Below are 57,671 nucleotides of genomic sequence, written 5' to 3'. Positions count from 1 at the left end.
ACAGATATTAAAGGAACTCTTTTACAGAGTTCCTTTTTTTATTAAACAAAATACCAAAAACTTTTACTTTTAAGATTTCCTGCTCTTTATGATTACATCTCAGTTATTACACGATACATTAAAAGAAAATTTTGGATTTGAAAAATTTCGACCTAATCAGGAAAAAATTATCAATTCGATTATTAGTGGTAAAGACACTTTGGCAATTATGCCTACAGGAGGTGGAAAGTCGATTTGTTTCCAACTTCCAGCTTTGGTATTCCCTGGCTTAACCATTGTAATATCACCGCTTATCGCCTTGATGAAAGACCAAGTTGATAGTTTAAAAACTAATGGTATTGAAGCTTGCTATATCAACAGTAGTCAATCAGCATCTGAGCAGCAAGCAAATATTGATGCAATAAAAGATGGTCATATAAAAATTGTCTATATTGCTCCAGAGAGTTTATCTTACATTGAAAACCTTTTCAATACGATATCTTTAAGTTTGATAGCAATTGATGAAGCGCATTGCATTTCGTCATGGGGTCACGATTTTAGACCTGCTTACACTAATTTAGGCTATTTAAAAAAGCGGTTCCCCTCTACTCCTATTTTAGCGCTCACCGCTACTGCAGACAAAGCAACTCGAAGAGACATTAGCGCACAATTGAATTTAATTGATCCGCAGACTTTTATATCGTCTTTTGACAGAAAAAATTTAAGTTTGGAGGTAAGGCCAGCATTAGATCGTGTAAAGCAAATTCAAGATTTTATCGAAAGTAGGCCTATCGAATCTGGAATCATTTATTGTCTGAGTAGAAAAACCACTGAAGAATTAGCCCAAAAATTGAATAAAGCTGGTATTAATGCTAAGGCTTATCATGCAGGATTAGATGTAGCACTTCGATCAAAAACACAAGATGAATTTATTAATGACGATTGCCAAGTTGTATGTGCTACAATAGCTTTTGGAATGGGGATTGACAAATCAAATGTTCGCTGGGTAATTCACTATAATCTGCCAAAAAATATAGAAGGGTACTATCAAGAAATTGGTCGTGCTGGTCGAGATGGATTACCGTCAGAAACTATACTATTCGAAAGCTACGGTGACGTCATTCAATTGCAAAAATTCGCCTCACAAGGATTGAACGCCGAAGTACAACTAGCTAAATTAGAAAGGATGAAGCAGTATGCAGACGCATTTAGTTGCCGACGCAAAATACTACTGTCCTACTTTGGAGAACTAGTAACAGAAAATTGTGGGAACTGTGACATTTGTAAAAATCCTCCAGAATTTTTTGACGGAACTGTGATTGCTCAAAAAGCACTTTCAGCAATTATTAGATTAAAGGAGTCAGAACCTTTGCCAGTAATTATTGATTTTTTACGTGGTTCAAAAAATGCTTATATCTTCGAAAAAGATTATCAGAATTTAAAAACGTATGCTGTAGGGAGTGATATTTCTTGGTTTGATTGGAACCAATACATAATTCAATTAATTAATCAAGGTTATTGCGAAATCGCATTTCATCAGAAGAATAAAATTAGATTGACGACTTTAGCCAGAGAGGTATTGTTTGAAGGTGATAAAGTGCAGCTGACAACAATGGTCAAAGCAAATACTGAAAAGACAACCGCGATTGAACCAAAACGTAAAGCTGCGGCAAATTCTTTATTCGAAATACTTAAAAAGTTACGCTACGATATCTCTAAAGAAGAAAGCGTTCCTGCTTATGTTATTTTCAGTGATGCGGCTTTACGCCAAATGGAAACGATTAGACCTATGAGTGATGAAGAATTTATCACTATCGATGGTGTTGGAAAAGTAAAACTAGAAAAGTACGGTGATGCGTTTATTAAAGCAATTATAACATTTCATAAGGATAAAACGGCCAAAGTCAAAAAAGCATCAAGCACTTATAAAGAGACTTTAGAGTTATTTCAAAACGGACATACAGCCGAGCAGATTGCAATAAAAAGAAAATTAGGCCTAGGAACAATAATGTCTCATTTTGCTAAGTTATACTCTGATGGTGCCGATATTGATTTGTACCAATTTGTCTCAAAAGAGGAGATTACACTCGTTAATAAAGCGAAAATAAAATTAGAAAGCCCAACGACATTGAAACCTTACTTTGATTTTCTAGATGAGAAAGTGGGTTACGACAAAATCAGATTGGCATTATCAATTATAGAAAAAGAAACAATATACAATTAGCAAGAATGATTAATTCATTTTCACCTTATATCAATAATGAAACTAAAATTTTAATTTTAGGAACGATGCCCGGCGTGCAATCTTTAGAGAAGCAGGAATATTATGCGCATCCTCGAAATCATTTTTGGAAAATAATGTATACCCTGTTTAGCGAATTACCAATTGCAGTAGCATTTGATGAAAAAATAAAATTACTGCAAGAGCATCATATCGGTTTATGGGATGTCCTTGAAAATTGTGAAAGAGAAGGAAGTTTGGATATTCATATCAAAAACCAAAAGGTCAATGATTTTAATTCTCTTTTCGAACAGTATCCTCAAATAAGAAAGATAATTTTTAATGGCAAAGAAAGCCATCGCTACTTTTTTAAAACATTCGGACAAATAGAAGGCATCACATACTATGTGATGCCTTCAACAAGTCCTGCAAATACCATGTCCTTTGATAAAAAGCTTGAATTATGGGCTTCTTGTTTCTAAAGCTATAAATATCTTTCTTCAAAAATTTTCTGATGGTGTTTTTGATGTCCTATCATAATAAAACCAATAGCTCTAACTGAAATCGAATGATTTGATGCTGTTCCAATTCTTTGCAATTGTTCCTTAGAAAAACTTTTAAATAATGATAGTGTTGCCTGTCTAACCACAGACATTTCAGTTAATAGTTCTTGCAAAGGCCTGTCTTTTGCATTAGTATTATCAACATAATCACCCTCATCAAAACCTGGCAATGGTGTTTTATCATTTCTAGAAATTCGCAATGCGCGATAAGCAAAAATTCGCTCTGTATCGATTATATGTTGGATGATTTCTTTAATTGTCCATTTGCCTTCGGCATAACGATAATCAAATTTATCCATTGGAATATTTTGAACAAATCGTATGAATTCATGAAGTGAAATTTCTAACTCTTCGACTAAAACTCCTTTAGATGAACCTTGAATGTACCCCTCAAAAAAAGGGGCATATTCATCTTTATTTAATTCAGTTACTAGCATATTTTATTTTTAAGCTGAGTTTCTACTTGCATTTGTATTACCAAATAAGGAGCGCATTACTATCTTTTCATAAACCTTAATTAGAGTTTCATCAGGTACAGCTGCTTTATTTAATTCGTTAATTCTAAGTAAAGCATATTGTTGTATTGTCAACAAAGGCAATACAATGCGTTCTCTTATTTGAATTGATGCTTTACCATCAGCATAGTTTTCCATTAATTCTGTATGACCTGCTATCTTTAATAATAAACGCTTTGTTTCTAAAAACTCATCATAGATTATCTGCCAGAATTCTCCAAATTCAGGATCTTTTTTCATGTAAGCTGTTAATGGGAAAAATGATTTAGCCAGGGACATCATACTGTTTTCTAAAAGTGTTTTAAAGAATAAAGAGTTGTCATATAAATCTTGAACACTATCCCACTGATCACTATCTTCAAAGTGTTTTAAAGCAGCACCTACTCCAAAGAAACCTGGAACATTTTGCTTTAACTGACTCCATGATCCCACGAAAGGAATTGCTCTTAAATCGGCAAAATCTAATTGTGCAGATTGACTCCTTTTAGAAGGTCGGCTACCAATATTCGTTTTAGCGTAATATTTCAACGTACTCATTTGCTCTAAATACGGAATGAATTTAGGGTGGTTTTTAAAACTTAAATATTTTTTATAACCCAAGTCAGCTAGCTGATCCATCACTTCTTTTTCTTTGATGGAAAGTTCGTTTTTATTTTTACTAAAAACTTGATTAGTTACACCTGCACTTAATAAGTTTTCTAAATTATAGCGACAAGAATCTAAGGTTCCAAAATTTGAACTAATTGTCTGTCCTTGAACCGTAATTTGGATTTCGTTATTTTCAATGGTAGGTCCTAGGGAAGCGTAAAACTTGTGTGTTTTTCCACCACCTCTTGCAGGAGGCCCACCACGACCATCAAAGAATATTACTTTAATACCGTATTTTCTGGAAATCGCAGTTAAGGCTTCCTTGGCTTTAAAAATGCTCCAGTTTGCCATTAGATAACCACCATCTTTTGTACCGTCAGAGAAACCAAGCATAATTGTTTGTTTCAACTCACGCTTTTCTAAATGGGCAGCATACATAGGATTAGTGTACAGTTGCTCCATAACAATATGAGCACTCATTAAGTCATCTACAGATTCAAATAATGGAATTACATCTACCGTAGGTTGTTCCCAATCTGTCAAACGAATCATGGCAAACGTTTCCATCACGTTCAACGCGCTTTCATTGTTACTTATAATGTATCTATTGGCACCTTCTTCACCATTTTGATCTTGAATCGTTTTAATAGCTTGAATGGATTCAATTGTAGAGCGTGTAATTTCGTTATCAAAATCAGCCGAATTTAAATTTCCTTTAGCATTAGCCAGAACCTCAAATTTTTCAGTTTCGCTTAATTCGTAGTAATTTGCTGGAAAAACAGCACCTTCACTTTTTTGATAAAAGTCAAAAATATCTCTGAAGACATCATTATGGATTCGGCTATTTTGACGTATGTCTAGAGTAGCAAAATGAAAACCGAAAAGATTTACTTTTATGAGTAAAGCATTTAAATCGTCTAGATAAAGCGACTGATGTTGCTCTACAATAATAGTCTTGATTTTATTTAATTGCGCTTTAAACTCCTCCAATGTAATGTAAATTTCTCCTTTTGAATAGAATACAGAACGGTAAAGTTTATGTTCAAGTTCTGCAACTAAAACATCTACATTAAAGAAGGTTAGCTTTCTTTTTAATGCACGCATTTCGATATAATAACATTTCAAAATTGATGTTCTCAATCGATCTGCTACATTTAAAGTTATATCTGTAGTAACGAAAGGATTTCCATCACGATCACCACCTGGCCAAAATCCCAACTTAATCAGTGCATTTTGAATTTCGATATCCTTAAAAATATTCTTTTGTAGGTATTGCACCATATCACCTGAGGTGTGGTAAAAGACATTTTCTAAATACCAAATTAAACTCACAGCTTCATCAAAAGGATTTGGTTTTTCATTCTTTATAAAAGGTGTCTTACCTAATTGCGCTAAAAGATGTTTGATTTTTAGAAGTTTATTATCTCTAATAGCATCCGTTAAATCATTGATAATCCCTAAAACAGAACCAGGATAAAATTGTGTGGGATGCGCAGTTAGGACCGTGCGTACATTGAATGATTCAAGAAAAGAGATTAATTCTTCCTTTTTTCCTTTAGCATCAGCTTTTTCCTTTATATCTCTAAGAGATCCACGCCCTTCCATATTGTTTACCACAGGAAATGCAGCATCTTCAACAGCATCAAATAGTACTATTTGACGTTCAATATATTGTATAAAACGAAACATTAAACTAATTTGATTTTCTTCTGATTTATCATCAAGGTATTTCTCTGAGAATTGCTCCATAATTTCTTTTGGAGTTTCTTGTTTCTTGAAACCTGATTCACAAACCTCTGTAAATAAAGGCAATAAAACGCCGGTATTATCAATTGAATCGAAAGGTAGAGTTATAAAAACACTGTTGTATATATTGTATTTTGAGAGCACGTTTTGATTAAAACGTTCAATTTTAGGTAGCGTATACATAATTTGTTATAGTTGGTTGGTTATAGCGGAAAATAGTTATAAAAAAATAACCCCAAGAGTTAACTTGAGGTTATATATTAAAATATAGCAATCAAGCTAGTGTTACATATTTTTGAAAATAGTGTGCATTAAACGCTTTTTATCGTTAATGCTTTCCTCAAGAGAAATCATAGTTTCAGTTCTATATACACCATCGATATCATCAATCATAAAAATAACGTCTTTAGCGTGCTTAGTATCTTTTGCTCTAATTTTGCAAAAAATATTGAATTTACCTGTAGTAACAGATGCTACGGTTACAAAAGGAATTTCGTTAATACGTTGCAACACAAATTTAGTTTGTGAAGTGTTATTTAAAAACACACCCACATAAGCAATAAATGAATATCCTAATTTATCGTAATCGAGCACTAATGAAGATCCCATGATAATCCCAGCATCTTCCATTTTTTTAACTCTTACATGAACCGTTCCTGCAGAAATCAATAGTTTCTTAGCAATATCTGTAAATGGAACTCTGGTGTTGTCAATCAACATATCTAAAATTTGATGATCTACTTCATCTAAACGGAACTTACTCATATTTTTTTTATTAATTTTATTATATGCTAAAACAAAGTGTAAAATTATACATAAAAACATGAAAACTCACTGATTTTTTATTTTTTTATCAATCCGTTAACAAAAATTATGTTTTTATCTAACATGAAGTTGGCTTTTTGATCTAATTTCGGAAAATTAGAATAATCATCACTATATGTTGCCCCCTTAGCATCATATTCGTGATGAGCAAAAAACCCATCCAAATTACCGATTTCTGATATATATGCATTAAAACATAAATTATTATCAATCAGCTCTTCCTTGTACTGCGCAGCAAAATTCGTTATTTTTTCAATACCATCATAATTTATTTTGACATTTTTATATATAAAATCATAAAAAACCACTTTATTCTGAGGAATATTCAAATATTCACTGTATCTATTGCTAACTATATCGTTTTCGCAAAATGCTTGAAAACTCACAATTAATGACATAAATACATATTTGCGTGTTTGCTCTCTTGCATAATCGTCAGGAAAGTGACCTGCCTCGAATAAAATTGTAGCAGCTCCTAAAAATTGGAAAGTATCCCCTATACAGTTGATATTGAATGAGTCATCAAAACGGCCAATGCCGCCAGGAAGATAATCCCTCATTACTCCATTAATACTTGCGATTACATTTATTGCTTTTAAGCGATTCTCGTTGATTTCCCTTTCTTCATTATATGCTGGTGCTAAAAAAGATAAAGTAGCAGGAATTCCTGTTGTGTCAACACCAAAAATCGTACGTTGATCATGAAGGTTGTAGCAGTAATCAGGTTTGAAATTTTCAAACAAAGCCCTTAATAACTTGCTCTCCGGTTGTGTTAGGTCTTGAGAATCTCTATTTAAGTCTATACTATTGGCATTTGCTCTTGTGTATAAATATGCCCCGTCAGGATTTAGCATTGGTATCGCTAAAAAAGTAAAGTTATTTAAGAATTGTTTAGCTAATGCTGTATCACCATTAAGGAAGTTTAAGAAATCAAACAGCGCTTTAGTTGTTGTACTTTCATTGCCGTGCATTTGTGACCAAAGAAATACTTTAGTTTTTCCGAATCCAATCTTGTAACCATATATGGGACGGTTCTCAACTGATTTACCAACTATCTCTAAATTATTATTCTTATTTAAACGATCTAATATTGGCTCGATTTCCTTTAACGTAATATATCTTCCTGAAATACTACTCTCCTTGTATGTTTGATGTAATTGCTCTAAATCCATTTTTTATTGTTTGGTTTACAAAAGTAAACAATTGTAAATTTACAATTGTAATTTACAATTGTGGTTCATAAATTATAATTGTAAACTAGTAAAGAAACACAATAATGCGTTTTATATCGCAGAAAATAAGGAAGAATATACCTTGTTAATTAAATTAAGTAAATAGCTTATAATCAATTAATAGATATTAATTAAATAAAGTGATTGTTTAGTTTATATTCCTCAAATAGCCTCTGTTTATAACCTTTTGTTGCTAGGTGACAACAATTTTATTACATTTGTAAATAACAATAATCGAAATAGAATTTACAATGGTAAACATAGAAGATTTCATTAAAAGATTGGAAGTAATTCTAGATTATTATGGTCTGAACGCTTCATCATTTGCAGATAACATAGGTGTACAACGCTCTAGTTTGTCTCACCTTTTATCTGGGAGAAATAAGCCTAGTCTAGACTTTATACTAAAAATTTTAGAGGTGTATCCTGAGGTTGATTTGTATTGGATTCTAAATGGTAAAGGTATTTTCCCAAAGGTTTCAGTAAATCAAAAAATAAGTAGCCCAAGCTCTTCATCAGTCCATTCTGCTAATCAGGAGATTGTACCTCCTAACATTGTAAGTCCAGATAAAGCCATAGTCTCTGAGACTAATTCCAACATACAAGATTCCACTGCACAAGAGTTAGTGAAGGATTCAGAAATTGATAAAATAGTCATTTTCTATAAGGATGGTACTTTTAAAAGTTATCGCCCATAAAAAAGCCTCAATTCTCGGTAAGAATTGAGGCTTTAATTAGTAGTAGTGGTATTGTGTATTATTTTCTTAAAACAAATATTGATGTTACACCAGCTTCTGCTCTTACATTTGTAGGTGCAGCATCTCCAGTTGCAGTAGGGTAACTAAATGTTAAGACTTGACCTCCCGCGTTTAATCTCTCAGCAACATAAATATTGTTAGTTACATCGTCATAGGCAACATCTACGGGATTACCTAATAAAGACTGTGCTCCATAAATTCTAACTTGGTTTGACACAGCAATTGTTCCCGCTGCTGCAGTGGATGAAAATACAGAAGAGAAATTTTTAATTATCACCAATCCACCGTCAGTAGCTGAAGTTGCACTAGCGACATCTGTTAAAATCATTACATCATCATTTGATGAATAAGTAATTCCGTGCGTTCTTGTAAGTCCCTCAATAGTTACACGTTTTGTTGCAGTGATTGCACCACTCGCATTACTTGTAAAATTCTTAAACTGAACAATATCTCCAGTCAAATCAGCAACAGCATATAAATCATTTCCATCCATATGAATTCCCCATAATTTAAAGCTAGTAGTGAAGGATTTTAGCAATGTAAAACCTGTCGTTGTTCTTTGGTATAAAAACAATTTATTTGTGTTTCCATTAATGTCCGCTTGGTCTTGTGCTACAACAACCATATCTCCTGAAACTGCCGTTTCTCTTGGATTTGTAAAATCTGTTGCAGCGCCTGAAATTGACAACGTCAGGTTAGCTATTCCTGAAGTTACTGCGGTTTTGATACCTGCGTAAGTTTCTAGTTTATTGTTTGTTCTAGATACAACAGTGATAGCATCAGTATCGCTATTGTATGAAACACCTTCAGCGTCTAATGATGCAATGGTAAAATAGCTTACAGATGGTGAGCTAGCTAATAGATTTGTGTAACTTACCTTTCCTGAAGTGTTGCTGGAAGTTACAAGACTTAATTCTTTTGATTCATTGTTATTATCAGAATCATTGTTATCACATGAAGTGAATAATAACATTAGTAAAGACGAGCAAATAAATAAATTTTTCATAATTTTTTGTTTTGTTAATTAACAATCATTTACGGAAAATTTATGAGTACGGTTTTAAAGTTTTCAAACTTTTTTTAAAATTCGTATCCTTGATTAACTATTTTACCTTTAACTCCATGAAAATGCATAGATAAGATAGCCATATCTGCATCTAAATTTCCTGTAGGATCTAATGGTTTTCCTAAACTAACTTGCTTTCTTCCAAAATCGAAAGTGACTGGTATGATAGGCACACGAGCTTTCATGGCAATGTAATAAAAACCGGTTTTTAAACTAGCTACTTTTTTACGCGTACCTTCAGGCAATACAGCTAATCTAAAAATTTCTTTTCTTTCGAAAATAGCAGCAACAGAATCTACTTTATTTAAACCTCCAGTTCTATCGAGAGGTTCTCCCCCCATATATCTAAAGTAAGCGCCAAACGGAAATTTGAAGAGTTCTTTTTTTCCTACCCAATGCATTTGCAACTCAGTAATTCCTCGAGTAAAAATTCCTAAATAGAAGTCGTGTGCACTAGTATGAGGCAAGACCATCATCACACATTTTTTTACTGATGGGTCTATGGATCCAACAATCTTCCAGCCCATTAGGTTAAAAAATATCCATTTGTACAAAATCTTCTTCATTCCTCTATTTTTTTGCGCAAAATATATAATTTAAAACTTATTTTTGGTAAAAAGCAGTATCGATGTTTAAAAAAATGATTAGTTATCTCATTCCAGTCACTATTTTCTTATCTAAGTCTACTTTAAGTAAATCACTTGAAGTAACTTGGGTGAAAGGCAAGTTGATTTTAGATTCTGAAAACACCAATTATTCTTATGGTAATTTACAAAACATATTAAGATTAGGTTTAAGGGAAATAGGATTTGAAAAGATAAAAAATATGAATGAAGTACTAGTTCTAGGTGTTGCAGGCGGAAGCGTGGTCAAGACATTAGTAGACGAAATCAATTTTGACGGTAAAATAACGGGCGTCGAAGTAGATCCTTCGATTATTGATGTAGCCAACAAATATTTTAAATTAAACGAAGTCTCACAGCTAGACATCATAATCGATGACGCTTTTGAATTTATTTTGAAAACAAAAAGTACGTATGACTTAATTATCATTGACATTTTTCAGGATACTAAAATGCCTAATTTTTTATTTGAATCTTACTTCGTCAATAGAATTTGCACTTTGATAAACGATTGTGGTGCTGTTTTATTCAACACAATGCTTTTAAATGATCAGGATAATTCTCGAAATAAGAAATACATTAAAGAATTTAATTTGGATAATTTCAAAATCAGAACAATCCCTAGAATAGAAGAACACAATGAATTAATTGTGATCGAAAAACAAAATTAATTAAGCATTATGAAAGAAGTATTACATAAATTGCTCTTAGGGAAAAACGGACGTACCAATGTTCCTGATTACAACCCCATAAAAAGTCGGATTGAGAATATAAAAGCAATTTGGAATAATGAGAGACAAGACGACAACGGAATAGAAAAAATATTGCGTTTGTTTCTGGCTACCTCGCAACTTTTTTTACCAGGTTTGTATATTAAATATTTTGCTTCTCGAAAGGGAGTTCAATACAAAGATCTTGCTGTAGATATTTTTGTCATTATGAAAGCTATTTTTCCATTGTTAATCCTGGCAAATGGTTGGCAAGAGCACACTTTTATAATTGTATTAATGGTGTATCTTGTCTTGGAAACAGTGTTCTACATTCCCACGCTAATCTTTGCTTCTGACCTCTTCTCTACTCCACGATCTTACAAAAGATCTATTTTATTGTTATTTTTCAATTATCTCGAAATGGTTTTTGCCTTCGCAGTACTGTATTCCTGTGATGATTATTTAAACAAACCTTTTACACATTGGTTTGATCCTATCTATTTTAGTACAGTAACGTCTTCAACGATAGGATTTGGAGAATATTATCCTGTAAAACCAATTGGTAAATTTCTAATTAGTATACAATCCGTTTTGGTACTAATGTATGTGGTGCTCTTTCTTAACTTTTTTTCCACTAAAATCGAACCTAAAGGTTATTTCAATGAAAAAGATAATCCTAAGCAATAATTAAAGCATCTTTCTTGCTTTTTCTAAATCCTCAAAAGTATCAATGCCGATTCCTACATGGGAAGTTTCGACCATTTTGATGCGTTTTCCAAACTCTAAATAACGCAATTGCTCTAATTTTTCCGATGCTTCAAGCGCCATCATTGGTAAACTATAAAAGTCTAATAAAGCTTGTTTTCGAAAAGCATAAATTCCTATGTGTTGCATGTAGCGTACACCTACATTTTTTTCTCTAGGAAACGGAATGACAGAACGCGAAAAATACAACGCAAAATTGTTTTGATCGGTCACTACTTTGACATTGTTAGGATTATTAATATCATCCTCATTTGTAATATGGCGCATTAGTGAGGTCAAATCTACTTTTTTATCCAAATCATTTTTGAACACTTCGATGACTTTTTTCAAAGGCTCAGCGTCGATGAATGGTTCGTCGCCCTGAACATTTACAACAATATCTACATCTAGATTAGCGACAGCTTCTGCAATTCGGTCGCTTCCAGATTCGTGCTCTTTCACACTCATAATTGCTTTCCCACCATTCGATACAATCTCATTATAAATTAAATCAGAATCTGTTACAACAAACACATCATCAAACAAGTTCGTTGAAATTGCGGCTTGATAAGTTCTCAATATTACTGTTTTTCCACCTAGATCTTGCATTAGTTTTGCTGGAAATCGAGTCGAGGCGTAACGTGCTGGTATAACTGCTATTATTTTCATGAGGTCGTTTAAAATGCTGGGCAAAAGTACTATTATTTTGAATTTTTTATTAAAAGCTGGTGTCTTTATTTCTAGTCAGACAAATACAATCTATATGAAAACTATCTCTATTTTAAATACACGAAGTTTCTTAGCAGTTGAAGTATCACATTTACTCAATAAAACTATCGTTTTTAAAACCAATTAAGTACAATTTATTTTTTGCACGAGTCATTGCTGTGTACAACCATCGTATGTAATCACGATCAATACCATTAGGTAAATAAGGTTGTTCTATAAAAACAGTATTCCATTGTCCTCCTTGAGATTTATGACAAGTGATAGCATAAGAGAATTTCACTTGCAATCCATTAAAATATTCGTTGGCTTTTACTTTTTGGAATTTCTTGTACTTGGTTGTTTCACTCTCATAATCCTTCATTACTTCCTCATACAACCTATTTGATTCCTCATAAGTTAGTGAAGGTGATTCGCTTTTTATCGTGTCTAATAAAAGTACTGTTTCAAAAGGTTTTTGATTTGGGTAATCAACCATTCTAATTTTTACTGAGGCAAATTTAAAACCGTATAACTCCTGAATTTTAAAAATTTCGAGTATTTCTATAATATCACCGTTGGCAATAAAACCAGCTTCATCAGAATCTTTCAGCCAGAAGTAATTATTTTTTACGACCATTAAAAAATCGCCTGTCGAAAGCTCACTCTCTTTATCTAGAATTTTTGTTCGAATTTGCTCATTGTATTGATTTGCTCTTTTATTAGAGCGCACAATAAAAGCGGTATCTTCTATGCTGTAATTACTATAAGCTGAATTTATCGCGTCTTGAATATCGTAGCCATCTGTTAATCTAGTAATGTCTTTGAACTTTTTTACATCAAACTGGAAATCTGTAATAAAGGAATCTTTAAGTAATTCACGCAGTTCAGTTGCGTTATATAAAATACCCGAGTTTTCTTCTTGACGCATTACCTCGTTCAATTCAATATGTTCGACTTCTTTATTATAATTCATCCCTAACGTTTGAATATCAAGTGCTGGACTAATATCTAAGTTCACTGGTGGCAACTGAGCGGTATCCCCTAGTAAGATCATTTTACAATTGGTTCCAGAGTATACATACGAAATCAAGTCATCTAAGAGCGAACTACTTTCGTAAAGTTTTGAGTCAGAATTAGTATCTGATATCATAGATGCCTCATCGACAATAAAAATCGTATTTTTATGTTTGTTTGGTTGCAATGTAAAAGACACACCACCAGCTGAAGATTTTTTAGGAAAGTATATTTTTTTGTGAATAGTAAAAGCAGGCTTCTCAGAATAGTTAGCAATCACCTTAGCAGCACGACCTGTAGGTGCTAACAGCACATATTTTTTGTTTAATTCGCTCAAATTATTTACAATAGTCGAAATCACCGTAGTTTTTCCCGTACCTGCATATCCTTTTAGCACAAAAATAGTATCGTTGTGAGTATCTGTCAAAAATATAGCAATCTTCTGGAAAAATATGTCCTGATTATATGTTGGTGCAAAAGGGAATTTTTTTCTTAAAAGACTGTAAAACAAGGAGGAATTCATTAGTGTAAGCTATTGATAAGTGAACCTCAAATATAGGGATGAAATTTTAAGCTACAATGTAAAAACTATGGAAATGACCTTAAAATTGCATAACAACTATAGTTAAATTTAACATGGATTCTTTGTAACTTTGCATCTATACAACTTATTTTAAAGAATGATATCTATTACCGATAAAACATTACAAGATTTACAATTTCCTACTGTTCTCGAAACCATTTCGTCAATATGTAATACCGATTTAGGAAAACAAAAAGCCTTAGAAATAACACCATTTAGAGACAAAGAAAGTTTGATGGAAGCATTAATGCAAACATCAGAATATGTTTCTTCTTTCGAAAATAATAACGCAATTCCTAATCATGGCTTTGAAGCGATTTCGCACGAAATCAAATTCTTAGCCATCGAAGATAGTTTTCTAGAAGTAGGAAGCTTTAGAAAAATTGCAACATTGTCCTCAACTGTGAACTTTTTACTTAATTATTTTAAAAAGTTTGACGACTATTACCCAAATCTTAACAAGCGTGCAAACGAAGTAGAGTTTACAAAAGATATCATCAGTCAAATTGATGTAATCGTTGATAAATACGGAGAAATTAAGGATAGTGCTTCTCCTGTATTGCTAGATATCCGCCGCAATATGAATAGCGTACGCGGAAAAGTGAATCAAAGTTTTGGATCAGCGATGACGCAATACAATAGTTTGGGTTATCTAGATGATATCAAAGAAAGCTTTGTTCAAAACAGACGAGTATTGGCCGTTTTAGCTATGTACCGTCGTAAAGTGAAGGGATCAATTCTAGGAAGTTCTAAAACAGGTAGTATTGCTTACATCGAACCCGAAGCTACTCTTCAATATTCACGGGAATTAAGTAATTTAGAGTATGAAGAGACAGAAGAAGTGACTCGAATTTTAAAACAATTATCGAATACTATTCGACCGTTTTTACCACTTCTTATCGAATATCAAAATTTCTTGAGTGATATAGACATCGTTGCTGCCAAAGCAAAATATGCGAATCGCATCAACGGAATTTTACCTCAAATTACAGAAAATCGACGTTTGTATTTTAGAGATGCCTACCACCCCATTTTGTATTTAAACAACAAACAAAAAAAGGAAATAACACATCCTCAAACTATAGAATTACAACAAGAAAATCGTATTATTGTTATTTCTGGCCCTAATGCCGGAGGTAAAACGATCTCCTTGAAAACAGTGGGATTATTGCAGCTCATGTTGCAATCTGGAATGCTCATTCCAGTTCACGAACGTTCAGAAACTTTTTTATTCGATAGAATCCTTACAGATATTGGAGACAACCAATCTATTGAAAATCATTTAAGTACATATAGTTACCGCTTGAAGAACATGAACTACTTTTTAAAGAAGTGTAATGCAAAAACGATGTTCTTGATTGATGAGTTTGGTACGGGATCTGATCCTGAACTTGGTGGAGCACTAGCAGAAATCTTCTTAGAAGAGTTCTACCACAGAGAAGCTTTTGGAATTATTACCACGCACTACTCCAACTTAAAAATACTGGCAAACGAACTGCCTTTTGCAACTAATGCCAACATGCTTTTTGACGAAAAAACTCTTGAACCAATGTACAAATTAGTACTTGGCCAAGCAGGTAGTTCGTTCACATTTGAAGTCGCATTGAAAAACGGAATTCCTTTTAGTCTAATCAATCGCGCTAAAAAGAAGATCGAAGTTGGAAAAGTTCGTTTTGATAAAACCATTGCAACTTTGCAAAAGGAGCGATCAAAAATGGAGAAAACATCTCAGACCTTAAAAGAAGAAGAAACTAAAGCGCGCGAAGAAGGTAAAAAGATGGAAAACATCAATACTAAAATCAAGCAAAAATTAGAAAGCTATCAAGAATTATACGACAGCAATCAAAAGACGATTTATATAGGACAGAAGGTTGAAGATTTAGCCAATAAATATTTTAACAATAAAAACAAGAAAGACTTAATAGGTGAATTTTTGAAAATTGTTGAAATCGAAAATTCGAAACGTAAAAAAGCCACTCCCAAAGAGGTTAAAGCGATTGTAGAGAAGAAAAAGGAAATTATCAAAGAAGCTGAAGTCATTGTAGAAGAAATTCGTAAAGAAAAGAAAGAGAAAAAACTCAAGCCAGTTATCGAGAAACCAAAAGCTATGATTAGACTAGGTGATCGCGTACGAATGCTTGATGGTAGAGCCGTGGGAACAATTGATGCTATTGAGAAAAATAAAGCGACAGTAAATTACGGCATGTTTACGTCTAAAGTGAGTATGGATGAATTGGAACTTGTAGAAGCTATGAAGAAGAAATAATTATGCAAAACTTACCCGCAAATAAAAAAATAGTCCTCTTTGATGGTGTTTGTAACTTATGCGATAATGCGGTGCAATTTATTATCAAACATGATAAAAAAGATGTTTTCAGGTTTGCATCCTTACAATCTCAAATAGGACAAGAAATTATTAAAAAAATAGGAATTGATGTTTCTAAAATTGATAGTATCATTTTATACGAACCTGGAATTGCTTATTATTATAAATCTGAGGCGGCACTGAACATTGCCGCTGACCTCAGTGGTGCAGTCAGCCTCCTAACCTTTTTTAAAATATTTCCTGCCGGTTTTTCAAATTATTTTTACGATTATATTGCTAAGAATCGCTACAGCTGGTATGGTAAAAAAGATAATTGCATGATTCCCACCCCTGAATTGAAATCTAAGTTTCTAGATTCATAAAAAGTGTGTTGCAAATTTGCATGCCCCTGATTGTAGCGGCAGCCTCGATAGAATAAATATATTTTTAACGGGAATAATTGAGCGACCACAGGAAGCTCCCATTATGACCTAGTTAAAAAATATTTATGAATGAGAGCTATAGCGTAAAGCAGGATGAGGCAACAATAAAAAATCTCCTAAATATTCCAAACTGACTTTTATCATATTTTATATTTACATGAGGTAGTATTTTTGAAATATAAAATAAAAGTCATGGGAAAAGGAGTGTTAGTTAATTGGGACAGTGGGTCAATAATTATTGTATTTGTATTTGGTTTAGTAATTGTGGGTTTAGTTGCTACAATATTACTGTTGATGAACAACGATAAAAAGAAGAAATAAAAAAAGGATATCCGTGTGGATATCCTTTTTTAGTACAATGTATAGAATAAATTATCTAATCAATTTTCTATATTTCAATCGCTTAGGTGTTAAATCTCCACCAAGGCGTTTTTTCTTATTTTCTTCGTATTCAGAGAACCCACCTTCAAAGTAATACACTTCTGAATCTCCTTCGAATGCTAAAATATGCGTACAAATTCTATCTAAGAACCATCTATCGTGCGAAATCACTACGGCACAACCAGCGAAGTTTTCTAAACCTTCCTCTAATGCACGCAATGTATTCACATCTAAATCATTTGTAGGCTCATCTAGTAATAATACGTTTCCTTCCTCTTTTAAAGTCATTGCAAGGTGCAAACGGTTACGTTCTCCTCCTGAAAGTGCCGAAACTTTTTTGTTTTGCTCACCACCACCAAAATTAAAACGAGACAAATAAGCTCTAGAATTTACTTGCTTACCACCCATCATGATTAACTCTTGACCATCGGCAAAGTTTTCCCAAATTGATTTATTTGGGTCAATATTAGAGTGTGATTGATCAACATAAGCGATTTTTACAGTGTCCCCTACAGAGAATTCACCGCTATCTGTTTCTTGCTCTCCCATAATCATTCTGAAAATAGTAGATTTACCAGCACCATTGGGTCCGATAATTCCAACAATTCCAGCCTGAGGCAAAGTAAAATTTAAGTTATCATACAATAATTTATCTCCAAAAGCTTTGGCAACATTTTTCGCTTCGATAACATTAGTTCCCAAACGTGGACCATTAGGGATATAAATTTCTAGATTTTCATCTAATTGTTTCTGGTCTTCATTTAATAACTTATCATAATTTTGCAAACGTGCTTTTTGCTTCGTTTGACGACCTTTTGCTCCTTGACGTACCCAGTCCAACTCGCGTTCTAAATTCTTACGACGTTTAGAAGCTACTTTTTCCTCTAATGCCATACGACTTGATTTTTGATCTAACCATGAAGAATAATTCCCTTTCCATGGAATACCTTCTCCTCTATCAAGTTCAAGAATCCATCCGGCAACATTATCAAGGAAATATCTATCGTGGGTTACAGCGATTACAGTTCCTGAATATTGAGCTAAATGTTGTTCTAACCATAATACAGATTCTGCATCCAAGTGATTGGTAGGCTCATCAAGTAATAATACATCTGGCTGTTGCAATAACAAACGACATAATGCTACACGACGACGCTCTCCACCAGAAAGGTTTTTTATTGGCGTGTCTCCATCAGGAGTACGCAAGGCATCCATTGCAATTTCTAGTTTAGTATCAATTTCCCAAGCCCCTAATGCATCAATCTTGTCCTGCAAAGCTGCTTGACGATCCATCAACTTGTCCATTTTGTCTGCATCAGAATAATTTTCTTCTAGACCAAACAAATCATTGATACTGTTATACTCAGCAAGCACAGCCATTGTTTCAGCAGCACCTTCTTGAACGATTTCAAGAACAGTTTTAGTATCATCTAATATTGGTTCTTGCTCTAAATAACCAACGGTGTACCCTGGTTGAAAAACAACATCCCCTTGATAGTTTTTATCTACTCCAGCAATAATTTTTAAAAGTGATGATTTTCCAGATCCGTTAAGACCTAAAATACCAATTTTTGCTCCGTAGAAAAAACTTAAGTAAATATTTTTTAGAACAGCTTTGTCTGCTCCTGTATAAGTTTTGCTCAATTTTGACATTGAGAAAATTACTTTTTTATCGTCTGACATTTTTTATAATTTAAATTTTAAAATACTTTACAATCTCCCTTTAAGCGAACTAAAAACCCAAGCATTAGCTAAGAAACCAACACCCACTGCTACAAAGCCCCATCCAGATACATCTCTATATTTAAAGGCGCCTAAACCTATTAACAACAAACCCATTAATATCATAATTAAAGTAGCCCATCCTAAAATGGTATTCTTATTCATTCCCATATTTTGTGTTATTTTGAATATGCAAATATCGATAATTTTTAACCGTTAATTAAATATTTTGTAGAGCATTTCTCTTAAAAGATCATAATTAGATAGTGACTGCGCACCTACACCTTTACTTTTTACATCAATATCACGTAGGCCTGCTACAATTTGACTCACCTTACGCATAGGATAATTTTTTAAGGCAATGTCGTAATCCTTTAAAAAAAACGGACTCACACCCAATACTGCTGCTACATTTTTTGGATTTCGATCTTTTAAACCATGATATTTCAATAGCTGTATAAAAAAGCTAAAAACTAGAGAGGTAGTAACCACCATAGGGTTGTCCTTTGGGTTATTAGCAAAATTATCAGCAATTGTATAAGCTTTAATTTGGTTGCGCTCCCCTATTGCCTTTCTTAATTCGAAGACATTGAAGTCTTTACTGAAACCAATATTTTCTTCGATATCTTTTGGTGTAATCGTGCTTCCTTTTGGTAAAATAATCTGCAATTTTTCTAGTTCGTTATTAATTTTACTCAAATCCGTTCCTAAAAACTCTACTAACATTGCCGAAGCTTTGACTTCGATACTGTATTTCTTACCAGATAAAACCCTTTTTATCCAGTCGCCAACTTGATTTTCATATAGTTTTTTGCTTTCGTAAACCACACCTGATTTAGCTAGCAATTTTGTTGTCTTTTTTCTTTTGTCTAGTGTTTTGTATTTGTAGCACATCACTAAAACAGTAGATGGCATGGGATTTTCGGCATAACTCTCCAGCTTATCTATGGTGCGACTTAGTTCTTGCGCTTCCTTAACGATGACGACTTGACGATCTGCCATCATAGGATAACGTTTGGCTGTCGAAACGATATCTTCAATAGATACATCTCTACCATACAAAACCGTTTGATTGAATCCTTTTTCCTCTTCAGACAAAACATTTTTCTCTATATAATCAGACAGTTTATCAATGTAATAAGGCTCCTCACCCATTAAAAAATAAATAGGTTTAATATTTCCAGCCTTAATATCATTAACAATTTTTATAACGTCGTCCATATATTTTTTGTTTGAAGCTAATTGTTCAAAGTTTCTAATACCCTGTACAGTTTTTAACCTTAAATTTTAAACTAAATAACTATTTTTGCCTCATGCAAAAACTTAATTTTCCTTCTTATACTTTTCGATTCAAAAATAACGAAAATAAAGTGTCTATCTTTGATGAAATCAGGAAAAAATTTATCATTCTCACTCCCGAAGAATGGGTTAGACAGCACGTTATTTTATATCTGCTCAAAGAAATGAAGTATCCAAAATCAATGATAAATGTCGAAAAAGTTTTAAAAGTCAACGACTTGCGCAAACGGTATGATGGCGTGGTTTTTAATCCTGATGGCTCCATATTCTTGTTAATTGAATGCAAAGCTCCAGAAATAAAAATAGGGCAACTCACATTTGACCAAATAGCACGCTATAATGTGACTTTAAAAGCAGATTATTTAATGGTTACAAATGGATTGAATCATTACTTTTGCCAAATGGATTATGAGAATGAAAAATATCATTTCTTAAAAGAGTTGCCCTTATATGGTACTCCTTCAAATATTCTATAAATCGACTTACCTTAATATTAAACAAACTATTTTGAAACAAATCGCTGTTGTAATACTAAATTGGAATGGTGTCCAACTCTTGGAACAATTTTTACCCTCTATTGTAGCACATTCTCCAGAGGCTACTATATATGTAGCAGATAATGCTTCTACTGATAGTTCGATTGCATTTGTTACCGCTAATTATCCTGATATCAAAATCATTGTAAATAGAGACAATTATGGATTTGCACACGGTTATAATGAAGCATTGCAACATGTTGAAGAAGAAATATATGCTCTAGTTAATTCAGATATTGAAGTAACCGAAAATTGGTTGCTACCAATAATAGACACCTTTAATAACGAACCAGCAACAGCTATTATCCAACCGAAGATATTAGATTATAAAAACAAAGCTTATTTTGAATATGCTGGTGCAGCAGGTGGTTACATCGATAAATATGGATATCCATACTGCCGCGGTCGAGTATTTGATACTTTAGAAAAAGATTTAGGTCAGTATGATGATCACGCAACAATCTTTTGGGCATCTGGTGCTTGTTTTTTTATTCGAAAAAAGATCTTTAAAGAGCTACAAGGATTTGATAGCAGCTTTTTTGCACATCAAGAGGAAATCGATCTTTGCTGGCGAGCGAATAATAAAGGACACATTATAAAATACAACTACCTTTCTAAGGTGTATCATGTAGGTGGCGCCACTTTACAACAAGGAAATGCTAAGAAAACCTACTTGAACTTCAGAAATTCACTATTAATGTTGACAAAAAACTTACCTCAGTGGAAATTATTACCAGTGCTTTTTTGCCGCATGATTTTAGACGGTATAGCTGCTTTGCAATTTTTATTCAAGGGGAAAACAGCACATTTCACCGCGATATTCAAAGCACATCTAAATTTCTATGCTTTAGTATCAAACGCTTATAAAAAAAGAGACAATTTTCAGATGAAAAAATACTATCGCGCTGAAAGTATCGTTTATACTTACTATATAAAGGGTGGCAAGGTATTTGTTAAATAAAATTAACAGAACTTTATGTTCGTATTGTAACCTTTAAAACCTAAATTTGTAATTAAACTAAACATTAAATTTATGAAAAAAGTCGTAATGGCCTTATCTGTAATGGCACTTTTAACTTCATGTGTTTCTAAAAAGAAATACGCAGACTTGGAGATGAAAAATAAGGAAACTCAAGATTTACTAAACTCTGCTACTGTAAAATTAAATTCTTGCCTTGAAGAGAAAGCTGGACTTACTGCTACCGTATCAGGTTTAAGAGAGCACAATCAAACGTTAATCTCTACTTCTAAAGACATGACTGTCTTAACTACTAAAGGTGCAGAGAATATTGAAAAAGCATTAGAATCTATCAAAGAGAAAGATTTAAAAATTAGCAGAATGCAAGATGCATTAACTAAGAAAGATAGTGTTACACTTGCTGTAGTTACTAGTTTGAAAAGCGCTGTTGGTTTAAACGATCCAGATATCGAAATCAATGTTGAAAAAGGAGTCGTATTTATCTCTATTGCAGATAAATTATTATTCAAAACTGGAAGCTACGAAGTATCTGACAGAGCAAAAGGTGTTTTAGCTAAAGTTGCTAAAGTTGTTAATGACAAGCCAGACTTTGAATGTATGGTAGAAGGTCATACTGATAACGTTCCTTACAATGGAAGCGGTGTATTATTAGACAACTGGGATTTAAGTGTGAAACGTTCTACGTCTATCATCCGTGTTTTAACAAACCAATTAGGAGTTAAACCAGAGCAATTAATTGCAGCAGGTAGAAGTTCTTACGTTCCTTTAGTTGGAAATGATTCAGCTGAAAACAGAGCTCGTAACAGAAGAACTCGCATCGTTGTATTGCCTAAAATTGATCAATTCTACGAAATGATCGAAAAAGAAATGAAAAAACAAACTAAATAATTTTTAGTTTATTTGATAAATTTGAAAAGCGTCTCTATTTAGAGACGCTTTTTTTATGCCTTGATTTTAATATGTGTTTTGGAATTGCTGTAAAAAGAAAAAGCAGGTCTTGCGACCTGCTTTAATGTATCCTTAACCTTTTCTAATAACCAATTAAATATAATTAAGAATAACATGCTTATATTTTACTATCGATAATCGACGCGCTAATATACAGATTAATCTGAATAATGCAAATTATACTTTTAAAGTATATCGATATCACCTTTTCCCTCACGCACAATTAATGGTTCATCTCCAGATAAATCAATGATGGTAGAACCTACATTGTCTCCGTAGCCTCCATCGATAACAAGATCTACTAAATTCTGCCATTTCTCAAAGATAAGTTCAGGATCTGTAGTGTATTCAATTACATCATCTTCATCACGTATAGAAGTGGAAACTATTGGGTTTCCCAATTGACGTACAATTTCTAAGGCAATCGCATTATCAGGTACACGAATTCCCACTGTCGTTTTTTTCTTAAATTCCTTTGGTAAGTTATTATTTCCCGGAAGAATGAAAGTATACGGTCCAGGTAGAGCTCTCTTTAAAATCTTAAAAGTTGCCGTATCAATCTGTCTTACATAATCAGAGATATTACTTAAATCATGGCAAACAAATGAAAAATTGGCTTTATCTAATTTGATTCCTTTTATTTTTGCAATACGCTCCAGCGCCTTTGTATTTGTGATGTCGCAACCCAATCCATAAACTGTATCAGTAGGATAAATTACTAATCCTCCATCTTTTAAAACCTTAACAACTTTTGCAATAGCAGCCTCGTTAGGTTTGTCTTCATATATTTTTATAAACTGTCCCATTATTTTTTCCTTCAACTATAACGTTAATTTTTTTTCTCTTTTTACTTTTCACAACACCTCTTTAAGCAAAATCTAAACCATGGGCAACCCATCTTTTCAATTGCCGCTCTGCTTTAAAACCTTCTGCATCAATGTAAACAAAACCAGCTGTAATTCTACCAATAAAATCCATCGGTCTAACATCGTTTTCTTCAAGTAATGCGTCGTAAAATTCTGGTAACACTCGAAGCATGATCACGTCCTGCATCGCCCCTATACACATTTTATCGTTGATCATAAAAGTGATCCCACCAAACATTTTCTTCTCCTTGAAAGAACAGTTATTTTCTAATAATATAGTAGTGATTCGAATAGAAAGTAATTCGTTATAAGGCATTGTGTATCTATTATGTATCAAGAATTATTCCAAAACTTAAAATAGTATTATTCAAACAGTCAACACAGACTTAAAACGAATTCTAGTCAAATAAAGGGCTTATCAATATGGCAGATTACCTTGCAAACATTTACCCTATAACATCTAACTTAGCAAAGCGCAGTAATAATTTTTTCAAACCACCAACTTCAAATTTGATTTCAGCTTTTTTATCGGCTCCTACTCCTTCGATATTAATGATTTGTCCTCTACCAAAACGCTCGTGCATCACAATATTTCCTGCTGATAAATTATTATCAAATAAATTAGGTCCTGCAGCATTTGGATTTCCGCCTAGAGGTTTCAGTTTACGCACAGTTGCTTCTACTCTTTGGCCAGGAACCACCTTAGGTGGCGGCGTCCCATTTGAAGGTTTTGACAATCTCATTTTTGATTTATCTACATCGCCAAAAACATCTTTATCAATAAGTGGCTTAAAACGATAATTAGTTTCAGCAGGTGTTAGATACTCTAAAAACTGACCATCAATTTCTTCAATAAAACGTGAAGGTTCGCTATCTGTCAATTTACCCCAACGGTATCTAGATTGTGAGTAGGTTAAATATGCTTGGTGTTCAGCACGGGTTAAAGCAACATAAAACAAACGACGTTCTTCCTCTAGCTCACTTCGTGTACTCATACTCATTGCGCTAGGAAATAAATCTTCTTCCATTCCCACAACAAATACATGTGGAAACTCTAGTCCTTTTGCAAGGTGAATAGTCATTAAAGCCACACGATCTTCATCGTTAGTATCTTTATCAAGATCAGTTGCTAAGGCAACATCTTCCATAAATTCAGATAAAGCACCTCTTGCTCCGTCGATCTCTTTTTGTCCTTCGGTAAAATCTTTAAGACCGTTTAATAGTTCTTCAATATTTTGAATTTTAGCCATTCCTTCTGGAGTAGCATCTTTTTTCAATTCTTGAACCAAACCTGTTTTTTTAGAAACGTGTTCTGTTACATAAAATGCATCGTGATTTTGATCAATCGCTTGAAAAGTCAAAATCATCAATACAAAATCTTTTAATTTCTGCTTGGTTCCGTTATTCAGTTTTAGATCAATCTTATCAATATTCTGCATCACTTCAAATATCGAACGCTTATAATGATTTGCTGCTACGACTAATTTTTCAACCGTAGTATCACCAATTCCCCTTGCTGGATAATTGATTACACGCATCAACGCTTCTTCATCTTTAGGATTGATAACTAATCTTAAATAACAAAGCACATCTTTGATTTCTTTTCTTTGATAAAAAGACAAACCACCATAAATACGGTATGGAATATCACGTTTACGCAAAGCATCCTCCATTGCACGAGACTGTGCATTAGTACGGTATAAAATAGCAAATTGACCATTTGTCATCTGGTTTTGCATCTTTTGTTCGAAAATAGTACTCGCAACAAAACGCCCTTCTTCAGCATCAGTCATGCTTCGATGCACTTTTATCTTTGGTCCAAATTCATTTGCTGTCCAAACAATTTTATCAAGTTTGACCTTGTTTTTATCTATAATGGTATTAGCTGCTTCTACAATATTTCGCGTAGAGCGGTAATTTTGTTCCAACTTAAACGTTTTCACACCTTCATAATCTTTTTGAAAGTTCAAAATATTATTAATATTTGCCCCTCTAAAAGCGTAGATACTTTGCGCATCGTCACCTACCACACAAATATTCTGAAATTTATCTGATAAAGCCCTTACGATTAAGTACTGTGAGTGATTGGTATCTTGGTACTCGTCTACCATGATGTATCTAAAACGGTTTTGATATTTGGCTAAAACCTCTGGAAAACGAGTCAGCAATTCGTTGGTTTTAAGCAATAAATCATCAAAGTCCATTGCACCAGATTTGAAACATTTCTCTACATATTTTTCGTAGATTTCTCCCATTCTCGGTTTCTTAGACATCGCATCTGCTTCCTGTAATTCCTTATCGTTGAAGTACGCTTTTACAGTAATCAGGCTGTTCTTGAAATTAGAAATCCTTCCTAAAACTTGCTTTGGTTTGTATACATCACGATCCAATTGCATTTCTTTAATAATTCCCGAAATGGTTCTTAATGAATCTTGCGAATCGTAAATAGTAAAGTTAGATGGGTACCCTAATTTATCAGCTTCAGAACGCAAAATTTTAGCAAAAACAGAGTGAAACGTTCCCATCCACAAGTTTTTTGCCTCGCCCGAACCTACAATATCAGAGATACGCTTTTTCATTTCGCGTGCCGCTTTATTGGTAAATGTTAGCGATAAAATATTGAAAGCATCGATTCCTTGGTGCATTAAATAAGCAATTCTTATTGTAAGTACACGTGTTTTACCTGAACCTGCACCAGCGATAATAATCATTGGACCTTCTTTTTGCAATACTGGTTCGCGCTGTGCTTCGTTAAGTTGGGAAATATATTGTTGCATGAAAATTTTCTATTTATGCAAAAATAAGAATTTCAGAGTTAATATAGTTGGAACTCCTACATTTTTACTACTAGATATGTAGCATTATTTTCATTTTTTTATTCGAATAAAAATCAAGTGCAATGGAGAAAATCAATTTGCTCGAAATAATAAAATGAATTGTTATTTGAAAATAATATGTGCGCCTAAATAGGAATAATTTTCGAAAATAAAAAGAACAAAAAAATAGCTTTAGTCGTTCCAGAAAACGTCGTAAGCAAATCTAATTAAAGTTCCTACAACCACCACTAAGAAGAAAATACGAATGAAACCATTTCCTTTACTAATTGCTAGTTTTGCTCCTAACCAGCCACCAAAAGCATTACAAGTCGCCATAGGCAAAGCGATTGCCCATATAATTTTTCCTTTTAAAGCAAACAGACAAATCGAACCAAAATTTGTCGCCAAGTTGACCATTTTAGCGTTTGCAGAAGCATGAAGAAAGTCAAATCCCATTAAAGCAATAAAAGCTACAACAAAAAAGCTGCCGGTTCCAGGACCGATGAATCCATCATAGAAACCAACAATAAAACTGATCATTATGGCATTCAAAATAAGTTGTCTCTCAGATAAATCTTTGGCTACATGTTGGCCAAAATTCTTTTTGGCGTAGGTATAAACCGCCAAAAGTGATAAAATAAATAACAGCAAAGGCTTCATAAAATCATTGCTCATGTAAGTCAATAATGTCGAACCTAAAAATGCCGAGGGCAATGCAAGAGCCATCATAATAAGTAGCAAACGCCAGTTCATCGTAACCTTTTTTAAATATTGCGCCGCCGCAAAAGAGGTACCGCTAAAAGCTGGGATTTTTAGTGTACCAATTACTGTCGAAACTGGTAAGTTAGGAAGTAAAATTAATGCTGCTGGTGTTTGTATTAATCCGCCACCACCAACGATGGCATCAATGAATCCGGCTATAAATGCTGCTACGCAAAGAAAGATGATAATGTAGGTTTCCATAAAATTATTGCAAATAAGTGAACGTGGTAAGCTTACTTTGTGCCGCAAAAATACTGTTGACAAAACTAAATCACATTATATTTTCCCGATATTTTATTCGAATAGTATATTTTTGTTTTTTAAATAACAAAATCATGAATTCTGTACTTATTGCGCAAATTATAGCATACACCATCCCTTCTATTGCCACTGCAGCGGTAGCTTATTATTTTTTTAATGAGCAATTAAAAGAACACTTAGAAGATAGAAAAATTACAGCTGTCCAAGATGATAGCTCATTAACTACCATTAGATTACAAGCTTACGAAAGACTTACGTTATTTTTAGAGCGTATTAATCCATCGCAACTGATGGTTCGCATCATACCAATATCAGAGAATAAATTTGATTATCAAAATTATGTAATTGCTCAAATCGAACAAGAATATGAACACAATTTGTCGCAACAAATCTACATGAGCGAGGAATGCTGGTCTATCATTACGTCTTCAAAAAATAAGACAATTCAATTGATTCGAGCTGCTATTGCTAGTGAAACAGTCACTAACGCTGATTCATTAAGAGAATATGTTTTAAAAAATAGTATGGAGAACGTAATGCCGAGCAAAGAAGCGTTATTTTTTTTAAAAGAGGAAGTCAATAAACTTTGGTAACTCCTTTAGTAATTAAATACCAATTTTTATTTCGGTTGAATTTCAAGTAATAATCGATTCAGTTGAAACTTTTCGACCTCATTTAAAGTGGGTAGTATTCTTTCAAAGGCAGTGACCATTTCAGGGTCTTTTAATAGTAAACGAATCGTGTCGCGCCCATATTTAGAAAACTGCCACATATGGTGTGTTGTCGCACTTACTAAATTTTCTAGCACAGTATCATTTATTAATTTAAAAGCTATTAATTTCTCTAGTGCATTTTGCCTAGTTATTACTTCATAATTGAGCGAGGAATAATTTATTAACTCTTCAATCAATGGCTTTTTATCAATGTCGTAAGCCGCTGTAGAAAGTACCAGTGATAACCATAAAGTTCTCAGATTATAGTCATTAAAACCTATCCAATCCTTTGATTCATTTAAATAAGCAACGCGACTACTAGGGAAATTATTCCATAAATAATATAATGCTAATTCCTGTGTTTGATAAGACTTGTCATGCAATAAAGTTTCATAATCGGTCTTAAAATCAGCTGGTATTTTTACCAAACTTGCTGCTACAGTTTGACGAACCTGAATATTATTTGTAGCTATTGCGGTTAACAACAACCCTTTTTTCTGTTCGTATAATTCAGATTTAAGTTGGTTAACAATGGCTATTTTTACTTGGAAATAAGCATCAGATTCTAAGACTTTAGTAAAGAAAGCTTCTTTTTCGATTAATGGCGTTTTCTTCAATTTATCGACTTCAAATAGCAATTGCATAGTCTTATTTTTTAAGAGTAATTCATTTGCTTGCTGTGTATTAAATGGGATAGATTCAAGCCATACTTTACTAAACTCTTCAGTGTCAAAACGAGCTACTTTTTTAATTTCATTGAATAAATCATCTGTTGTGACATTTTTGTAAGCGTACTTTTTCAAGTAATTGCGAATAGCTTTTTTAAATGCTCTATCTCCTATTGATTCATGAATAACAAAAAGTGCCCAAGCTCCCTTTTGATAAAAACTTAGTGAACTCGCCTTTGCATCAAGAACTGGAGCAGTATCCGTGCGAGAAGCATATTTTATTTGCTGAGCCGACTCATACATTTTATAGTAAAAATAATCATCACCATAAATAGATGCTTCTGCTAACAGAGCATAGTAAGTTGCAAATCCTTCTTGTAACCAATGGTGTTTTCCACTTTCAGCAGTAACCAAATCACCGAACCACTGATGCGCTAGTTCATGTGCATTTACATTAGTATAATTTCGATCTTCAAAACCCGTGTTATCTACTACGTAACGGCTGGATAAAATGGTGGCTGTTGTATTTTCCATTCCTGCATACAGAAAATCGCGTGCTGGAATTTGTCTATAGATCTCCCAAGGATATTTGACTCCAATTTGCTTTTCAAGATAATCAAACATTTCTTTAGAAAAGCGGTAAGTTGGCTCAAAACGAGCGCTATCTTTTGGTTCGTAATAGTTTTCTAGCACAACTCCTGATTTAGTATTTTCTACCTTTTTACTGTATTTCCCAATGGCTAACATTAACAAATACGAACTCATAGGCTGCTGCATTTCATAATTCCATGTTGTTGTATTGTCTAACGTGCTTTGTGCAGTCAATCGACCATTCGAAATCACTTCATAATTGGAATCAAAAGCCACTCGTAAACTGAATATCATTTTCTCACTTACATCATCAAAACTTGGAAACCAATTACTCGTGTATCTCCCCTGGCCTTGTGTCCAAATTTGCAAATTGTCTTTGGCCTCCGAGCCAATAAAATACAAAGCTTGTTTAGGTTGTGCAGTATAATTAAGACTTAGTGTGTGCTCTCCTACTTTGAATGAATTGATAATTAGCAATTCTTTTTTATTATTATCAAATTTCACCAATTTGTCATCTAATAGAACATTTTCAAATGTCATGTTCTGAGCATCGATTTTAATAGTGTCTATCGCCTCATGCACTCTAAAGTTGTAAGTAACAAAACCACGCACAGACTGCTTGCTAGCATTTATAGAAATATCTCCTTTTGCTGATGTAAAATCAACTTTTTTAAGCTGTTGCGAAAAAGCAAATGTTGTTATGAATAGAAAAAAATATTTTATCATTTAGATTTCTTATATAAATAATTGAAAATTGAGAATACATGTTTCTTGACAAGCACAGCTTTAATTCTTTATACTCGAAAATAAAGTTGAAAAACTTGCCGATTCTTACCAAAGTCAAAGTTACAAAGATTTAAACGTTTGTGCTTAAAGCAATCTATAATGAAAAGCTAATTTTGTAAGTTTGCTATCCATTAAAAAAATCTATTTTGACTAACAAAGCCTTATTTAATTGGAGCAGTGGCAAAGATTCAGCCTTAGCCCTTTACAAGACATTGCAAAATCCCGAATACCAAATTTCTTGTTTGTTAACGAGCGTAAATAAGCAATTTCAGCGCGTATCGATGCATGGTATTAGAGTTTCGCTATTAGAACAGCAAGCAAAAAGCATTGGTTTGCCGCTCGAGATCATGGAGATTCCAGAAATGCCTACTATGGAAGCATATGAGGAGGTCATGACGCAAACACTTAACAAACTAAAATTAGAAGGAGTTACTCATTCCATTTTTGGAGATATTTTTTTGGAAGATTTAAGAAAATACCGAGAAGAAAAATTAGATTTTATCGGATTTGAAGCTGTTTTTCCACTTTGGAAAACCCCCACAATTAATCTCATACATGAGTTCATCAGTTTGGGGTTTAAAACTATTGTCGTTTGCGTTAACGAACGATTTCTGGATAAAAGTTTTGTAGGTCGTGTTATCGATCAGCAGTTTATAGATGATTTACCCGAAGGAGTAGATGTTTGTGGTGAAAATGGTGAATTTCACACCTTCACCTTTGACGGTCCTATTTTCTCTAAAGCTATTCAATTTATAATAGGAGAAATCGTTTACAAAAAATATGAGCGCCCAAAGCAAGATGACGCATCAGACACAGCTTGCGATACTAGTGCGACAGATGCCTTTGATTACGGATTTTGGTATTGTGACTTAATAGATATTGCTCCTCAAAAAGTTAACTCTGTGCATTAACTACATATGAAAAAGCAATTCTTTTAATTTATTTTCGAAAATAAAAATGTGAGCTACACTATAACTTAAATACGCTCTTCATACATTTTCAGTAAGTTGGTAACAGAGTTCCAGTTCCTGATAGTAGCAGTAAGATTTAGTTTTTTCTCAATATATTTTTGATCTAATCTCGTCTTCCCTGCTCCTACTGCATATTTAATAAAAATTCTATTTTGATCAATGGCAGCAACGTCTGGTTTAAATTGACTGATTTTTAAATCATTAATATTTTCTGATCGTAATTCCTTCGAAACAAAAGCGACATATAGTTTCTTCACGTCAGCATCCTTTTCTTTTAGATAGGGATTATTTTTAAAGCAATTTTGCAAATCAGCAATACCAATTACAATTGTGGGAACATCGTATCCAAAAGCTTTAAAAATTTCTTGTTTGATTATAAAACCTACTTTAGCTGCGCTCTCTTCTTCAGTATCAACAAAAACATTTCCTGACTGAACATACGTTTCTACATTTGCAAACCCCACTTTTTCTAGTGTGGTTTTTAATAGATCCATTTTAATCATATTATGTCCTGAAACATTGATTCCACGAAGTAATGCAAGATGCGTAGTCATTTTAAAGCTTTTTAATTTCAGTCAAAGGTATTGTCTTTGCAGTACAAATCACAATTTATTATTTCATTACATTGAGTGACTTCAGAATAATTTCCTTAATCTCAGTGCCAAAGTAATAACTTAAGGACATATCAGTATTTGATTGATTCTCTAATACAATTAGACTTATTCTAGACTCTGGAAAATAGACATTCAACGAAGCATATCCATCTCCAAGGCCGGTGTGTCCAATATATTTTGTCTTACCTAAATCGTTGATTCTTAATCCGTATCCATAGCCCGTTTTTTCTTTTCCAAAGGCATTGTGCTGCGCTAAGACTGTCGAATTTATCATCTTGGCATAACTTTCAGGTTTTAAAATCTTGCCTCCATGTAAGCTTTTATTCCAAATTGCTAAATCTTGCACCGTTGCAATAACGCCAGCTGCAGGGATGCTAGCAGTATTTTTTTTAATCTTTTTGGCTACTGAGAATTTATTGGATTCATTAATATGTCCTGAAGCAAGACGAGTAGCTAGTCGAGCCGCATTTGCTACAGAATGACTCATTCCTAATTTTTTAAAAAGCGCTTCAGCAACTTCAGTATAGCTTTTATTTGTAACTGTGGTGATGATTTCACCCAATAAGACATTCGATAAATTTCCATATTTAAAATCCGATCCAGGTTGAAACATTAACGGCTTATCCAGCTCTGCGATACCATGTGTGTGATTGAGTAGTTGATGAACGGTCACGGTGCTGGCCCAATCTTGCTTTAATTTTGGAAGATAGGTATTGATAGGTGCTTGTAAATTTATAGTTCCTTTTTCTACTTCTAGCAAAATCAAAGCAGCAGTTATTTGCTTGCTGTTAGAGTTAATCACAAACTGATCGTTAACTTCTAAGACTGTCCTTTGTTTAAAATTTTTAAAACCTAAAGCTTTTTGATAAAGCACATCATCATCTTGGGTTATAAGCACTACTCCATTAAATGGCCTTGGGGACTTAGTTTCCAACAAACTGTCAAGCACTGCAATATTATTTTTACTAATTTGAGCTTGGCCATAACTCGTTATGAGTAATAGTATTATAGTAATGGCGACGCTAATCCTAGAAAGTATATTCATGATTTAATATAATTTTTATTTGCAATTAATTTGCCTAGCAGCATTGTGCTTCATAGTATAATAAGTTTTAATAAAGAGCAATGCTATCGAAAATTTGAATAAACGGTACAGCCAAATATTTATCTCCCATGATAAAAATGTATGTGTTACTTGACTATTTAACCATGTTTGGGTCAAGGAAATGACACTGATAATAGCCATTATTAAGTAAAAATTTTTAGATAGCTTCATGTGATAAATTTGCTGTTTTAAAATTGGTTCCAAATATAAGATTAATTCTATTAAATACTTATCATCTGAAATCGGGATTTTTATTTACTTAATGAATGGTACGCAAACAAAATTAAGCTAATATAAAACTACGGCATAATATTACTGAGACATTTTGGTATCTTACTACAGCCAAAATTTATAATAAAATTAGTAACTAACCGTTGTAAAAAAATGTAATTTGGCACATTGATTAATACAGTTACACAAGATATATGGACAAGATAAAAATACTTTGGGTTGATGATGAAATTGATTATCTAAAACCACACATACTGTTTCTAGAGAAAAAAAACTACGCTGTGACTACTTGTAATAACGGTCGTGACGCTATTGATATATTTGAAGAAGAAAACTTTGACGTTGTTTTTTTAGATGAAAACATGCCGGGAATGAGTGGCTTGGAAACGCTATCAGAAATGAAGGAGAAAAACAATGCAATTCCCATGATTATGATCACCAAAAGTGAGGAAGAGTATATCATGGAAGAAGCAATAGGCTCTAAAATTGCCGATTATTTGATTAAGCCTGTAAATCCAAATCAGATTTTATTAAGTTTAAAGAAAAACCTCGATCATTCTAGATTAATTTCGCAAAAGACAACGCTTGATTACCAAAAAGAATTTAGAAAAATCACCATGGAAATGGCGATGGTAAATTCGTATGAAGATTGGATAGAGCTATATAAAAAATTGATTTTTTGGGAATTACAGTTGGAAACAATTAATGACCAAGGAATGATTGAAATTCTCGAATCGCAAAAAGCTGAAGCCAACTCTATGTTTGGAAAATTCATAGAGCGCAATTATGAAGAATGGTTTTTACCAAGAGCAGATAAACCAATACTTTCTCACGAACTTTTCAAGGAAATAGTAGTGCCAGAACTAGTTAAAAAAGACAAACCCGTGCTATTTGTAGTAATTGATAACCTGCGTTATGATCAATGGAAAACCTTTGAAAGTGTCGTTGCTGATTATTATAAAGTAGAAAAAGAAGTTCCTTATTACTCTATATTACCCACTGCAACTCAATATGCACGTAATGCTATTTTCTCTGGATTATTACCTGTAGACATGGAAAAGCAATTTCCTGAGTATTGGAAAAATGATCCCGAAGAAGGAGGTAAAAATCTGTTCGAAGCGGAGTTTCTATCTGCTCAATTAAAGCGATTGGGACTAAAAATCAAAGAAGATTATTTCAAAATTACAAACTTAGCTTCTGGTAAAAAACTAGTTGAGAATTTTAAAGGATTAAAAGATAATGATTTGGTGACCATAGTGTACAATTTTGTCGATATGTTGTCACATGCCAAGACAGAAATGGATGTGGTTAAAGAATTAGCGTCAGATGATAAAGCATATCGCTCTTTGACGTTAAGTTGGTTTAAAAATTCTCCTTTACTAGAGATTATTCAGCAAGCGCAAAAATTAGGGTTCAAGTTAGTGCTAACAACAGACCACGGAACTATAAATGTAAAAAATCCTTCTAAAGTTGTAGGAGACAAAAACACTAGTTTAAACCTACGTTACAAAACGGGACGTAGCTTGACCTATGAGCAGAAAGACGTTTATGCAGTCAAAGACCCAAAAAAAATAGGATTGCCTGCTATAAATATGAGTAGTTCTTATATTTTTGCAAAGAATGATCTGTTTCTAGCTTATGTAAATAACTACAATCATTACGTTAGTTACTATAAAAATACCTACCAGCATGGAGGAATTTCGTTAGAAGAAATGATTATACCTTGTTTGGTTTTTAATCCGAAATAGTTGTATCGAATTAACTTAATTTATGACACTTATCTCAATTTTAAAGTTGCCAATTAATTACTAGTTAAAAGCAGTCATTCAAGCCAAATATAAATTTGAACATCAGAATTTAAAACAATAGTAGAAATGGAATTTATTTTTTCATTAGAAGACATTGCCTCTGTGGCAGACATAATTGTAACTCAAAATCCGCATAAAGTGATTTTATTTCACGGTGAAATGGGTGCTGGTAAAACGACTTTTATCAAACAATTTTGTAAAACACTAGGAGTTACAGAAGCCACAAGTAGCCCAACTTTTTCTTTAGTTAACGAATACCAAACTACAGATAATCAAACAGTTTATCATTTTGATTTTTACAGATTAAAAGATGAGCATGAAGCGCTAGATATGGGAGCAGATGATTATTTCTATTCTGGAAATTGGTGTTTTATCGAATGGGCAGAAAATGTACCTAACTTAATTCCTGACGAGCATAGTGTCATCACTATTCAGGTTTTAGAGGACGGCAAGCGTTTACTTCATTTAAGCTAAGTTATAATTATGGAGAAAGTAGATTTGGTTTCGATCATTCAATTTACAAATGAGCATAAATCAGCAATTAAAACGTTGAATGAAGAATGGTTGCAACTGTATTTTAAAATCGAAGATGAAGATGCTAAAGTGCTTTCAGATCCTCAAAAATACATTATCGACCAAGGTGGCAGAATATATTACGCCTTACTTGGCGAAGTTATTGTAGGTACAGTTTCTTTGATAAAAAAAGATGCATTTACTTACGAACTTAGTAAAATGGCGGTCAGTAGTTTGCACCAAGGTTTAGGTATAGGCCAGAAATTACTTGAACACGCTATTTTGCAAGCGGAAAACATGGAGCTTAAAACACTTATTTTATATTCTAATAGAAAATTGAAATCTGCTTTGCATCTCTATAAAAAATATGGTTTTATAGAAGTTCCTATGGGAGCTACAAATTATGAACGTGCCGATATTAAAATGGAAAAAAACTTAAGCTAGTTTAAATCGTTTGTTTTTAGATTTCTAGACTATCGATCGCTTATTTTTAATCTTTTTATGTATTTTTACTCTAAAATAGTATCACAAAATGTCAATATCATTATCTCCATTTACAAAAGAACAATTGCTGCCTCAGGAAGAAAAACTGGAAGTAGCACGACATAAAAGCGAACTATTCATAGGAATTCCTAATGAGACTAGTTATCAAGAACGCCGCATTTGTTTGACTCCAGATGCTGTGAATTCGCTTACTGCACATGGTCACCGTGTAATGATTGAAGCAGGAGCAGGATTGAACTCTAGTTATTCTGATAAAGAATACAGTGATGCCGGAGCCGAAGTGACAAATGATACTAAAAAAGTTTTTGGATGTCCGATGATTTTAAAGGTAGGAACTCCTACCCTAGAGGAAATTGCGATGATGAATAATCAAACAATATTAATTTCGTCAATCCAATTAAAAACCAAAACAAAAGAATATTTTGAAGCGTTAAGCAAGAAAAAAATTACAGCTCTTGCTTTCGAATATATAAAAGATCAAGATGGCTCGTACCCTGTTGTGCGTTCCTCTAGTGAAATTGCTGGAATAGCCTCTGTGCTAATTGCATCAGAATTAATGATTACAAATGAATTTGGAAAAGGACTACTTTTTGGAAACATAACAGGAGTTCCTCCTACTGATGTCGTAATTTTGGGTGCTGGTACTGTAGGTGAATTTGCTGCTAAAACGGCTTTAGGCTTGGGTGCAACAGTGAAAGTTTTTGACAATTCCATTACTAAATTACGTCGTTTACAAAACAATTTGAATCACCGTATTTTTACTTCTACTATTCAGTCTAAGGCATTATTAAAAGCACTTAGACGTTGTGATGTAGCCATTGGTGGTATGCGTGGCATAGAACGTTGCCCGGTTATTGTTACTGAAACAATGGTGGAACACATGAAACGAGGTGCTGTAATTGTTGATGTTAGTATCGATACTGGAGGCTGTTTTGAAACTTCTGAAGTTACTACTCATGAAAAACCAACATTTATAAAAAGTAATGTAGTTCATTACTGTGTTCCTAACATTCCGTCACGCTATTCTAAAACGGCCTCGCTTTCTATTAGCAATATTATCAGTCCGTTTATCATGAAAATTGCAGAAGATGGTGGAATAGAAAGTGCCATTCGTTGTGATAACGGTCTTAAACATGGCGTCTATTTATATCACGGTATTTTGACAAATAAAGCTATAGGAGATTGGTTTAATTTACCCAATAACGATATCAATTTAATTGTATTTTAAAGAATCTTTCCTTTACCTTTGCCAAAAAATAATTCATGAAATTTGCACAACGTTTCGCCTACTATCTAGTAGGATTAGTTCTAGGTCTATTTTTTGTAGCATTAGTATTCAGCGGTAAAGATACGCGCTGTAATTATTTCCCTAATGCTCGTGTTTTAAACGATATTAGAAACAAACCTTTCAACTATTCTGAAAAAGCATCTCAAGTTCTTGCCGAATCTTGGATTGACACCATCGATATTAAAAACACCTTGCAGTATGGAGATGTAGATTTCGATAAAAGCAACACTGAAATGAATAAAGCTAAAGTGTATGTAATTGAAGGTAAAACAATGAAAAATATTCCTATCACTCTTAAAATTAGCAACCGTGCCGAAAAAGCTACGCTAGAAGAGATTATAAAAAACTAGTACGTTTCTCTTTTGGGCGTGCCACCATAAATAAAAAGGAGCTAATTATCTTTACGGTAATTAGCTCCTTTTTATTTATGCTGTCGGGTCATTCGCTCCGCTTTGGCGGACTGCTACTACCCCTCACGCAATCTCTGCTTCTATTTACATCATTTTTACACCCACTTTATCCCTGCTTTTCCTTGACTTTTTAAATAAGTATTGGTTTTACTAAAGTGTTTGTTGCCAAACCACTTTCCTTGGTTGGCACTCATAGGTGAAGGATGTCCTGACTCTAATACTAAATGTTTTGAGCGATCGATTTTCAGACCTTTCTTATGGGCAAAAGCGCCCCATAGTAGAAATACCACCCCTTCCTTTTCTTCTGAAATTTTTGCAATTACGGCATCCGTAAAAACGTTCCATTTTAAGTGCTTGTGACTGTTTGGCTGATCTTTTCTAACAGTTAATCCCGCATTTAAAAGTAATACACCTTGCTCAGCCCAATGTTTTAAATTTCCTGAAGTAGGTTCAAATATATGACTCAAGTCATCACAAATTTCTCTGTTAATATTGCGCAATGAAGGTGGGATGCGCACTCCATCGTTCACTGAGAAACTAAGTCCGTTTGCTTCACCTTCTCCATGATAAGGGTCTTGGCCTATGATAACCACTTTTAAATCCTCAAGCGAACAGTTATTAAATGCCGAAAATATTAAATCTTGTGGGGGAAAACAGCGTCCATTAGTATATTCATGGTCTAATTCAACTAACATTTCATCAAAATAAGGTGCATTGAGTTGGTGTGATAAAAAAGTCGTCCAGTCTTGTGTAAGGTTAATTTTCATAGTCTTGTGTTAAATTACAAATATAATCATAAGTCGGTATGTTGATTGACAATAGTATAAAAGTATAACTTTATACTATTTAAAAACAAAACCGCTAAATGGCAACGGGAGTACCCATTAAAAATAAAAAAATATTGTAAGTTTGTCACTGAATTTGCACCTCATAAAGGGAAATAATAAAACCAGAATTAAACTGCATCTATGCTTACTCCAGAAACTATATTGATAGAAAAAACAAACAGCAGACTTGTAATACAGGTTTCGTTGTCTGGACTTTCTTACTGTTGTTTCAATACTTTAAATGATACTATTAGTAGTTTTAATGACATTATCTTTGACCTTAGCAATCCTGAAATTAAGATAGAATCACACTTTGCAGCCGCATTTGAAGAATACCCAGAGTTAACGAAGCAATATGACGAAATCCAAGTTGTACACAGCAATAGTCTAACGACTCTAGTTCCTACATCATTGTTTGATGAACAATATCTAGCTAGTTACATGCAGTACAATACTAAGGTTTTCGATTCTGATTTTTTCTCTTATGATGCGATCACAGTATACCAAATGAATTTAGTCTACATACCTTATGTCAATATCAATAATTTTTTAATTGACAAATATGGTAGCTTTGATTACAAACATTCCAATAGTGTGTTAGTAAACAAGCTACTTCAAGATTCTAAAAATGAAGAAGTAAAGAAAATGTATGTGCACTTTGATCAAAAGCATTTTGAAATTGCAGTAATTCAAAAAGAAGAATTGCTTTTGTTTAATTCATTTGAGTACAAAACTGTTGAAGATTTTATTTACTACATTTTATTTACTGCTGAACAATTAAGTTTAAATCCAGAACATTTTCCATTAGTGTTATTGGGAGATATTACTAGTGATAGCGAATTTTACAAAATAGCATACAAATACATTCGCAATGTCTCTCTACTTGATGTAGAAGATTTGCGATGGAACAACTACTTTTCTGAAGCCGAAAACAGGAAACATTATATACTTTTCAACTCATGAGAATCATTTCTGGAAAATACAAAGGGAGACGAATATCACCACCAAAAGGACTACCTGTACGTCCTACAACAGATATGTCTAAAGAAGCTTTGTTCAATGTATTAAACAACCACTTCAATTTTGAAGGGTTAAAAGTATTAGACTTGTTTGCAGGAACGGGAAACATTAGCTACGAATTTGCTTCAAGAGGAAGCACACCAATAACATCAGTAGATGGAGATTTTGGTTGCGTGAAATTTATCAAGCAAACCGCTAGCGAATATGACTTTAATATCGCTGCAACGAAGAGCGATGTTTTTAAATTTTTAGAAAAAAACAATGCCTCATTTGATATTGTTTTTGCTGATCCTCCTTACGCTTTAGATCAAGCGACTTTCGAAAAAATCGTATTGTTAGTTTTCGAAAGAAATACTTTGAACGAAGACGGTATGATGGTTATCGAACATTCAAAATACACAAAATTAGACCACATGATTCATTTTTCATTCAAGAAAAGTTATGGTGGCTCTATCTTTAGTTTTTTTGAATTGCCATCAAATAGTGAGGAATTAGATCCTGAATTATTTGAAAATGATGAAGAAGACGAATAGGTCTTAAAAATATAAAACAAGAAAGCCTTAGTATTACACTAAGGCTTTCCTGTTTTATGATGCTACTTGATAATTTAAAACCGAAACTTGAAGTAAAACCCTTTAATCATCTTCTTAATAATACGTTGCGTGAGGGATAGTAGTGAAAATCCTTTTTATTTTTGATTAAAAATGAAAAGATTGTAACAGATAGCCCGACATCAACCAAAACGATAGTGGCGGTTGATGTCACGCCCAAATAATATTTATTACCTTCCCTCAGCTGACACTTTGATAGCTCAATTTTAAAAGTTAATTAATCGATCCAAATGGTTTTTGTATTTACAAATTCGCGAATACCGTAGGCAGCTAGCTCTCTACCGTAACCGCTTTTTTTCACTCCGCCAAAAGGCAAACGAGGATCAGAAACGACTAACTTATTTACAAAACTACTTCCCGCTTCAAGTTGCAATGCGATTTTTTCGCCGCGTTCATTATTACTTGTTAAAACACCTGATCCCAAACCGTATTGGGAATTATTGGCTAATGCAATCGCATCATCATCGTCTTTTGCACGAATTACCGAAGCCACGGGACCAAATAATTCGTTGTCAAAACCCTCCATTCCTGGTTTTAAATCAGCGAGAATTGTTGCAGGATAATAGGCTCCTTTTTGATTCGGAATTTCGCCGCCTAAAACTAATTTACCTCCTTGACCGACCGTTTTTAAAACTTGTTCGTGCAATTCGTCACGCAAATCTTTTCGAGCCATAGGACCGTAATAAGTATCTTCATTTGTAGGTTCGCCCATTTTAGCTGCTTTCATTTTCTTTGTAAAAAGCGCTAAGAAATCGTCGTAAATAGCCTCTAGAACCACAAAACGCTTGGCAGCGATACAAGTTTGTCCATTATTTTGCAAACGTCCTAATGTAGCTAAATCTGTCGCTTTTTCTAAATCTACATCATCGAGAACGACATAGGCATCACTACCGCCTAGTTCCATTACAGTTTTCTTTAAATTCTTTCCGGCAATAGACGCAACAGAACGTCCTGCGGGATCACTACCCGTTAAGGTAATGGCAACGATATTTTTATCTTCGATAACTTGTTCGACTAATTTAGAGTCGATATTTAAATTAGAAAAAGCACCTTCAGGGAAGCCTGCTTTTTCAAAAGCTTGCTCAAGCGCAAGAGCGCAACCTTGTACATTAGAAGCATGCTTTAAAACAGCTGTATTTCCCGCCATTAAAGCTGGAGCTGCAAAACGAATTACTTGGTAAAAAGGAAAATTCCAAGGCATAACAGCCAGAACCACTCCAATAGGCTGAAAAGTTACATAGCTTTTTGTTGCTTCTGTTTTAACTATTTCATCAGTAAGTAACGCTTCTGCATTATCGGCATAATACCTGCAAACAAGTGCACATTTTTCTATCTCCTTGCGTGATTGCCCTATTACTTTTCCCATTTCTTGAGTGGCAAGCTGAGCGTATTCTTCTTTATTTTCATCAAGAATATCCGCTAACTTGTGCATGAAAGCAGATCGCTCTTTAAAACTTTTTAGCTTCCACCCGGTGTAAGTTTTATTTGCCTGGCTTATTTTCTCTTTGGCCTCGTTAATAGTAATTCTATCGTACTCAGCTACTTTTTCTCCCGTTGCCGGATTTATTATGATTGTATTTTCCATTGTTTCTGTTTTTGTATAAAGGTTAAATTTAAAAAATGAAAGACGAATAATCGCTTTTCTGATGATAATAAATTCCTAATATTTTGAGATGTATCAGTAGCAATCATCTAAAAATGGTAATTATTAGCTAATTGTTTAAAAAACCTATGGTTATTACTTTTGTTTCCTTTGTAACTATTTTTATAAAAACAAAAAAGCCACTATTAAAGAGGCTTTTAAATATTATAGTAATGAATTTAGAATTATCTAAAAGAAACCCCTGTTGCAATAGGTTTAAATCTGAAAATGAAAAATGGTTTTGTAGACAAATCTTTACCATCATTAAATACAGCGCCTTTGTTTACTTGTGCTGCGGAAACGTACATATAACCATCTACATGATTGTAACTTACGCCATCTGGCCAAACCATATTAGGATCTTTCACCATGGTTTTTACACTTCTATCTTTTGCTAAAACTACTGCTACACTTTTGGTTTCCAGAGCCGTTAAATATAAATTACCTTCTTTATCAATAGACATTCCTCCATTATTTGGCTTGTCTGAATACGTTTCGATTTTAGAGTCTAATTCGGTATCTGTAAAATCATGATTCACTAAATCTACCATTTTAATTCTATAGATTTTTGTACCGTTTAATGGGCCATAGTAAATATAATCAAAATTTGCATCGGCTGTAATTCCGTCATTACCAATCAACAAATCTACACCGTTTACGGCTAAGTGCTTTCCATCAATCACCGTAGGCGTGTTTTCAGGTAAAGTAGTGCGTGTCCCTTCTAATACACGACGTGATAGTCCTGTTTTCATATCAACTATAATAAAAGCCGCTTTGGTACCATTGCCACCATTACCAATACCTTCATCTGCAATAATAAAATATCCGTGTTTTGTATCTACCACCATATCATTGGGTTGCGCTATGGCTGGTACAGCGGATTTTGGTAAATAGTAAATACGTTCTAATGAATTGGTATGCGTATTCCAACCTACAATTTTTGGCGTCACATTATCACGTTGGGCCATATCTAACATCCAAATAATACCGTTTTCATCATTTCTGATGCCTAAAACATTACTTAGATAATTATCATCCGTTGCTCTTGGCGTGTTCCATTCTAAATTTGGAAATGGACTGGTTGTATTTGTTTTTTTATCATACTTAACCACTCTAATTTCAGGACTAAAAAACGGATGATGGCTGTATACTAAATCTCCATTATTGGTAAACGTAATATTACCAACCGCTTGATCAACCATTGCAAAAGTTTCAGCTTTCGCCAATGTTTTTTGAGCATTTGCAGTCATAACCGTAGCTATTATACTTAGCAGTATTATATGTTTTTTCATCTTACTTACTTTTACTTAAATAATCAGGTAGTTCTTTTGACAACCAATCTTGGCGCACAGGAACATGCACATCTAAATCGACTGTTTTCTCTAAAGCCCAAAATTCATGTGGTACATTTTCTGGAAAAACGATTACTTCGCCAGCCGATACAATGACAAATTCTTCTTTGCCATTGATGATGGTTTTGATTTTTACTTTACCCGACATGATATAGGTAATTTGCTCATTTGGATGTTGATGCCAAGGAATATGTGAATCTTTTTCAAGATTAAAAATCGTCATTTGTCCTTTGTCTCCATGAAACCATTTGCGCGTAATTCCTTCTGAAATCGTTTCAGATTTCATATTTTCAAAATTGAAATGTTGTACTTCTGACTTTGATACTAAGGCTTCTTTTTGTGGTGCTGTCTGTGCACTACAAACTGTAAAAAAAGATGCTCCAAAGAGTAAAAAACCGAATGCTTTTATTTTTGAGATGTTATTCATATTGATGTGTATTCTTGTTTTGACTAAATAATTGAATAGAAATATCGAGATTGATCCCGTTCTGCGAAACCAATTCTCGAAATCACTGTTGTTGCATTTGAGTTGAAAAAGGTTTGTTTTTAATTCGAAACCGATTTGATATATTAATACTGAATTACTGTTTTACCAATAGTTTTTCCAGATTCCTGCATTTGGTGTGCTTTTTTCAAATTATCAACATTAAATCCTTCTAGAGCCGTTGTTAAAGTCGTTTTGATAGTTCCCGCATCTAGTAAATCCGCGATTGTGTTCAAGATAAAATGTTGTCTCTCGATATCTTCAGTACCAAACATCGAACGTGTGTACATCAATTCCCAAGAAAAAGTAACACTTTTTGCTTTAAGAATATCCAGATTCAATGGCTTACTACTTTCCGTAATTGAAACAATATGTCCTTGTGGTTTGATGATTTCGGCCATCGTATCCCAGTATCCCTCTAGGTCTACATAGTCCAAAATATAGTTCACTTGGCTGTGGCCAATTTTCTCTAGTTCTTCTTTTAGGTTGTGGTGATTAACTACAAAATCAGCACCTAAATCTTTACACCATTCAATTGAATCGGGCCTTGAAGCGGTTGCAATAACAGTAAGGTTTCCAATTTTTCTAGCTAATTGTATCGCCATAGATCCTACTCCACCAGCACCTGCTAATACCAAAACGGTTTTTCCTTTGTCCGTTTCTGGATTCACTTTTATACGGTCAAAAAGTGATTCGTAAGCTGTTAATCCTGTCAAAGGAATCGCTGCAGCCTCGGCAATACTTAGGTTTTTAGGCTTACGCCCTACGATGCGTTCGTCAACTAATTGGTATTCTGCATTGCTACCACTTCTAGTTAGGTCACCTGCATAATAGACTTGGTCACCCACTTTGAATTTTGAGGTCGTATCTCCTACTGCTTCTACAGTTCCTACTGCATCCCAACCAATAATTTTTGGAGTTTCAAGTACAGTGTCTTTAGCAGCACTTTCTCTAATTTTAAAATCGACTGGGTTTACTGAAATAGCCGCTATTTTTACTAATAAATCAAAACCTGATGGAGTTGGTTTTTCAGTTTCGAATGCGATGAAACTATTGGCATCTGCTATTGGCAGTGATTGTTTGAATCCGATTGCTTTCATGATGTTATCTGTTTAAATTTTGATTTCGTTTTAATTACAGAACAAAGATACTTGAGCATAACTCTTTATATATGGTATTTAAAATGGATGTTAATGTATATTTAAAGGTTTTTGGATCTTTTATAATTTAAATCGAAGAACTAAACTTTGATTTTGAAGAAAGATCACTCTTAGATGTCCATTTAAAACCATAAATAACCTTAGTATATACAAAATAGTGATTAAGAATGTGCATTTAGCCAGTTTTTGGTAACTTCATCAATGTTTTTAGCTTGCTTAGAAACTTGGAAATCCAGTTGGGCAATGATTTCATTAGAAAAATGCAATCCATCAAGCTTTTCTAGTTGCTGTTGGCTGAAAAGTTGTTTCTTATCTTCTCTTAAAAGTAAAACCGCTTTATCGATGATCCCTAAAAGGCCTTTAGGTTCTTTTAATTCTCGAATTTTGTATTTGTAATGCAAAAATTGCGGCTTCCATAAAGGTACAATAACCCATTCTTTATTGGCAACAGCCTTTTCAAAAGCACTAAAACAATCCTTTTCAGATCCTGTGTGAAATTTATACCCTGCTTCGCTAAGTCCATATTCATCCATCATCTTTATCGAAAAACGTGTAATTCCGGCACCAGGATTAATTCCTTGAATATCTGAGTTTATGTTTTTGACGACTTCTGGTTTCAAGAGATCAGAAACTTCAGAAACAATTTCGGCGGGTACGTAATCAGGAACACCCCATAATGCATAAGGCTCGTAATGCAGTCCTAATTCTATAAGAGGAACAGTGTTCTCTACCTCCTCTTTGTAGCCGCCATGGCTCGATGGTAACCAGGCCGAAGCGAGCATGTCTGTAGTTCCTTCTTTTAGTTTTTTGAAATTTTCTTCGTGCGTTGAGTAGATTCTTTCCACTTCAAATCCCATTTCTTGGAGCGTGTTAGCTACCAATGATGCTGCAATATGATGAAAGGAAAGATCAGTTACCCCAATGGTTATTCTTTTTGACATGATTTTTAATTTTTATTATTATCATTTGATATTACAGCCCATACTTGGGTGCTGTATATCAGAAACTTGTTCACCAGCTATCAAATTATCTAGTAATCTGAAAGCGAGTGCTTTCGTTCCTAATTGCATCATATTGGATAATGCTAAGGATATGACGTTACCTTTTAAAATTAAGTAAAAAAAAAACGCACTCTATTTTTATGTAAAGTGCGCTTTCAGAGATAATGATTAAGATATATTTGTCATTTCGTGTACAATAAATTCTACTACAGCTCCTTCAGTAGCCTTCAAATAATCAGCTAGATGTTGGTTCCCCATATGGATTTGCCAAAGTTCATAGCTTTCCCAGTTTTCATAAAATAAAAATAAATTGGGATCTTTATTGTCTTGATGCAGATCGTAATTAATACAGCCTTTTTCGGCTCTAGTGAAATCTATTAGTTTTAGTAGTTCGACTTTCACTAAATCTCTTTTTTCTTCTTTGGCTAAAATCCTTGCTACTATTGTCAATTGATTGCTCATAATGATTTGTTTTTTAGTGTGAAATTATTTTTGTGAATACTTTATTTTATCATTTCTGTTTTAATAATCAAGAAAGGAGCTGTGCTTTCGTCTTTTCCATTATTTAAAGCTGCTGTTCTGTTTAATTGATCTACGGTGCTGTAGATAAAACCATCATTGGCAATATGAAGTCCATCTGGCCAAGTTTGTCCTTTTGGCAAAAGTGCAATGTTTTTGAACCCTTCTTTTTTATTTGTTAGGCCAATTGCTTGCTCTTCTACGTTAGTTACATATACATTTTCTTTTTCGTCCACTGCAATTCCGTCAGAATATGATTTTGGAGCATATTCTTCAATATCTTGAATTAGCTTTTCGTCACTGTCAAAACTATTTGCAGGAACTCGATATACTTTTTTACCATGAAGTGCACCAAAATAAACCCATTTAAAACTTGGATCAATTGCGATCGGATTCAATCCAAAACCACCTTCAAAGTCCGGCATCATTGATGAGTGACTTTTGGCCATTCTGCTAGCACTTCCTGTTTTAGTGTCAATAACAATAAAGGCCGGAATCGGAGCACTTTTTAAATCTCCTTGTGTCATATCTGCAATAATCAAACGATTGTTTTTTTCGTCAATTACAAAATCTTGCAAAAAACTGGTAGATTCAATTACATTGGATGGAATTTGGATAGTTTTTACTAGTTTCTCAGTTTTTGTATTCCAAACAATAAACTGTTTTTCTCCCATATCTAATAGCCAAAGGTTGTCTTTGCTGTCTGCTCGAATGGCAATAATAGCCTTAATGATAGAAGCATCGCCTGTGGCATATTTTTCATCTGGATAAGCTATTGCATTCCCGTCTTTTTTTATTTCGAATACTTTGGTAACTGGAGCCATGAGCGGATTCATAGTAACGAACATTCGTCCACTTTTTGTGATAGTCATGTTTCCTGGTCTTACTGCTGCGCTAGTAAAAACTGTTTGAGCAGTTGATACTTTAACAATAGTATCTTTTACATTGATTAAAGTTACGTTTTTTTTGCTTTCAGCCCCTCTACTAAATATTGTAATAGCAGTCATTGCCGATAATAAAACTACTTTTGTTGCATTTTTTTTCATAACGTTTGTATTAGTTGTTTAAATGATGATGCAAAGATATAATGGTTACTTTTAGTCAACGAGGTACTAAAAAAGGGTATTTAGGTATATTTAAAGGTTTATAGCGGTTTAAGTTTATTTTATTGGAAAAAAAATCTAATTTCGCATCAAAATAACATCATAATGCAAGTATTAGAGACTTATAAACCTTTTGAAATACAAGAATTAGAATTAACCGAGTGGAAACAACGCCCCGTTAAGAATAATTTTTTTGAACTCGTTTTAGTAAATGAAGGCGATGGCACACAATGCATCAATTACAATCATTACCCTTATGGTAAGGGGAGCATTTTTTTGTTGCCGCCTTTAAAATGCCATTCTTTTGATATTAAAACATCTTCTAAGTTTGTGTTTTTAAAATTCACGGATTCGATTTTCAAGAATACAAATCGATTGGCCATTGATAGAAACGAATGGTTTAAGGAAGCTTCGTATATTTTGTCTAATTATAATCAAATGCCTGGTGATATAATTAGGAATGATTTGGACAGACAGCACTTAGAACGTTTAATTGCCATGATCTTACAAGAATCACATAATTATGGCGAAGAATCTATAAGCTTTATTGTGAGTTTGATGATGAGTATACTTGAAATTCTCATTCGTAATATTAAAAAGGGAAGTTTTAACGAGTTGCCATCGTCTATTAATGACGAAAGAATCACAAAAATGCTAACTTATATCAATGAGCATATAGACAAGCCAGAACTTATTAAAATTGATAATCTCGCTAGTACATTTGCAATGTCACCTACCTACGTGAGTGAATTTTTTAGAAAACAAGTCAACTCTCCTTTGCGAGAATACATTATAAAAGCCAAACTAAAGTTGGTTGAAATTCGTTTATTAAATTCGAATTTCACATTAACTGAAATTGCAGATGATCTTGGATTTACTGATGTAAGTCACCTTTCAAAAACCTTCAAGAAGTATACTGGAAAATCAGTTCGGCAGTTTAAATTGGAAGGCGAATACGTATTATTAAAAAGAAGTAGTTGCGCAACTAAGGTAGAAATACAATAAAATAAAAAGGGAGATTCTGAACGAATCTCCCTTTTTATTTACATACTTTTTACAAAATCTAAAAAAACTTGTTTATGTTTTTCTAAATCCAAATCTGGTGATAACGAAGCTCTAACAATGTAATCTTTGTCGCCTTCTTTGGTTGTTCCTTGAGTAGACGTCGCTGGGATAGTCCAGTAGCATCCTTTCAGTTGGCCATAACTCACACAAAATTTACTCTCGTTAGGAATCTCGGTAATCATCATGTTAATTAATTTGAGATTAAGAGCTCTTTTATGCATCTCTTTTTCCTCGGGACTATTTCCTTTTGTAGGTAAGTCAAGAGAAAACACAGATGGCATGAATTCTTGGTCGGCTAATTCTTCTGAAACGAAATTTATTTTTGCATCAGGCAGAACTTCGTGTATGTAATTTACAAAGGAACGTGTGTTTTTATAGGCATCAACAATACGTTGATTCATTGATGGCAATTGTTTTGCTAATATTTCATATTGAAAATCAGTTGCTTCATTATCGCATAGAGCCAAATGATCTGCTATTTTATCCATCAGCGCAACTGTATTTTTATTCCCTACACAATATCCAGCAGTGCATTGACCACCACTAGGAAACTTAGATCCGCTGGCAAAAGAGATCGTGCGAACACTTGACAGTACAGCTCCTTCTCCAAGAAAATTCACATTAGGACAAAATGTTTGGTCTAAAATAAAAACAGGATCGATTGCGCTATCTCCATCAGGCGTTTTTCGCTCTTTACTTAAAGTCGCTTTCAAATCACTTAAATTAGGAACTTCTACTCTAGGATTTGTAGGTATCTCAGCAATAATCAAAGGAACTGCATCTTCTTGTGCCATATTATTCAGTACACTTTCAATGCTTTGTACCATATCATTATCACCATCAACTAATAAATCAACTATAGTAACATTTTCAATACTAGCTGCAACACGACGAGCTTGATCGTTTGTTCCTCCATAACAATTAGGAGGTACAATTAATTTAATCGCCTTGCCTTTGTGATTTTCCAATGCATCGTGAACCAACCCCATTAAAATAGCATATTGAATCGACAAACCACTTGATGCTACTAAAGGTGCAATCGCAGTGTTAGTAATCGTTCGGATCGAAGCTAATGTGGCTTCTTTATCTTTTTCTAAAGTACTTTCATGATACTCAAAAGAACTCTGAGTAGCCAAAGACATCAAAGCAGTCATACAGTTTACCGGTGTCATCGCTACCGTTTCTCTCCTACGAACATGCTGAATGTCTGATATGTAATTTTTATTTTCTTCTCCATTAACAATAAGTACGCTACCTAAGTGGTCATATAAACCAATGTAAAAGTCAATATTTTCATTAATTTTCACTACTCCAAACTCCTTTTCAGTAGTGACATAAACAGTACTACCCTCAAATTTTGCGTCAACGCTATTTGTATCAACTTTTTTAAGATCAAATTCGTAACCGTAAACATTTTTGATTATAGCTGCATCAAAATTTTCATCTAATGCACCATCGTGTAAAATCTGTGTTTTCTTACCTTCTAAAGCATTCTTTCTTAAAATCGAAAAGACAGGGATTGTTTTAGATGAAAAACTAATCACATTCTCAGAATCTACTGAATTTAACTTACCCAAAGCCCATTCTAAAACACAAGATAATGGATGACCAAGTCTGATGTAATCATAAGCAGTAGGTAACTCGTTTAGCGCAGTTGTGGTAGCAATATTATTCGAATATAAATCTTCAAATTGCTCTAAGAATTCTGTTTTTGCTAACTCTTCATTGTAAATATCTAATCGGTGTGTAGTAGTAAGAACCCAACCAGCTGGCATATTTTTAAGGACTTCTTTGATATAATTTCTCATGTATTTTCTTTTTTAATTTCTAATATAGAAAGTACTTCAAAATTACAATAATTTGAGATGGCATAAAAATCTAATGGATGGTTTTATGAAGTTGCCATTCATTTTTAAAAAGTAATAACTTTTGAGTTTGATATAATCAAATCTTTACTAAACTATTCTGAATTACTTTCAGAAGTTCATTGATCTCAAAAGGTTTTGTTACAAAATCATTCATTCCTGCTTGTGAACATTCAAAGAGTTCTTTTTCGCCAACATTTGCGGTCAAAGCTATGATTGGAACTGTTTTTTTATTGGTATTGTCTAAGCCTCTAATATGCTGCGTGGCAGTAATCCCATCCATTACAGGCATTAAAACGTCCATCAAAATTAAGTCAAAATCGTTGTCTTTTGCAATATTTAGTGCCTCTAAACCATTGTACGCGCTTGTAATTGTACTATTTTTTAATTTATTCTTTAATTGTTTTTCTAACACCATTAGATTGATTTTATTATCATCCACTATAAGTATATTAAGCGTGGTTAATTTAAAATCAGATTGCGAGTTTTCAGATTCTAACTCATTTTCAGCAACTATTGGCAGCGGTAAGTCGATGAAAAAAGAAGTGCCTTTATTAGGTTCTGATTCGAATCTTATTTGGCCATGCATTAAGTCCAACAGCCCTTTTGAAATTGTCAATCCCAAACCAACGCTATGAGTGCTGGAATTTGTTGTAGCATATTTTTGAAAAAGTCTCGTTCCCAATTCTTTACTAATTCCAGAACCAGTGTCAGAAATTTGTATTGTTAGATTAAATTCCTGCCCGTCATGTGGATTGTACTCACCTCCAACGATCATTTCAATCTTACCTTCCTCGGTATGTTCGATTGCGTTATTTAATAGATTAAGAATGATTTGGTTGATTCTGTTTTTATCACCATATACTTTATTAGGCAACGTATTTTTTAGAACAAAATTAAAAACCAACCCTTTTTCTACTGCTAATCTTTCATTCATTCTAAATGAAGAATTCAAGGCACTATTCAAGTCAAATGACGAGTATTGCAATGAAAAAGCACCATCATTTAACTTAGTGAAGTCTAATATATTATTAACCAAAGCCAGCAAATGATTTGACGAATAATCCATTAATTCTAAGAGATGCTTATTTTCATCTGTGTGATCGTTGCTTTTAAGTATATCCGAAATTCCTTTTATTGCATTTAAAGGCGTTCTAATCTCGTGGCTCATAATCGCAAAAAACGATTCTTTATTTATTTGCAGTTTTTTAAGCTTGATACGTGATTCCTCTAACTCAATGTTTTTTGCTTTTAAATCTTCGATAATGTATTTTACTAAATTTGTTCTAGCTGTTAATAGAACAATCAAGTAAATCATAATCATTATAACCGTAAAATAAAAGAATTCGTTGTAGATATCCCTATCATAATTATAGATACCACCCAAATCGTAACCAAAATAATCGAAGTAAATAATAGTAGGTACCGTAATTGCAACATACAATATAGCATACAGTACTAATTTATGGTACCGTATTATGATGAGAAGCACAACAGGAATTATGTACAAAAGCACAGTAAAATTAAAGAACTTACCATAAAGTATGTAGGCATATGTGAAATAGGCCATCATCATATACGTGGCAATAAGTGCTTTTTTTGAAAATCTCAAGCTCTTAGTACTTGAGAAATAAACGAATGTTAAAAACAAGGGCACACTCCCCCAGGCCACATAATATAATTCAATGTAAAATAAAAATAAAGTGACTACAAAAAATTGTACTGTAAAAAAGTTAAAACTAAAATTATTAAGTTTGCTAAATTTATATAAGGGCCGTTTTACTATAGGCTGTTTGGGGTCTAAATTCTCCATAAAAAAAGTCGAAGTATGTTACTATTGTCTTCTTATTGATAGCTAAAAATACACTTTTTAACACGAAAAACAAACTAAAATCAAATTGATTTCATAAAGTATACTTTTTAATATTCACTAATTTTCATGGCAGTTAACTGCAATACTTTAAAAAGGAGATTTTAGATTTTCTTACATTATTTTCTTAAGAATAACTGGTGTAAAATAGTTTTCTATTGTCTTTGTTTAGTGCACTTTATTACTTGCACTTTATAATAATATGCTTTGATACCTTTTACCTAAAAACAAAAAGGTTAAAAAACAAAAATGCTGTTCTTTAACCTTATACTATATGAATTCTACTTTATTTATAATGCTTATTGCTCTGCAATTAATTGTTTCAAGATCTCTTTGAATGTCTCTACTGGTTGTGCACCCGTTACAGCACTTTTTCTATTAAAAACTACCGTAGGAACCGAATTTACTCCCATTTCTTTCCAGTATTGCTGTTTATTTCTAACATCTTCAATGACCGCTGGCTTGTCAAGTAAGGCTAAAGCTTCATCGGCGTTTAAACCAACTTCTAGTAAAGCTTCTTTGAGAACCGCTCTATCAGAAACGTCTTTTTGATCTGTGAAAAAAGATTTTATTAATTGCAACTTTAGTTCTGTCTGCTTTCCAAATTCCTGTGCATAGTCTAATAAGATATGTGCCTCAAATGTATTTACCATGCGCGTATCTTCAGAATAATTGAAAGTAAAGTCAAGTGCAGCACCTGCCTCAGTCATCGTCTTTTGCGATTCTTTTTGTTGCTGTTCATTCGAACCATATTTTTCTGAAATGTGTTCTCTTAAATTCTGACCTTCTTTTGGCATGTTCGGATTTAATTCGAAAGGTTGCCATTCAATCTCAATCTTATCTTGGATTCCCAATTCGATAATTGCCTTTTCTAATCTTTTATACCCAATGATGCACCAAGGGCAAACTACATCAGATACTAAATCTATTTTAATTTTATCTTCCATCTTTTTTAAATTATATTATAATCACTAACTAGCTATTATACAATTAGTAATAATTAATTATTTCATCTTATACTTTTAATCAGCTGATCCACTTTATCAACTATTTCAATTGGTTTCTCTTCTTGCAAGAAGTGTCTCGAAGATACTTTATGAACCGTATCTAAATTAGCTACTGTCTTAATTTCTTCCCCATAAGTATCTATCGTTAAAAAAGGATCATCTACTCCCCAAACCGCTTGAACAGGATACTTTACATTTTGGACAGCACTGTAACATAGCTTTTTAAACTCTTCGGTGTCATCAAAATTGCGCATCAATTTTAGGTAAGCATCCCCACCATCTTTCAATTTTAAAATATCAATATGAGCTTCAATTTCCTCATCAGGAACTACTGAAGTATCATTTACTCCCATTTGAGCGAACATTAATTTCCAAGTAGGATGCTGCAAAATTGCCAATTCAATTTCGCCTAAAATAGGTGTTTCAAACGGACGCATTGGCCATGGCTTTTTAAAGTTCACTACATCAATCCAAGTGTTTAAAACCGTAATTGATAAAATTTTATCTTGATTTAAAGCTGCTAAAGCAAAACCAACTGGGCCACCCACATCGTGGATTACCAAGTGGTATTTTTCTAAACCTAATTTGGCCGCAGCGTCTGCACTAAATTTGGCTAATGCCTTAAAGGAGTAATCAAAATCTTCAGGTCGATCAGATAATCCTAAACCTAGAAAATCTATAGCTACTCCTCTATACCCTCTTTTGGCCAATTCAGGAATCATATTCCTATATAAAAACGACGAAGTAGGAACACCATGTAAGCACAAAACGGCTTCCCCTTCTCCTCGATCTAGCGCGAAACAATTAATTCCGTTCACGTCAAAATATTTTCCAGAGGCTTCGTGTCTCTTTATTGTTGCTGTTTTTTCGTAACTATCTTTCATCTGTTGTAGTTTTAAAGTTATCAAGCATTGTCTTAGTAATTAATTTTATTGCTTTTTTATCGAATAAAACTTAAAAGCAAGAAACAAATTGCAACACTAATCCACATTCGAATTAAATATTACAATTTGTTCTATTAGCTACAAATTATTAAAATATGCTCTTATTTAGGTTGCTCTTAAATTGATTACGCTATTTCAGTTAAGATTTGGCGTATCATTTGATTAGTGAATCCCCACTCGTTATCATACCAAGTCATCACTTTTAATAAATCACCATCAACCACTCTTGTCATTCCTAAATCGACAGTTGAAGCATGTGGATTTTTAACAATATCAGATGAAACCAAGGGTTCATTTGTAGTTGATAATATGTTTTTATAACGAGCTGTTTGCGCTTCCTCTTCAAAGATAGCATTGATTTCTTCTACCGTAACTGAACGACTTGTAACAAAAGTCAAATCAGACATTGATCCTACTGGAATTGGCACTCTCAAAGCTACTCCGTCAAACTTACCTGCAAATTCCGGTAATGCTTTAGTTGTTGCTATTGCTGCTCCAGTTGATGTTGGTACAATATTAGCCGCGCCTGCACGTCCCATTCTAAAGTTTTTATTAGATGGTGCATCAACAATTGCTTGTGAAGCGGTGTATGCATGTACAGTAGTCATAATCGCTTTATTGATTCCAACTCGGCGTCCTAAAATCTCTACAATTGGGCTAATATTATTTGTAGTACAGCTGGCACATGAGAAAATTTCTGTATTTCCATCTTGGGTATTTACACCATGAACCACCGTTGGGATATCTTCACTTTTTGTAGGAGCAGAAATAATAACTGATTTTGCTCCTGCTTTTATGTGCTTTTTAGCGTCTTCACTTTTCGTGAAAAAACCAGTACTTTCAATTACAACGTCAATTTTGTTTTCTCCCCAAGGCAAATCTTCAGGATTTCTTTCAGAGTTAAATTTAATTGTTTTTCCTCCTATATATAAATTGTTGGCGTCATGCGTCACCTCTTTTTCGAAAGTTCCGTAAACTGAGTCGTATTTTAAAAGGTATACTATGTTTTCGATCGATACAATATCATTTACTGCAACCAACTCCAATTGAGGAGTATCTAAAATTACTTTTAGCGCTGCTCTACCTATTCGACCCATTCCGTTTATTGCTATTCTTTTCATCTTATTAAAATTTTAAATTATAGAAATACAAGGCGTCTGCCTTATTTGTTTTGTTCGTTCACGTTAAGATTATTCCGAAAAATCTGCTAATACTACGTTTTCCGAAAATCCTTCATAAGCTGCTCCAACTTGTTTTGCCATTTCGTCAGGAAATACATGGAAGTCGCCTTTTTCTAATCCCATTGCAATAGCCTCTGCAATCGTATTTGTAGATGCTCCATCCTCAAAACCTGCATTTTTACCCATCTCTGTAGCTACTGGTCCAGGGTGTACACTGATAACAGTCACGCCTTTCGGACCTAATTCAGATCTTAAACCTTGAGTTAAATTGTACGAAGCTGCTTTTGAAGCAGAATACGTTGATAAATGAGAGAAGTTTTTCATTGATGCAATGGAATTTAGTTGAACCAAAGCTCCTTTATTTTTTTCCAATGTTTTAGCAAAAGCGTTTGCAACTCTTAAAAGTCCAAAAGCATTTACTTCTAATTGAAATTGGAAATCTTCTTCTACAGTATCACCTATTGTTGATTGGGGATTTCCCACACCTGCATTGTTTATAACAATATTGGCATCTGTGGTTTTTGCAGCGAGTGCCTGAATTGATTTTGTGTCTGAGACGTCAGCCTCAATTGTAACAACGCGATCACCAAATTTAGATTCCAACTCTTTAGTCGAATTTACATCTCTAACTGCTAAGTAAATTTTGCTTGCTCCTTGGTCAAGGAATGTTGCTACTATTGCTGCGCCAATTCCTCTATTTGCACCTGTTACAACTACTACTTTATCTTTTATTGCTTTGTTCATCTTTTAAAATTGTTTTTTTTTAGTAAAAATGATCTACCATTTGACAGTTAGAATTCTTATTATTTTTAATCCTGGTAAACACTTCTTATAGAATTAGCTAACGCTAGCTACAATGTTTGAAGGTTTCCAAGTCATTCGAAATCGTCATGATTTAAATATCCTTTTAGACTGAAAATTCTAATAGAAAAACACCTTGAATCATCTGGTAAATTATGACTTTTTCTAAGTCGGTATATCACAAAACTAAGCAATCGATTAGAAATAAATTGCTAATTAACTTTTATTTAGCCTAATGAGGGAAAACTTTAACTTTTTTAAAACATCACGTAATGTACTGAAAATCAAATGGAATATAGACATAGATTCAAATGATGAAATATTAAATTGTAATTATATAAAAACCCATTGCAATTCTCCATGTTTAAAATATGCAGATACACTGTAATAGAAAGCAGTGCATAAGTCCTGACACTACTATTAAATTTTCGAATAAAATATTCATTAAAAAAATTCAGTCTTTATTATAGATTTGAGCCAGTTTCAACATTACTTTTTATTATAAACAAAAAACCTGCTCATTTTAAAGTGAGCAGGTTTTTGAATAGTAAACCGATTTAAATTACATCCAAGTAACGATATCATCAAAATTTCTTCTCGATTTGGCGTGAGCAGGAGCCTCTTTTCTATAACCAAACGCAATCATAAATGAAAGACCATACTTATCAGTGTCAACATTAAATTTCTCTCGTAGTAGTGCTTCAGCTTTTTCTTGGTGAAAACCTTCAATAGGACAGCTATCAATCCCGATAAGTGCTGCTGAAGTCATCATATTTCCTAGAGCAATGTAATTTTGCTTAGAAGACCAATCAAACAATTTTTTATCAGAATCTAATTCAAAATCACGTTCTTGAAACTCTCTGTAGAATTTAGAATACATTTCGATAACATCTTCGGGCAACTGCTTTACATCCTTCATCATTGTATGAATATATTCAGCATCATGTTTTACCATAGGCGCTTTCATTGACAACCCTAAAACAAAATGACTCGCTGTATCTAATTTTAAAGGAGCACCCCAAGCGACCGGTTTTATTAATTCACGCAATTCTTTGTCCTGTACAACGATAAAATGCCATGGTTCAAATCCAAAAGAACTTGGAGATAAATGTGCCGTTTGTAAAAGAAATTTCATATCATCATCAGAGATAATTTTTGAAGCATCAAATTCTTTCGTAGCATGTCTAAAGTTAAATGCATTTAATATGTCGGCTTTTGCGATATTAGGTGTGGTCATAATTTACTATTTTAATTTAATTTGAATTATCAGGATGCAAAGATACTGCCACCCTACCACAATTTTAAAGTATAAAAAAAGGAGATACAAGTAAAAAACAAGGTTAGCTCTCATCATACTAATTTGAATAAATAAAAAAGGAGACTGCCATTTTAGCAGTAACTAAAACTACATTGTGACAATAATGGCTATATCACTAGTTTATAGCCCTTTATATTATCTAAGCTATTATCGTTTAAAAATTAATTCAAATAATAAGATTTCTCGTAAAAAAGGACCTTTTGGCGCAGTTTTGGCAATAAAGAACATAATTAAGTTTAAACAGAAGCCTTTTCAACAATGAAATGGAGGTTTTAAAATTAAAAAAATATGACTCAAGTTAAAGAGAACAACACGGTTAAAGTACATTACACAGGGAAATTAGCAGACGGACAAGTATTTGATACTTCTGAAGGAAAAGAACCATTAGCGTTCACTTTAGGAGAAGGACGTTTAATTCCTGGTTTTGAAAAAGGCCTAATTGATATGAAATTAAATGAGAAAAAAACAATCAACATTACAAAGGATGATGCTTATGGTGATCCTCG

The 57,671-nt window shown here is 33.4% G+C and carries 55 protein-coding genes (1 of these 55 only partly in view); 22 read left to right on the top strand and 33 right to left on the bottom strand.

Annotation, left to right across the window (positions count from 1 at the left end):
• Nucleotides 1-88 precede the first annotated feature (88 nt).
• Nucleotides 89-2,203 (top strand): DNA helicase RecQ, encoded by a 2,115-nt coding sequence (recQ, locus tag H603_RS0113705; RefSeq protein WP_035676088.1) that lies wholly within the window; start codon nt 89-91, stop codon nt 2,201-2,203.
• Nucleotides 2,204-2,208: 5 nt separating this feature from the next.
• Nucleotides 2,209-2,682, top strand: coding sequence for a DNA-deoxyinosine glycosylase (locus tag H603_RS0113700; RefSeq protein ID WP_026709147.1), 474 nt, complete (start codon nt 2,209-2,211; stop codon nt 2,680-2,682).
• 2 nt (nt 2,683-2,684) lie between these two features.
• Here H603_RS0113700 and H603_RS0113695 read toward each other — a convergent pair whose 3' ends face one another.
• The 4 genes from H603_RS0113695 to H603_RS0113680 form a co-directional block, all read right to left on the bottom strand.
• The gene (locus tag H603_RS0113695) at nt 2,685-3,200 is read right to left on the bottom strand and encodes a DinB family protein (RefSeq protein ID WP_026709146.1); all 516 of its coding nucleotides are present in this window, start codon (nt 3,198-3,200) and stop codon (nt 2,685-2,687) included.
• 9 nt (nt 3,201-3,209) lie between these two features.
• The gene (locus tag H603_RS0113690) at nt 3,210-5,795 is read right to left on the bottom strand and encodes a phosphoenolpyruvate carboxylase (RefSeq protein WP_026709145.1); all 2,586 of its coding nucleotides are present in this window, start codon (nt 5,793-5,795) and stop codon (nt 3,210-3,212) included.
• A gap of 102 nt (nt 5,796-5,897) precedes the next feature.
• A complete protein-coding gene (locus H603_RS0113685) occupies nt 5,898-6,377 on the bottom strand; it encodes an Lrp/AsnC family transcriptional regulator (RefSeq protein WP_007139244.1) in 480 nt (159 codons plus the stop codon).
• Nucleotides 6,378-6,454: 77 nt separating this feature from the next.
• Nucleotides 6,455-7,609, bottom strand: a complete 1,155-nt coding sequence (locus tag H603_RS0113680; protein WP_026709144.1) for a M14 family metallopeptidase — start codon at nt 7,607-7,609, stop codon at nt 6,455-6,457.
• Nucleotides 7,610-7,920: 311 nt separating this feature from the next.
• Here H603_RS0113680 and H603_RS0113675 point away from each other — a divergent pair, with 311 nt between their 5' ends.
• Entirely contained in the window at nt 7,921-8,367 is a 447-nt protein-coding gene (locus H603_RS0113675; RefSeq protein WP_026709143.1) for a helix-turn-helix domain-containing protein, read from the top strand.
• A 58-nt stretch (nt 8,368-8,425) separates the two neighbouring features.
• On the opposite strand, the gene H603_RS0113670 is transcribed toward H603_RS0113675, so the two are convergent.
• Nucleotides 8,426-9,433: a hypothetical protein gene (locus tag H603_RS0113670; protein WP_026709142.1), complete on the bottom strand. Its 1,008-nt coding sequence runs from the start codon at nt 9,431-9,433 to the stop codon at nt 8,426-8,428.
• 74 nt (nt 9,434-9,507) lie between these two features.
• A complete protein-coding gene (locus tag H603_RS0113665) occupies nt 9,508-10,059 on the bottom strand; it encodes a 1-acyl-sn-glycerol-3-phosphate acyltransferase (protein ID WP_026709141.1) in 552 nt (183 codons plus the stop codon).
• Nucleotides 10,060-10,121: 62 nt separating this feature from the next.
• Here H603_RS0113665 and H603_RS0113660 point away from each other — a divergent pair, with 62 nt between their 5' ends.
• Both H603_RS0113660 and H603_RS0113655 read left to right on the top strand, forming a co-directional pair.
• The gene (locus tag H603_RS0113660; protein ID WP_026709140.1) at nt 10,122-10,787 is read left to right on the top strand and encodes a spermidine synthase; all 666 of its coding nucleotides are present in this window, start codon (nt 10,122-10,124) and stop codon (nt 10,785-10,787) included.
• Nucleotides 10,788-10,796: 9 nt separating this feature from the next.
• Complete coding sequence (locus tag H603_RS0113655) at nt 10,797-11,513, top strand: potassium channel family protein (protein WP_026709139.1); 717 nt, start codon at nt 10,797-10,799, stop codon at nt 11,511-11,513.
• Here the strand turns inward: H603_RS0113655 and kdsB are convergent, their stop codons facing one another.
• On the bottom strand, nt 11,514-12,239 hold the full coding sequence (gene kdsB, locus H603_RS0113650) for a 3-deoxy-manno-octulosonate cytidylyltransferase (protein WP_026709138.1): 726 nt from the start codon (nt 12,237-12,239) through the stop codon (nt 11,514-11,516). It lies immediately after the preceding gene.
• A gap of 151 nt (nt 12,240-12,390) precedes the next feature.
• Complete coding sequence (locus H603_RS0113645) at nt 12,391-13,815, bottom strand: ATP-dependent DNA helicase (protein ID WP_026709137.1); 1,425 nt, start codon at nt 13,813-13,815, stop codon at nt 12,391-12,393.
• 157 nt (nt 13,816-13,972) lie between these two features.
• Between H603_RS0113645 and H603_RS0113640 the strand changes: the two genes are divergently transcribed.
• From H603_RS0113640 to H603_RS17750, 3 genes are all read left to right on the top strand, one after another.
• Nucleotides 13,973-16,141: an endonuclease MutS2 gene (locus H603_RS0113640; RefSeq protein WP_026709136.1), complete on the top strand. Its 2,169-nt coding sequence runs from the start codon at nt 13,973-13,975 to the stop codon at nt 16,139-16,141.
• Between the two features lie 2 nt (nt 16,142-16,143).
• Nucleotides 16,144-16,563 (top strand): thiol-disulfide oxidoreductase DCC family protein, encoded by a 420-nt coding sequence (locus tag H603_RS0113635; protein ID WP_026709135.1) that lies wholly within the window; start codon nt 16,144-16,146, stop codon nt 16,561-16,563.
• A gap of 252 nt (nt 16,564-16,815) precedes the next feature.
• The gene (locus H603_RS17750) at nt 16,816-16,944 is read left to right on the top strand and encodes a hypothetical protein (RefSeq protein WP_262487964.1); all 129 of its coding nucleotides are present in this window, start codon (nt 16,816-16,818) and stop codon (nt 16,942-16,944) included.
• A gap of 51 nt (nt 16,945-16,995) precedes the next feature.
• On the opposite strand, the gene ettA is transcribed toward H603_RS17750, so the two are convergent.
• From ettA to holA, 3 genes are read right to left on the bottom strand one after another with little or no spacing between them, the layout of a single operon-like run.
• Nucleotides 16,996-18,687, bottom strand: coding sequence for an energy-dependent translational throttle protein EttA (gene ettA, locus H603_RS0113625; protein WP_026709134.1), 1,692 nt, complete (start codon nt 18,685-18,687; stop codon nt 16,996-16,998).
• A 27-nt stretch (nt 18,688-18,714) separates the two neighbouring features.
• On the bottom strand, nt 18,715-18,897 hold the full coding sequence (locus H603_RS0113620) for a CAL67264 family membrane protein (protein ID WP_026709133.1): 183 nt from the start codon (nt 18,895-18,897) through the stop codon (nt 18,715-18,717).
• Nucleotides 18,898-18,942: 45 nt separating this feature from the next.
• Entirely contained in the window at nt 18,943-19,947 is a 1,005-nt protein-coding gene (gene holA / locus H603_RS0113615) for a DNA polymerase III subunit delta (RefSeq protein ID WP_026709132.1), read from the bottom strand.
• A 92-nt stretch (nt 19,948-20,039) separates the two neighbouring features.
• On the opposite strand from holA, the gene H603_RS0113610 reads away from it, so the two are divergent.
• The 3 genes from H603_RS0113610 to H603_RS0113600 all read left to right on the top strand — a co-directional run bounded on the left by H603_RS0113610 (nt 20,040) and on the right by H603_RS0113600 (nt 22,428).
• Nucleotides 20,040-20,501 carry a type I restriction enzyme HsdR N-terminal domain-containing protein gene (locus H603_RS0113610; protein ID WP_026709131.1) on the top strand — a complete coding sequence of 154 codons (462 nt, stop codon included), beginning with the start codon at nt 20,040-20,042 and terminating at the stop codon, nt 20,499-20,501.
• A gap of 31 nt (nt 20,502-20,532) precedes the next feature.
• Entirely contained in the window at nt 20,533-21,522 is a 990-nt protein-coding gene (locus H603_RS0113605; protein ID WP_026709130.1) for a glycosyltransferase family 2 protein, read from the top strand.
• A gap of 72 nt (nt 21,523-21,594) precedes the next feature.
• A complete protein-coding gene (locus H603_RS0113600; protein ID WP_026709129.1) occupies nt 21,595-22,428 on the top strand; it encodes an OmpA/MotB family protein in 834 nt (277 codons plus the stop codon).
• Between the two features lie 245 nt (nt 22,429-22,673).
• On the opposite strand, the gene H603_RS0113595 is transcribed toward H603_RS0113600, so the two are convergent.
• The 4 genes from H603_RS0113595 to H603_RS0113580 all read right to left on the bottom strand — a co-directional run bounded on the left by H603_RS0113595 (nt 22,674) and on the right by H603_RS0113580 (nt 27,133).
• The gene (locus tag H603_RS0113595) at nt 22,674-23,294 is read right to left on the bottom strand and encodes an L-threonylcarbamoyladenylate synthase (RefSeq protein WP_026709128.1); all 621 of its coding nucleotides are present in this window, start codon (nt 23,292-23,294) and stop codon (nt 22,674-22,676) included.
• Nucleotides 23,295-23,355: 61 nt separating this feature from the next.
• Nucleotides 23,356-23,670: a TfoX/Sxy family protein gene (locus H603_RS0113590; protein WP_026709127.1), complete on the bottom strand. Its 315-nt coding sequence runs from the start codon at nt 23,668-23,670 to the stop codon at nt 23,356-23,358.
• Between the two features lie 130 nt (nt 23,671-23,800).
• Nucleotides 23,801-26,131 carry an ATP-dependent helicase gene (locus H603_RS0113585; RefSeq protein ID WP_026709126.1) on the bottom strand — a complete coding sequence of 777 codons (2,331 nt, stop codon included), beginning with the start codon at nt 26,129-26,131 and terminating at the stop codon, nt 23,801-23,803.
• A 231-nt stretch (nt 26,132-26,362) separates the two neighbouring features.
• A complete protein-coding gene (locus H603_RS0113580; protein ID WP_026709125.1) occupies nt 26,363-27,133 on the bottom strand; it encodes a sulfite exporter TauE/SafE family protein in 771 nt (256 codons plus the stop codon).
• Nucleotides 27,134-27,267: 134 nt separating this feature from the next.
• Here H603_RS0113580 and H603_RS0113575 point away from each other — a divergent pair, with 134 nt between their 5' ends.
• A complete protein-coding gene (locus tag H603_RS0113575; protein ID WP_026709124.1) occupies nt 27,268-27,786 on the top strand; it encodes a DUF7935 family protein in 519 nt (172 codons plus the stop codon).
• Between the two features lie 26 nt (nt 27,787-27,812).
• On the opposite strand, the gene H603_RS0113570 is transcribed toward H603_RS0113575, so the two are convergent.
• The gene (locus tag H603_RS0113570; RefSeq protein ID WP_316930297.1) at nt 27,813-29,891 is read right to left on the bottom strand and encodes a M1 family metallopeptidase; all 2,079 of its coding nucleotides are present in this window, start codon (nt 29,889-29,891) and stop codon (nt 27,813-27,815) included.
• Between the two features lie 206 nt (nt 29,892-30,097).
• On the opposite strand from H603_RS0113570, the gene H603_RS0113565 reads away from it, so the two are divergent.
• Nucleotides 30,098-30,862 carry a Dph6-related ATP pyrophosphatase gene (locus H603_RS0113565; protein ID WP_026709122.1) on the top strand — a complete coding sequence of 255 codons (765 nt, stop codon included), beginning with the start codon at nt 30,098-30,100 and terminating at the stop codon, nt 30,860-30,862.
• A 65-nt stretch (nt 30,863-30,927) separates the two neighbouring features.
• Here H603_RS0113565 and H603_RS0113560 read toward each other — a convergent pair whose 3' ends face one another.
• Together H603_RS0113560 and H603_RS0113555 are read right to left on the bottom strand one after the other, a co-directional pair.
• Nucleotides 30,928-31,476, bottom strand: a complete 549-nt coding sequence (locus H603_RS0113560) for a DUF1697 domain-containing protein (RefSeq protein WP_026709121.1) — start codon at nt 31,474-31,476, stop codon at nt 30,928-30,930.
• Between the two features lie 58 nt (nt 31,477-31,534).
• Nucleotides 31,535-32,581, bottom strand: coding sequence for a serine hydrolase domain-containing protein (locus H603_RS0113555; RefSeq protein WP_026709120.1), 1,047 nt, complete (start codon nt 32,579-32,581; stop codon nt 31,535-31,537).
• A gap of 485 nt (nt 32,582-33,066) precedes the next feature.
• Between H603_RS0113555 and porX the strand changes: the two genes are divergently transcribed.
• The 5 genes from porX to H603_RS0113530 all read left to right on the top strand — a co-directional run bounded on the left by porX (nt 33,067) and on the right by H603_RS0113530 (nt 37,335).
• Nucleotides 33,067-34,620 (top strand): T9SS response regulator signal transducer PorX, encoded by a 1,554-nt coding sequence (gene porX / locus H603_RS0113550; protein ID WP_026709119.1) that lies wholly within the window; start codon nt 33,067-33,069, stop codon nt 34,618-34,620.
• Between the two features lie 126 nt (nt 34,621-34,746).
• The gene (tsaE, locus tag H603_RS0113545; RefSeq protein ID WP_026709118.1) at nt 34,747-35,154 is read left to right on the top strand and encodes a tRNA (adenosine(37)-N6)-threonylcarbamoyltransferase complex ATPase subunit type 1 TsaE; all 408 of its coding nucleotides are present in this window, start codon (nt 34,747-34,749) and stop codon (nt 35,152-35,154) included.
• Between the two features lie 9 nt (nt 35,155-35,163).
• A complete protein-coding gene (locus H603_RS0113540; protein WP_026709117.1) occupies nt 35,164-35,637 on the top strand; it encodes a GNAT family N-acetyltransferase in 474 nt (157 codons plus the stop codon).
• An 88-nt stretch (nt 35,638-35,725) separates the two neighbouring features.
• Nucleotides 35,726-36,925 (top strand): alanine dehydrogenase, encoded by a 1,200-nt coding sequence (locus tag H603_RS0113535; RefSeq protein ID WP_026709116.1) that lies wholly within the window; start codon nt 35,726-35,728, stop codon nt 36,923-36,925.
• 35 nt (nt 36,926-36,960) lie between these two features.
• Entirely contained in the window at nt 36,961-37,335 is a 375-nt protein-coding gene (locus tag H603_RS0113530; RefSeq protein WP_026709115.1) for a DUF4258 domain-containing protein, read from the top strand.
• A 155-nt stretch (nt 37,336-37,490) separates the two neighbouring features.
• On the opposite strand, the gene ung is transcribed toward H603_RS0113530, so the two are convergent.
• The gene (gene ung / locus H603_RS0113525) at nt 37,491-38,162 is read right to left on the bottom strand and encodes a uracil-DNA glycosylase (RefSeq protein WP_026709114.1); all 672 of its coding nucleotides are present in this window, start codon (nt 38,160-38,162) and stop codon (nt 37,491-37,493) included.
• 201 nt (nt 38,163-38,363) lie between these two features.
• Here ung and H603_RS0113520 point away from each other — a divergent pair, with 201 nt between their 5' ends.
• Together H603_RS0113520 and H603_RS0113515 are read left to right on the top strand one after the other, a co-directional pair.
• The gene (locus H603_RS0113520) at nt 38,364-39,185 is read left to right on the top strand and encodes a DUF3822 family protein (RefSeq protein WP_026709113.1); all 822 of its coding nucleotides are present in this window, start codon (nt 38,364-38,366) and stop codon (nt 39,183-39,185) included.
• Nucleotides 39,182-39,775 carry an RsmD family RNA methyltransferase gene (locus H603_RS0113515; RefSeq protein WP_026709112.1) on the top strand — a complete coding sequence of 198 codons (594 nt, stop codon included), beginning with the start codon at nt 39,182-39,184 and terminating at the stop codon, nt 39,773-39,775. Before H603_RS0113520 ends, H603_RS0113515 begins: the two co-directional genes overlap by 4 nt.
• Nucleotides 39,776-40,070: 295 nt before the next feature.
• Here the strand turns inward: H603_RS0113515 and H603_RS0113510 are convergent, their stop codons facing one another.
• The 7 genes from H603_RS0113510 to H603_RS16875 all read right to left on the bottom strand — a co-directional run bounded on the left by H603_RS0113510 (nt 40,071) and on the right by H603_RS16875 (nt 47,057).
• Nucleotides 40,071-41,438, bottom strand: coding sequence for an NAD-dependent succinate-semialdehyde dehydrogenase (locus H603_RS0113510; protein WP_026709111.1), 1,368 nt, complete (start codon nt 41,436-41,438; stop codon nt 40,071-40,073).
• 242 nt (nt 41,439-41,680) lie between these two features.
• Nucleotides 41,681-42,787, bottom strand: a complete 1,107-nt coding sequence (locus H603_RS0113505; protein ID WP_026709110.1) for an L-dopachrome tautomerase-related protein — start codon at nt 42,785-42,787, stop codon at nt 41,681-41,683.
• A 1-nt stretch (nt 42,788) separates the two neighbouring features.
• The gene (locus H603_RS16880) at nt 42,789-43,274 is read right to left on the bottom strand and encodes a cupin domain-containing protein (RefSeq protein ID WP_084157749.1); all 486 of its coding nucleotides are present in this window, start codon (nt 43,272-43,274) and stop codon (nt 42,789-42,791) included.
• Between the two features lie 143 nt (nt 43,275-43,417).
• Nucleotides 43,418-44,431 (bottom strand): zinc-binding alcohol dehydrogenase family protein, encoded by a 1,014-nt coding sequence (locus H603_RS0113495; RefSeq protein ID WP_026709109.1) that lies wholly within the window; start codon nt 44,429-44,431, stop codon nt 43,418-43,420.
• Nucleotides 44,432-44,652: 221 nt separating this feature from the next.
• The gene (locus H603_RS0113490) at nt 44,653-45,432 is read right to left on the bottom strand and encodes a glycine betaine ABC transporter substrate-binding protein (RefSeq protein ID WP_026709108.1); all 780 of its coding nucleotides are present in this window, start codon (nt 45,430-45,432) and stop codon (nt 44,653-44,655) included.
• Nucleotides 45,433-45,660: 228 nt separating this feature from the next.
• Nucleotides 45,661-45,954, bottom strand: coding sequence for a putative quinol monooxygenase (locus H603_RS0113480; RefSeq protein WP_026709107.1), 294 nt, complete (start codon nt 45,952-45,954; stop codon nt 45,661-45,663).
• 41 nt (nt 45,955-45,995) lie between these two features.
• Nucleotides 45,996-47,057: an L-dopachrome tautomerase-related protein gene (locus H603_RS16875; RefSeq protein ID WP_051219331.1), complete on the bottom strand. Its 1,062-nt coding sequence runs from the start codon at nt 47,055-47,057 to the stop codon at nt 45,996-45,998.
• A gap of 162 nt (nt 47,058-47,219) precedes the next feature.
• Here H603_RS16875 and H603_RS0113470 point away from each other — a divergent pair, with 162 nt between their 5' ends.
• The gene (locus H603_RS0113470) at nt 47,220-48,119 is read left to right on the top strand and encodes an AraC family transcriptional regulator (protein WP_026709106.1); all 900 of its coding nucleotides are present in this window, start codon (nt 47,220-47,222) and stop codon (nt 48,117-48,119) included.
• 38 nt (nt 48,120-48,157) lie between these two features.
• Here H603_RS0113470 and H603_RS0113465 read toward each other — a convergent pair whose 3' ends face one another.
• The 7 genes from H603_RS0113465 to H603_RS0113435 all read right to left on the bottom strand — a co-directional run bounded on the left by H603_RS0113465 (nt 48,158) and on the right by H603_RS0113435 (nt 57,084).
• Nucleotides 48,158-49,987, bottom strand: a complete 1,830-nt coding sequence (locus tag H603_RS0113465; RefSeq protein ID WP_026709105.1) for a PLP-dependent aminotransferase family protein — start codon at nt 49,985-49,987, stop codon at nt 48,158-48,160.
• A 136-nt stretch (nt 49,988-50,123) separates the two neighbouring features.
• Nucleotides 50,124-51,656, bottom strand: coding sequence for a response regulator (locus H603_RS0113460; protein WP_169628300.1), 1,533 nt, complete (start codon nt 51,654-51,656; stop codon nt 50,124-50,126).
• A 557-nt stretch (nt 51,657-52,213) separates the two neighbouring features.
• On the bottom strand, nt 52,214-52,861 hold the full coding sequence (locus H603_RS0113455) for a DsbA family oxidoreductase (protein WP_026709103.1): 648 nt from the start codon (nt 52,859-52,861) through the stop codon (nt 52,214-52,216).
• A 62-nt stretch (nt 52,862-52,923) separates the two neighbouring features.
• The gene (locus tag H603_RS0113450; protein ID WP_035676083.1) at nt 52,924-53,805 is read right to left on the bottom strand and encodes an alpha/beta fold hydrolase; all 882 of its coding nucleotides are present in this window, start codon (nt 53,803-53,805) and stop codon (nt 52,924-52,926) included.
• A gap of 185 nt (nt 53,806-53,990) precedes the next feature.
• Nucleotides 53,991-54,986: a type I glyceraldehyde-3-phosphate dehydrogenase gene (gene gap / locus H603_RS0113445; RefSeq protein WP_026709101.1), complete on the bottom strand. Its 996-nt coding sequence runs from the start codon at nt 54,984-54,986 to the stop codon at nt 53,991-53,993.
• Between the two features lie 69 nt (nt 54,987-55,055).
• Nucleotides 55,056-55,790 (bottom strand): SDR family oxidoreductase, encoded by a 735-nt coding sequence (locus tag H603_RS0113440; RefSeq protein ID WP_026709100.1) that lies wholly within the window; start codon nt 55,788-55,790, stop codon nt 55,056-55,058.
• Between the two features lie 619 nt (nt 55,791-56,409).
• Nucleotides 56,410-57,084, bottom strand: a complete 675-nt coding sequence (locus H603_RS0113435) for an NAD(P)H-dependent oxidoreductase (protein ID WP_026709099.1) — start codon at nt 57,082-57,084, stop codon at nt 56,410-56,412.
• A gap of 369 nt (nt 57,085-57,453) precedes the next feature.
• Here H603_RS0113435 and H603_RS0113430 point away from each other — a divergent pair, with 369 nt between their 5' ends.
• Nucleotides 57,454-57,671, top strand: partial view of an FKBP-type peptidyl-prolyl cis-trans isomerase gene (locus H603_RS0113430; protein WP_026709098.1) — the 5' portion only. Its footprint extends 214 nt past the window's final position; only the first 218 of its 432 coding nucleotides appear in the window; it begins with the start codon at nt 57,454-57,456; its stop codon lies off the right edge, out of view.

Origin of the sequence: Flavobacterium frigidarium DSM 17623 (assembly GCF_000425505.1) — a bacterium.
Taxonomy (GTDB): domain Bacteria; phylum Bacteroidota; class Bacteroidia; order Flavobacteriales; family Flavobacteriaceae; genus Flavobacterium; species Flavobacterium frigidarium.
The sequence above is the reverse complement of the archived record's forward strand: the minus strand, read 5'-3'. Positions and strand labels throughout refer to the sequence as shown.

Coding starts and splice junctions, on each gene's coding strand:
- recQ (WP_035676088.1), top strand. CDS start 89: ATGATTACATCTCAGTTATTACACGATACATTAAAAGAAAATTTTGGA.
- H603_RS0113700 (WP_026709147.1), top strand. CDS start 2,209: ATGATTAATTCATTTTCACCTTATATCAATAATGAAACTAAAATTTTA.
- H603_RS0113695 (WP_026709146.1), bottom strand. CDS start 3,200: ATGCTAGTAACTGAATTAAATAAAGATGAATATGCCCCTTTTTTTGAG.
- H603_RS0113690 (WP_026709145.1), bottom strand. CDS start 5,795: ATGTATACGCTACCTAAAATTGAACGTTTTAATCAAAACGTGCTCTCA.
- H603_RS0113685 (WP_007139244.1), bottom strand. CDS start 6,377: ATGAGTAAGTTCCGTTTAGATGAAGTAGATCATCAAATTTTAGATATG.
- H603_RS0113680 (WP_026709144.1), bottom strand. CDS start 7,609: ATGGATTTAGAGCAATTACATCAAACATACAAGGAGAGTAGTATTTCA.
- H603_RS0113675 (WP_026709143.1), top strand. CDS start 7,921: ATGGTAAACATAGAAGATTTCATTAAAAGATTGGAAGTAATTCTAGAT.
- H603_RS0113670 (WP_026709142.1), bottom strand. CDS start 9,433: ATGAAAAATTTATTTATTTGCTCGTCTTTACTAATGTTATTATTCACT.
- H603_RS0113665 (WP_026709141.1), bottom strand. CDS start 10,059: ATGAAGAAGATTTTGTACAAATGGATATTTTTTAACCTAATGGGCTGG.
- H603_RS0113660 (WP_026709140.1), top strand. CDS start 10,122: ATGTTTAAAAAAATGATTAGTTATCTCATTCCAGTCACTATTTTCTTA.
- H603_RS0113655 (WP_026709139.1), top strand. CDS start 10,797: ATGAAAGAAGTATTACATAAATTGCTCTTAGGGAAAAACGGACGTACC.
- kdsB (WP_026709138.1), bottom strand. CDS start 12,239: ATGAAAATAATAGCAGTTATACCAGCACGTTACGCCTCGACTCGATTT.
- H603_RS0113645 (WP_026709137.1), bottom strand. CDS start 13,815: ATGAATTCCTCCTTGTTTTACAGTCTTTTAAGAAAAAAATTCCCTTTT.
- H603_RS0113640 (WP_026709136.1), top strand. CDS start 13,973: ATGATATCTATTACCGATAAAACATTACAAGATTTACAATTTCCTACT.
- H603_RS0113635 (WP_026709135.1), top strand. CDS start 16,144: ATGCAAAACTTACCCGCAAATAAAAAAATAGTCCTCTTTGATGGTGTT.
- H603_RS17750 (WP_262487964.1), top strand. CDS start 16,816: ATGGGAAAAGGAGTGTTAGTTAATTGGGACAGTGGGTCAATAATTATT.
- ettA (WP_026709134.1), bottom strand. CDS start 18,687: ATGTCAGACGATAAAAAAGTAATTTTCTCAATGTCAAAATTGAGCAAA.
- H603_RS0113620 (WP_026709133.1), bottom strand. CDS start 18,897: ATGGGAATGAATAAGAATACCATTTTAGGATGGGCTACTTTAATTATG.
- holA (WP_026709132.1), bottom strand. CDS start 19,947: ATGGACGACGTTATAAAAATTGTTAATGATATTAAGGCTGGAAATATT.
- H603_RS0113610 (WP_026709131.1), top strand. CDS start 20,040: ATGCAAAAACTTAATTTTCCTTCTTATACTTTTCGATTCAAAAATAAC.
- H603_RS0113600 (WP_026709129.1), top strand. CDS start 21,595: ATGAAAAAAGTCGTAATGGCCTTATCTGTAATGGCACTTTTAACTTCA.
- H603_RS0113595 (WP_026709128.1), bottom strand. CDS start 23,294: ATGGGACAGTTTATAAAAATATATGAAGACAAACCTAACGAGGCTGCT.
- H603_RS0113590 (WP_026709127.1), bottom strand. CDS start 23,670: ATGCCTTATAACGAATTACTTTCTATTCGAATCACTACTATATTATTA.
- H603_RS0113585 (WP_026709126.1), bottom strand. CDS start 26,131: ATGCAACAATATATTTCCCAACTTAACGAAGCACAGCGCGAACCAGTA.
- H603_RS0113580 (WP_026709125.1), bottom strand. CDS start 27,133: ATGGAAACCTACATTATCATCTTTCTTTGCGTAGCAGCATTTATAGCC.
- H603_RS0113575 (WP_026709124.1), top strand. CDS start 27,268: ATGAATTCTGTACTTATTGCGCAAATTATAGCATACACCATCCCTTCT.
- H603_RS0113570 (WP_316930297.1), bottom strand. CDS start 29,891: ATGATAAAATATTTTTTTCTATTCATAACAACATTTGCTTTTTCGCAA.
- H603_RS0113560 (WP_026709121.1), bottom strand. CDS start 31,476: ATGACTACGCATCTTGCATTACTTCGTGGAATCAATGTTTCAGGACAT.
- H603_RS0113555 (WP_026709120.1), bottom strand. CDS start 32,581: ATGAATATACTTTCTAGGATTAGCGTCGCCATTACTATAATACTATTA.
- porX (WP_026709119.1), top strand. CDS start 33,067: ATGGACAAGATAAAAATACTTTGGGTTGATGATGAAATTGATTATCTA.
- tsaE (WP_026709118.1), top strand. CDS start 34,747: ATGGAATTTATTTTTTCATTAGAAGACATTGCCTCTGTGGCAGACATA.
- H603_RS0113540 (WP_026709117.1), top strand. CDS start 35,164: ATGGAGAAAGTAGATTTGGTTTCGATCATTCAATTTACAAATGAGCAT.
- H603_RS0113535 (WP_026709116.1), top strand. CDS start 35,726: ATGTCAATATCATTATCTCCATTTACAAAAGAACAATTGCTGCCTCAG.
- H603_RS0113530 (WP_026709115.1), top strand. CDS start 36,961: ATGAAATTTGCACAACGTTTCGCCTACTATCTAGTAGGATTAGTTCTA.
- ung (WP_026709114.1), bottom strand. CDS start 38,162: ATGAAAATTAACCTTACACAAGACTGGACGACTTTTTTATCACACCAA.
- H603_RS0113520 (WP_026709113.1), top strand. CDS start 38,364: ATGCTTACTCCAGAAACTATATTGATAGAAAAAACAAACAGCAGACTT.
- H603_RS0113515 (WP_026709112.1), top strand. CDS start 39,182: ATGAGAATCATTTCTGGAAAATACAAAGGGAGACGAATATCACCACCA.
- H603_RS0113510 (WP_026709111.1), bottom strand. CDS start 41,438: ATGGAAAATACAATCATAATAAATCCGGCAACGGGAGAAAAAGTAGCT.
- H603_RS0113505 (WP_026709110.1), bottom strand. CDS start 42,787: ATGAAAAAACATATAATACTGCTAAGTATAATAGCTACGGTTATGACT.
- H603_RS16880 (WP_084157749.1), bottom strand. CDS start 43,274: ATGAATAACATCTCAAAAATAAAAGCATTCGGTTTTTTACTCTTTGGA.
- H603_RS0113495 (WP_026709109.1), bottom strand. CDS start 44,431: ATGAAAGCAATCGGATTCAAACAATCACTGCCAATAGCAGATGCCAAT.
- H603_RS0113490 (WP_026709108.1), bottom strand. CDS start 45,432: ATGTCAAAAAGAATAACCATTGGGGTAACTGATCTTTCCTTTCATCAT.
- H603_RS0113480 (WP_026709107.1), bottom strand. CDS start 45,954: ATGAGCAATCAATTGACAATAGTAGCAAGGATTTTAGCCAAAGAAGAA.
- H603_RS16875 (WP_051219331.1), bottom strand. CDS start 47,057: ATGAAAAAAAATGCAACAAAAGTAGTTTTATTATCGGCAATGACTGCT.
- H603_RS0113470 (WP_026709106.1), top strand. CDS start 47,220: ATGCAAGTATTAGAGACTTATAAACCTTTTGAAATACAAGAATTAGAA.
- H603_RS0113465 (WP_026709105.1), bottom strand. CDS start 49,987: ATGAGAAATTATATCAAAGAAGTCCTTAAAAATATGCCAGCTGGTTGG.
- H603_RS0113455 (WP_026709103.1), bottom strand. CDS start 52,861: ATGGAAGATAAAATTAAAATAGATTTAGTATCTGATGTAGTTTGCCCT.
- H603_RS0113450 (WP_035676083.1), bottom strand. CDS start 53,805: ATGAAAGATAGTTACGAAAAAACAGCAACAATAAAGAGACACGAAGCC.
- gap (WP_026709101.1), bottom strand. CDS start 54,986: ATGAAAAGAATAGCAATAAACGGAATGGGTCGAATAGGTAGAGCAGCG.
- H603_RS0113440 (WP_026709100.1), bottom strand. CDS start 55,790: ATGAACAAAGCAATAAAAGATAAAGTAGTAGTTGTAACAGGTGCAAAT.
- H603_RS0113435 (WP_026709099.1), bottom strand. CDS start 57,084: ATGACCACACCTAATATCGCAAAAGCCGACATATTAAATGCATTTAAC.